Raw genomic sequence first — 57,671 nt, forward strand, 5'->3', positions numbered from 1 at the left:
GTCATTGGCACCAAATACAATTCGATCTATCTGACTCCAATACAAAGCACCTGCGCACATTTGGCAAGGTTCTAAAGTCACATATAAAGTACATTTTTGCAAATATTTCCCTCCTAAGTAATTTGCAGCCGCAGTAATTGCTTGCATTTCTGCATGTGCAGTAACATCCGTAAGGCGCTCTGTAAGATTATGCGCTCTTGCAATTATTTTATTATGTATAACCACAACAGCTCCTACAGGAATTTCTCCTTCTTCATAAGCAGTTTCTGCCTCGACAAGGGCTCTCTTCATAAAATAAACATCATCAAAAGGATCTAGCATAGGAATATATTTCAGTATTCAAAAATACAATATCAAGACGTACCTTTGCCATATGTTAGATCATATTGACAGTCCCGCTTCATTAAGACAGCTTACTCCTGACCAACTCCACGTAGTCAGCAAAGAATTACGTCAATATATTATTGATATCGTTGCCACCAAAGAAGGCCATTTAGGAGCTAGTCTTGGCGTTGTAGAGCTTACAGTGGCCTTACACTATGTATTCAACACCCCAAAAGATAAACTTATTTGGGACGTAGGGCATCAAGCCTATGGTCACAAAATCTTAACGGATAGAAAAAATACATTTTACACAAATAGGCAAAAGGGAGGCCTTAGTGGTTTTCCAAAAATCTCAGAGAGCATTTACGACACTTTTGGTGTAGGACATAGTAGCACTTCTATTTCTGCCGCATTAGGTATGGCTATCGCTGCAAATCTTCAAGGCAAAACCGAACAACAACATATTGCGATTATAGGAGACGCCTCTATCGCAAGTGGTATGGCCTTTGAAGGACTAAATCATGCAGGAGTAACAGATGCAAACTTACTAGTCATCCTTAACGACAATGCGATAGGAATAGACCCCAGTGTAGGTGCTTTAAAAAAATATCTTACAAATGTCAAAAAAGGAACAGCGCGAGAAGAAAACATTTTTGAAGCACTTAATTTTAAGTATCATGGTCCTGTAGATGGACATGACATACAAACCCTCATAAATACATTTGAAAAGCTTAAAAAAATTAAAGGGCCAAAGTTTCTTCATGTAATTACTACAAAAGGAAAAGGGCTAGCTCTTGCAGAAAAACATCAAATAACCTATCACGCCCCAGGTAAATTCGATGCTATTACTGGAGAACGTCAAACAAAAGACACCACACAATTACCTCCAAAATACCAAGACGTATTTGGACATACAATTGTAGAACTTGCTTCTAAAAACAAGGACATTATAGGAATTACTCCAGCAATGCCTACAGGAAGTTCTCTTAAATACATGATAGAAACTTTTCCTGATCGCGCATTTGATGTTGGTATAGCAGAGCAACATGCTGTTACACTATCTGCTGGGATGGCGACACAAGGAATGATTGTATTCTGTAATATATATTCTACTTTTTTACAGAGAGCTTACGATCAAATCATTCATGATGTAGCTTTACAAAATCTTCCTGTTATATTCTGTCTTGACAGAGCAGGGCTTGTTGGCCAAGATGGACCTACACATCACGGTTCTTTTGACCTCGCTTATTTAAATTGCATCCCCAATCTTATTATTTATGCCCCTAAGGATGAAATAGATTTACGCAATATCATGTATACCGCACAGTTAGGGCTTCCTAACCCTATCGCTATACGTTATCCGAGAGGACGAGGAATTACTTTAGACTGGAAAATGCCATTTCAAAAAATCAATATTGGAAAAGGCACCTGTATTCAGAAAGGAAATCGTATTGCAGTCCTATCTATTGGCACCATAATACACAATGCTATACAGGCAACTCAAGACAATCCACAACTGGCAAGCATTTATGATATAGGTTTCTTAAAACCTATAGATACTGATTTACTAGATATTGTTTTTGACACCTATGAAATCGTCATCACGCTAGAAGATGGCACTATAAAAGGAGGTCTAGGAAGTGTTGTTACTGATTACGCTTTCGCGAAAGCGTATAAAGGCATTATAAAACCACTTGGACTACCAGACCATTTTATAGAGCACGGCACCATCGAAGAGCTACAAGAAGAAATTGGTATTTCGCCAGATGGTATTGCAAAAACAATACATCACTATATATAAAAAGCGAGAAACTTTATAGTTTCTCGCTTTTCTTACTATTTAATGTTTATTATTTAGTTAATAATAAGCTTTGAAGTAAATGTATTACTCTCGCTTGTTATGCTCATAATATAAACTCCCGTTGATAATCCAGTAGCATTTACAGAAACCGCTCCTTGTAAGCTTGCATCTTGCTTATATACTTCTCTACCATTAATATCATAGATACGTACTTGCCCGTCTCCTAATGTACCTGCTACATTGATCGTAATTTGACCATTAGAAGGGTTAGGGAATATACTATATAAAGAATCTACACTAGCTTCATCTACAGATAAAGAAAGACAAGGAGATCCATCTCCTTCTGTAGGTGAATCAAAAGCTTCTACTTGATCAAATCTATCATCTGAACTTCCTTGTTCTGCACTAAGACCTACACCTCTAGCTGCAAATACATTCCAGATAGTACATCTAGCTTTATCTTTATCTTCCTCAGGAATAAGTGTATTAACTTCGACTGCTGCAAGAATAGCATCTCTACCATCTACAAATCCAGGACTACACGGTTGTAATTTTAATCCATCCATAACTAATTGTAATGCGATGTTGTTTCCGCGCTCTCCATTATATAAGTCTTCATTAAAGCCATACTCATCAATAAATGCCCAAGTCATATCCCATAATATAGTAGCCCATACTGTCCCAATTCCATGCGGTTGAGATATTTGACCACTATTAGCAACATCTGCATACGTTAAATCATTTACTGCAAAATCAGTACTATATGGTGCAGGTCTTATTCCCTGTCCATCAATAGGCTGATTAACTGCAAATGTTCCTACTCCTCTTCCTTGCTCTGCTGTATCAGTATCTCTCATTGTTAACATCATACCAAAGTAATCTGACCAACCTTCTCCCATTTGCTCCGCATTAGACAAGCAACCAGAGTTAAAACGACCTCCTGTTAAACGATTAGAAATACCGTGCCCATACTCATGGGTAATGATACCATTATCAAAACTACCATCTTTTAATCTTGGTCTAGCTGCTTTTACAATAACAGTTTCTCCGTTTTGTAATGCTGCTATTAAAGGGTCTCCGTCTGCTTGACTTACCATTCCTGCTGGAATTGAAGCTGTCGTTGTATCTGGATCTCCTCCTAAATTTATAGGAGCGTCTGCAACATTATTTACTATAATAACTCCTACAGCACCTGCTGCTTCGGCTGCTTCTACTTTGATAATAAACGTACAAGTACCTCTACGGATTACAGCAATCTTACCAGCAATGTCTCCTGCATTTGCAATAGGATCACAAGCATCTAATGGATCTCCTGAAGCATCTGTATCTTCAACCAGGACTAACTCACCCATAAGTGGATCAAGCTCCATTGAAGGGAATAAACCTGAGAATCCAGAAATTGTAAGTCCATAGTCACCTGCAATACCTGCTGGCTCTGTAACTTCTAAATTCCCTAGTTCACCTGTAGTATTCCATAAAAACATACGCATTGCTGGACTATTTCCATCTGGTGGAGTTCCGAACGTTGCATTATTTAAAGAACTACCGTCTTGAGAAAGAGCGAATACAAAATCATCTGCAGTTCCTCCATTTCCATAGTTATTTTCTTGAAAATTTCCTGATTCTTCATCAAATCCATATTCATAAAAAATATCGTGTATCACGTTATTCCAGTAAAATAAGTTTGTTGTTGCTGCATCTGTATAAGCAGGCCCATCTAATGTTAAGTCTACAGGAAAGTCAAAAATCAACTCAGCGCCTCCATCTGGAGATTCTCCTATATTGCTCTGTCCATCTAAGTCTTCGAATGCCCATACATTGTTTCCTCTTGTAATTGTAAATTCAGCACCTTCTGCTCCATTGTTATCATGCCATCCAAAAGGAGAAGCACTTGTTTGTGGCTCTACTATTAAAGGACGACCTCCATGATTTGGACTTTCTCGTGGTAACGCATATACTCTATATTGCTCACCAGCTAATAGTTCATTTGTCGCTGTTGCATCATTAAATCCAAAACCTGTTGTATTTTCTACATTTGAAGATCTAGATTCACTCTCGTGATCGTGACTTACAAATGTACAGCTTACAACCCAATCAAATTCTTCCAAAAGCTCTCCAGTAAGAGCGTCTACACGAACACTATACCAATGTCTTGAATCCAATGTGTGGATACTTAAATCCCAAGCTAACTTAAGCTCATTTGCTTCTGTAGGAAGATATACTAATTTCACAGGCACTTCTTCTAGAGAAACACCTCCTTGAGTGAGCACATATTCTTGAGAAGAAATAGTTTGTATTAAAGAAAAGCTTGACCCTCCTAGTCCTAAAGAAGCTGCCGCTTGAGAAGCTGCTTGAGTAGGAGTTACTACTGGAGAAGTCGCATTTACTCTAGATGCAATGTTCTTCTGTAGGTTATTTGAAAGATATACAATCTCTCCATTTTTAAAAGCTGCATTTACAATTCCATTAAAGATTTCAATATTATTGATCTTTTGGATTGCATATACATGAGTCACTTCATTTTTTCGGGTAAGAACCTCATCGGTCACTGTTATACCAGAAATATCCTGAGTCGTTATTCCTAATGTAGATCTATTTGTTTCTAAATGATCTTTAATAATAACACCGTAATCCTGCGCATTTGTAAACGTGCAAAAAGAAACTGCACATACAAAAACTAATAATTTGTAAATTTTTAGCATATTTTTTTGATTTTGTTTTAAGTAATAGAATAAGAATTTAAACATTGTTTCTCTATATAATAACAATGTCATGTCAATAATTCCTACCACACATTAATTATTCAAACTTTTAAGAAAGAATCAAAAGTATTGTAAATTTATGAATTTTGAAATTTTAACGTAACAAATAATACAATATCACACTAATTTGCTTCTAATAAAACTGATTATTGAATAATTCGCAATAATTTATACGATATTCTCATAAATACATATTAAAAAGTATCTGTTTTGGCAATATCAAATCGTCAAGATAAAAACAGAATACATATTACTCCCTAAACACACTCACTATTGAGAACATGTATATAGACACATTCATGATAATTTCTTACCTCACATTAAGCCCTTTGAGTTTCTGAAATATGCGCAACGATTTACTATCTGTCATTACAGATACATAATTACAGATGCTCATTAACTCTTGATACACGGTCATTGTTTCATATTGGTTTGAGTCTTCAAAAAGTCGTAACACAAGTTTATCATAATGTGTAGGGTGTTCATGTATTGCCTTACAACGTTTATCGAGGAGGGTCGAGAGGATTTCATATCCTGCTATTTCTTTTTCGACGACTTCTTGGCTTTGATAAATATTTGAAACGCTAATCTTAAGAATGTCATTAATCTGGGCTTCATATTTGGATTTATCTAATAACGCTTTCGCGAAAGCGCCCTCAAGAATAGCTTCTTCATTTTTCATAAAGATTGTCACCGCCTCATCAATCAATGTTCCTATAGCAAGCGCACGTAAATAACCTACTCGCGATGCCTTTGTCGTAAGTTCATAATATTTTTTTGTGTTGATATTAGGCACTAGTTTTACCATATATTCCAACGCGTATTCTTCTGAAATCAGTCCAAGGTTAATTCCATCCTCAAAATCTATAATGGTATAACAGATATCATCTGCCGCTTCTACCAAGAAAGTTAAAGGATGACGCGCATAACTTATGTCCTTTCCTTTTCTGGTTTGAATAAGTCCTAATTCTTCTGCTACTTCCTGAAAGGCATTTTTCTCACTCTGAAAGAAGCCAAATTTCTTATCGGCAATATGTTTTGTAGGCTTTACAGGCAAGGATTCTTTAGGGTACTTCATAAAAGCGCCTAATGTTGCATATGAAAGACGTAAGCCTCCTGTTGCTCCAGGCATAGATTCTGTGAGTATTTTAAATCCATTTGCATTTCCTTCAAAAGTGCAAAGATCTTGATATTCCTTATCGGTAAGTTGTGATGCAAATCGTTTTCCGTTTCCGTTTTTAAAATAATCACCTATTGCTTTTTCTCCAGAATGTCCAAAGGGGGGATTTCCTATATCATGTGCTAGCGCTGCTGCTGCTACTATAGCTCCAAAATCATTAAACTGATAACCGTGTACTTCTGAAAGGTGCGGATATTTTTCTAAAATTTGTTTTCCTACTTGACGCCCTAGAGATCGCCCCACAACAGCCACTTCCAAACTATGAGTCAGTCGTGTGTGTACAAAATCTGTTTTAGATAATGGGATCACTTGCGTTTTGTCTTGCAGACTTCTAAAAGCCGAAGAAAAAATAATACGATCGTAATCTACCTCAAATCCCAGACGTGTCTCATCTTGCTCTTTACGCAATCGTTTATTTGTATCTCCTTGTCTTTTGAGTGATAATAAGCGTTCCCACTGCATCATAATATTCTGATTTTATAGTTGCAAGATACGCGTTGTTATGCTTTCGCGAAAGCGTAATTATTCACACTTCTTAATTAAGAAACATAAACGAAACATTATCCTTTCTTACGTAACATTATCGTAACAAAAACCTTACATCATGCTAAAAGAACAATAACACTCACTTAACTCTATTGCTTGATTCCTATCATTTCTTTGCATCAGAAAACAAACCCTAATTAATGAAACAATTTTTTCTCTTTACAATGTTACTTCTTTCTCTTGTCACACAGGCACAAGAAAATGGTTCGATTGCAGGAACATTAACCGACAAAGAAAGTGCTGATGGACAACCACTCCCTTTTGCTAGTGTTATCATAAAAGGAACTACGCAAGGATCTACTTCAGGTTTTGACGGAAATTATATCATTAGTAATGTGGCTCCAGGGACATACACCCTTGTTATTTCTTTTGTAGGATATGAAACTTTAGAAGTTCCCAATGTTGTTGTAGCATCTGATAAAACAATTACAATAAATACAGGACTTGGTGCTAGTGCAGCGGCTCTTGACGAAGTAATTATTACAGGTACTGGATCACGTAAAGAGAGCGTACAAGCTTTACTTATTGACCAGCAAAAAGCTGTTGTTCAAAAACAAAGTATTGGAGCAAAAGAACTTGCTAGCAAAGGAGTAAGTGATGCCGCTGCCGCTGTAACAAAAATCTCTGGAATTTCAAAACAAGAAGGGGGAGGAAATGTATATGTTCGTGGTCTTGGAGATCGTTATCAAAACACAACATATAATGGATTGCCTTTACCATCTAATGATATTAACAAGAAGAATATAGATTTAAGTTTATTCTCTTCAGATCTTATCCAGAATATTGGTGTAAGTAAAACATATGCGGCAAACTTTTATGGAGATTTTGCTGCAGGTAATGTAAACATTGCCTCAAAAGAATACTCGGGTGACTTCTTTATAGAAAGCGATTTAGGCACAGGAATAAACACCAATGCTCAAGGCGAAAATTTTGTAAGAAGTGAAGGAACTAGTTTTTTTGGATACTATAATAGGTATAACAACAATCCATTTGCTACCATTCTTCAAAATGGATTTGACCCAGTAGACGGAGGAACCCCTATTAATATTTCTGGAAAAATCACAGGAGGTAATTCTTGGGACATCGGAGAGGAGTCTCGCCTTAGTGTATTTGCAACTGCAGCCTTTAGCAATAATTTTGAATACCGTGAAGGGCAAGCAGGAAGCTTTACAACAGTAGAAGCTGTAAACTTCCCAAATGCAGAAGAGTATGTATATAACACAAATACAACAGCGTTATTAAATCTTACCTACAGAATAAATGGAGATCATAAAATAAAGTTCAATTCTGTATTTATTAATGATGCTACAGATGAAGTAGGATATTTTGGAACAGAAGGGCAAGGTCGTAATAGAGATGCTATTCTAGATACCGATGAAGGTTTTTATGTGTCAAATGTTCAGTTTGATCAAGATATGATTTTTGTTAATCAATTATTAGGAACACACACGCTAGATGAAAATCTAAAGCTTGATTGGGCTATAGGAGCCAATACAGTATTAGCACGTCAACCAGATCGTAGAAGAATTAGTGTAGAAGGTTTTGATAGAACATTTGACAATGATCCATCAACAAACCCTATCTTCTTTAATAACATTCCTTTTGATAACCAACGTTATTTCCAAGATATAGAAGACAAAGAAATCAATGCTCGTTTAAATCTAGAGTATACTCTTAACGAAAATACCGTATTTAATATAGGGTATAACGGAAGAGTTAAAGAACGTAATTTCGAAAACATCCGTTATGGTTTTGATTTTATAGAGCCTAACACACCCGTACCAGATGTAAATAACTTAGATGCGATATTCACACAAGAGAACTTAGGAGTTGTATATGATACGTTTGTTTTTAATTCATTAAATGATAATGCATCTGGAATAGGTAACAGAAACGTACCTGGAGATCCAGAAAACACATACACAGGAAATCTTGATATCCATGCTGGATATGTAGACGCTACACTTAAATTAGGAGAAAAATGGACTTTTGCTCCTGGAATTCGTATCGAATCTTATAGCCAAGACATCACATATGACGTAATTAACTTACTATCTACAGATCCTGGTTTTGCAAATGCTAGTGAGACATTTATTCTTCCAAGCTTAAATATTAAGTATGCTTTAAAAGAAAATCAAAACTTACGTTTTTCTGCTAGTCGTACAGTATCAAATCCTGAATTTAAAGAAGTTGCACCATTTGTATACGAAGACGTAACAAACCAAACAGGAGGTAATCCAAATATCCTAGGAGATACACCATTTTCAGATATTTACAATATTGATTTAAAATACGAATGGTTCTTCGGAAATAGCGAAATATTCTCTTTTGCCGCTTTCGCAAAGCAAATTAATGATCCTGTAAACTTAGTAGTTGCAAATGATGCCACTGGAACACAACGTTATGTACGTTCTGGAGACCAAGCAGAGGTATTTGGAGCAGAATTAGAGCTTCGTAAAGCGATCTTAAGAAATGAAGATGAGGATGCAATACTATCTTTCGGGTTAAATGTGACGTATACTTTTACAGAACAAGATCTTAAAAACTCTGAAGGTTTTATCAATACCACTTTTGATAGAAATACTGATGAGTTACAAGGAGCTTCTCCTTTCTTAATAAATGCAGATGTAAGCTATAGCCCAACATTTGCCAAATATGAAAACTATACCCCTGTAGCAAACTTAGTATTCTCTTATTTCTCAGATCGTATAGATGCATTAGGTTCTGGGCAATTAGGCAATATCATAGAGACTGGCATCCCTACCCTTGATTTGGTATGGAAGAACAGTTTTGGAGAACATTATGAAATTAACGCAAGTGCAAAAAACTTATTAAATCCTACCATCGAGTTCTTTAGAGAGGGTACCAGTTTAGGAGATGTCCCTGTAAGTGCAGCAAATGGTAGTAGTAGTATTGCACAATACAAGCGAGGAGTACATCTAAGCTTACAATTCAAATACAAATTTTAATAGAAAAATCAATTCAATTATTTAAATCAAAAAATTTACAGAAAAAATGAAAAAATCAATTTTTATTTTCAGTGCCTTATTAGCGATAGTTATAGGTTTTAACTCTTGTTCTAGTGATGATAATGGGGATGTAGAAGTGATTATCAATCCTGACACAAATCCAGATACAGGTCCCGATCCGAATGCTAATACTATCGGCGGAACATTAACCGTAGATCTAACTTTAGAAGCAAATGAAGCGTATGTATTAACAGAAGCACTTATCGTTCCTAATGGGATTACACTAACAATTAACGCTGGTGTTGTTATAAAAGCAAACACAGGATCTGACGTATTTGTTGCTGTTGCTCAAGGAGGAATGATTAATGCCGAAGGGACTTCTTCAAGTCCTATTGTATTTACTTCAAATGATGCCACTCCAAATCCTGGAGATTGGGGAGGGCTTATCGTTTTAGGTAGAGCTCCTATAAACTCTGTTGCAGGAGGTGATGCGACATCTACTTCAGAAATAGGTGGTCTTCCATACGGAGGAAGTATTGCAAATGACAACTCAGGAATTATTCGTTATGTACGTGTTGAGTATTCAGGAGGAAGTGCTAGTGCTTCATCAGAAAACAATGGGTTTTCTTTTTACGGTGTAGGTAATGGTACTACCGTTGAGTTTATTCAGGCTTTTGAAGGCCTTGATGATGGTATCGAGTTTTTCGGAGGTACTGTAAATGCAAATAATGTTTCTGTCATTGGAGCACAAGATGACTCTGTAGACTGGACAGAAGGGTTTACTGGAACACTTACTGATGTATATATCGAGCACAGACAAGCACATGATAAAGGAATAGAAGGAGACGGTTTTAATACAGATATAGGGAATAATGCAAGTCCTCTCTTTTTCTCTGCACCAACAATTAACAACATTACTATTGTAGGTCTTGGATCTACAAATGAAAATGAAGCAGTACGTTTAAGAGCTGGAACAAGAGCTATACTTACAAATGTATTAATCGAAGGATATGAAGAAGGTTTCGACCTTGATGGTGATGCAGGAGACAGCCCAACTGGACAAGGAGTTTTAGATGGTAACACAGGCGTAACTGATGTTTCATTTACAGATGTGATCTTACATCTTAAAAACGATACGGGAACAACATTTACAGATGTAGACTTTTTCTCAGGAATAGGAAACGGTACTGGTACTGATTATGCTACTTGGAGAACAGGATGGACTCGTAACTAATTCTTTAAAATATTACAGTTTTAGCCACATGCAAAAACCCGATCTATATAGGTCGGGTTTTTATTTTTTATACGCTTTCGCGAAAGCGGACTATATCTTATAAGAAACAAGCTACTTATTGCTCACCACTCGAGAATCTTTATTTTTCCAAGTATTTACAGAAGCAATGCGAGAATTTTCATAATCTACTTCTGTAAGTGTATCCTCATTCCAAAAAAACCATGTACCTACCTTAGCTCCATTATCATAGTATGCAGTGGCAGTTTTCTTCCCTTCCAAGTTATAACTCACCCATTCTCCAGTAAGTTTTCCAGCCTTGGTATAAAATCCTGTCTGACTTACTTCTCCAGTATCAAAATACAAAACAGCTTCAATACGATCACCGTTTTGTATATACGTGTTTTTCTTAATTTTCTCTTGTGCTTGAACTGTCGCAAACCCAAAGACTAATACGAGTAGTACTACTATCTTTTTCATAATATATTATATGTTTTGTTTGTCGACAACACTAAGTTAATAATTCTCTAACAATTTAGAAAACTTTAGATAACATTAAATTTACATTAATCTTTTAATCTATTGATTGTCAATATTATAAAAAACAAAATAATATCAATAAATTAAATAAAAATTAAAGATTACCTAATATTATGATTACACTAGAATAAAGAATGTATATGATATTTGTAGTCCTTCTTAGAAGGAAACATTTCATGATCATTAGTTTTTGTCGACCGGGTTTTGAAGTGAGGGCTGCCATAAGGCAGCCCTATTTTTTCACTTAATCGTAATCTACACCTAACATTAAGTTAACATTAGGATCGGTTCTTTGCACTCGACAAAAACTAATAATAGAATGAAACTTAAGCTTACCCTAATTGCAGTACTTTTATGTACTTGTTTTACTTTAAATGCACAACAGACTACCGATTCTAAATTTGGAAAAGGAGTTTTTAATGTCATTGCAAAAGATAGCTCTTGGAGCATGAAATTTGCAACACGTATGCAATTCTTATCGACCTCTACGCTTGCGGCAAATGACCCAAACTCTGCCGAGGTAGATCAAAACTTTCTAGTACGTAGAGCTCGTTTTAAATTTAATGGCTTTGCTTTTAGCCCAAAATTCAAATACAAATTTGAGCTAGGACTTTCTAACAGGGACATCTCTGGCGCAAGTCAATTTACACGTGATGCTCCGAGATACATTCTTGATGCAGTCGTTATGTGGAACTTTGCTCCAGATTGGGAACTATGGGTAGGTCAAACTAAACTTCCAGGTAATATAGAGCGTGTGATTTCTTCTGGAAACTTACAATTTGTAGATCGTTCTTTATTAAACTCTCGTTTTAACATAGATCGTGATGTAGGATTACAATTACGTCACAAAGATAAATTAGGAAAGAACTTCGTCATTAGAGAAAAGATAGCCGTTTCTCAAGGAGAAGGAAGAAACGTTACTCAAGGAAATCAAGGCGGACTTCAATATACAGGTAGAGTAGAGTTTTTACCATTTGGAGAATTTACAAGCAAAGGAGATTATTCTTCTAGTGATTTAAAACGAGAACCAACTCCAAAATTAATGGTTGCTGCGACTTATGATCATAACAATAATGCGGTACGCTCAAGAAGTAATTTGGGAAGCTACTTATTTATAGATGGAAGCGATGATCCAGAAGATCTTTTTGAAACAAACATAAACACCATATTTGTTGATGCAATTTTCAAATACCAAGGATTTTCATTTCAAGGAGAATATGCACACCGTGATGCAGAAGATGTTTTTGCTATAAACACAGATGGAACTACTGCAGGAAATGTAGAAGTAGGTAATTCTATAAACCTACAAGCGGGTTATTTATTACCTAGCAACTGGGAATTTTCTGGAAGATATACAAACGTAACCTTAGATGACATCATCGGTGGTCGTGATACAGACCAATATACTGTTGGCGCATCAAAATTTATTGTTGGTCATAAACTCAAAGTACAATCAGATTTAACATACGAAACTATAAACGGGGACGGTACTAACTGGATCTTTCGTTTACAATTAGATGTTCACTTTTAATCAAATAGATAACATTAAGGTAACACTTGATTGAATTAAGAATCTAATTTTTGCAATATATTTTAATCTAGATAACAATGGATAATCTTTATATTTTAATGATCGGAGCTTTAGTCATACTGGCTGTCTTCGATATCATCGTAGGTGTAAGTAACGATGCCGTAAACTTTTTGAATTCAGCAATCGGATCAAAAGTAATTAGTTTTAGAACCATTATGATCATTGCCAGTCTTGGTATTTTCATTGGTGCAGTATATTCGGGTGGTTTAATGGAGGTTGCTCGTAAAGGGATTTTTGTCCCCGGCCAATTCACCTTTGAAGAAATTATGGTCATATGTATGGCCGTTATGATAGCAGATATATTACTGCTTGATTTCTTTAATACCCTTGGCCTTCCTACCTCTACCACAGTATCTATCGTATTTAACTTATTAGGAGCAGCTGTAGTAATGGCTATCATTAAGATCACAGCAAACAGTGATCAATCGATGGAAGATATTTGGACGTACATCAACTCTGAAAAAGCACTAAGTATCATCAGTGGTATACTCCTCTCGGTTGTGATTGCATTTTCTGTAGGTGCCATTGTCCAGTTCATATCTCGTTTGATTTTCACTTTTAATTATGAGCGAAAAATCAAAAACTTTGGAGCTATTTTTGGAGGAGTTGCACTTGCAGCTATCACCTATTTTATCTTTATGAAAGGATTAAAAGGAACACCTCAATATAAAGATATTAAAGGGATTCTAGAAGGAAATGAGATGTACATAATGATAGGGAGTTTTGTTTTCTGGACATTATTCTCTTATGCGTTTGAAAAAATATTTAAAAAGACAGTACTAATCGTCGTTATTGGCGTAGGAACTTTTGGACTTGCACTCGCTTTTTCTGGAAATGACCTTGTAAACTTTATCGGTGTACCGATGTTAGGTTGGCACTCATATGAACTTTGGTCTGCATCTGGAGTTCCTGCTGCTGAATTCTTAATGGGAGATCTTGACAAAAAAGTACCAGCAGAACCATTTATTCTTTTTATCGCAGGAGCCATTATGGTAGTTACCTTATGGACATCAAAAAAGGCACGTACTGTTGCTGATACAGAAATAGGACTTTCTAGACAAGATGAAGGAAAAGAAAAGTTCAAACCAAACGCACTTTCACGTGCCGTTGTAAAAGGAACTACATATATCAATAGCGGAATAAGTGCTATTCTCCCTAAAGGAACACTTGCAAATCTAAATTCAAGATTTGAAAAGCCAGTTGTAGATTTACCTAGATCTAAAAGCTATGAACTTCCAGCTTTTGATATGATTAGAGCTTCTATTAACCTTGTTGTTGCAGGTATTTTAATATCCATCGCAACCTCTATGAAGTTACCATTATCAACTACCTATGTAACATTTATGGTAGCTATGGGTACTTCTCTTGCAGATCGTGCTTGGGGTAGAGAAAGTGCTGTATACAGAGTAGCTGGTGTGTTAAATGTAATTGGAGGATGGTTCTTCACAGCATTTAGTGCATTTTGTGCCGCTGGAACACTTGCATTCTTAATTCACTTAGGAGGTCCTACTGGTCGTTTTGCAGTAGTTGCTATTTTACTTATTGTAGCCGCAGCTCTATTAGTAAGAAACTATCTTTCTCATAAGAAAAACAGCGCTCTTGCCAAAGAAGAATCAAACTTAAGCAGAGCCGAAAGTCAGACTATTCAAGGCATCATTGAAGAAAGTGCAGACAATATCGCAAAAACAGTTTCTAGAACAAACAAGATCTACACAAACGTACTTAAAGGACTTGCCAAAGGTAAAGTAGGTAGTCTTAAAAAGAGTCGTGCTGGTGTAGAAAAACTTAATGATGAGATAGATGAACTACGTGGTAATATTTTTTACTTCATAAAAAACTTAGAAGAAACTAGCGTACGCGGAAGTAATTTTTATATCCAGATTTTAGGATATCTAGAAGATATTACACAATCTTTAGAATATATTGCAAAAGCTAGTTATAAACACGTAAACAACAACCACAAACCTTTACGTTTTAATCAAATAAGAGATCTTCAAGAAATTAACAAAAAACTAAATGAGTTCTTGAGCGCTACAGAGATGGCATTTAAAGATCGTAATTATGCACAGATAGGAGATCTTCTAGGTCAAAAAGAAGAACTTTATAACAATGTGACTGAAAAAATTCAAAAACAAGTAGCTCGTACTCGTTCTGAAGAATCCAGTCCTAAGAATACAACCTTATACTTTGGTTTATTATTAGAGACAAAAGATCTTATTGAAGAGATTATGAATCTTTTAGATTTATATCACAATGAGCACCAACAGTCATAAAATATACAAACATATTTAATACCTTAGACCTGATAAAGTGATTCTTTATCAGGTCTTTTTTTATACTAAAACATGAATACGCTTTCGCGAAAATCAACTCCACCAGCATCCAAAAACAAACTTAAAGAAGTAGCTCTTGTTTTTTTTAAATTAGGTTGTTTTGCTTTTGGAGGTCCAGCCGCCCACATAGCTATGATGGAAGATGAAATTGTATCCAAACGCAAATGGATGTCTAGAGAACACTTTCTAGATCTTATAGGCGCTACAAATCTTATTCCAGGTCCTAACTCTACAGAAATGACCATGCATTGTGGTCATGAACGTGCAGGAAGCAAAGGATTATTTATCGCAGGAATTTCTTTTATAATTCCTGCCGTCATTATTACTGCATTACTAGCATACCTCTATGTTTCTTATGGAAAACTTCCAGAAATAGCTCCTTTCCTTTTTGGTATTAAACCAGCTGTACTCGCCATTATAGCATCGGCTATTTTAAAACTAGGAAAGAAAGCTACAAAAACAATAGATCTTATTATTATAGGAATACTAGTACTCATCATTACATTACTAGGCGTACATGAGATTATTGCCTTACTTGGTGCTGGTGTTATAGGAACGCTTTATTTCTATCTAAAATCAAAAACCATTACAACGGCAAAAACCATTATTCCATTACCTATAGTGATCTCATCGCTACTTATTAAAACGCCTGTGCTTCATGTTTTTTGGACATTTCTTAAAGTTGGCGCTATATTATATGGTAGTGGTTATGTTCTTTTTGCATACCTAGATGCAGAACTCGTCACCAAAGGATGGCTCACCAGAACAGAACTCATAGACGCCATTGCTGTTGGGCAATTTACACCTGGACCTGTACTCTCTACAGCTACTTTTATAGGTTATCAACTTTCTGGATTTGGAGGAGCACTTGCAGCAACTGCTGGAATCTTTTTACCCTCTTTTATCTTTGTCTTGATCTTAAATCCATTTGTTTCTAAAATGCGTTCATCTAAGGTTCTTAGCTATTTTTTAGATACTGTAAATGTTGGCGCAGTAGCTATTATGCTCGCCGTCTTAATTACTATGGGATTAGAAACACTTACCGATTGGCGCGCTATTGTTATTGCAGTTATAAGTGCCTTTTTTATATTCAGCAAGTGGAAGTTAAACGTTATGTGGATTATTGCTGGAGGTGCAATTCTTGGGTGTTTACTGCAATTAGTATAGTTAATTTTGCTTTCGCGAAAGCGTATAAAATAACATCACCTTACCTAATTAACTCTCTTTCTAGTAAAAGTAATAATCTAGCATAAGCACTAAAAAATTATGTATGAAATGCACAATCATTCCCAACCATAATGTTTGATATCGTTGTCGCAAATACCCTAAAAATATCCCAAAAGGAAAGATCCAAATAAAAGAAATCAATGAAAAATGTACCAAAGCAAAAAGAAATGACGTTCCAATAATAGTAACTTGTACAGAACTCACTTTTCTCAATTCATTAAATAAAAAACCCCTAAATGCTAGTTCTTCAAAAATAGGAGGCAAAATAGCAATAAAGAAAATAGCCCAAAATAATGAATTCTCATAAGCTACATACTCAGCAAACATATTACTATCTCCATACTCTCCTAGTGCTTCATTAATCCAATCAATTCCATAATACACAACAACTGCACTACCTATAGGAATTAAGAGAGTCATGAGTATTCCTTTTACATCTATATCGCGTATAATGTATAGTCTTATAATAGCTCTCCAATCTAAAAAACAAAAGCCCAATGTAATTACTATAAAAGCGACCTCTATGATTACTTCTGAGGTAAAACTATAATCTGTAGCAAATACTGTATTATTAACGATAGCAAGAACTAAGAACGCTACATAAAAAGCAATAATAGCATATACACTTTTTTCTAAACCTGCATTTTTAGAACATTTTATAGAAGCACCACAACTACCACAAAACTTTGCTTTTGCAACCAAAGGCGCACTACAGTTATCACAATGATGTGTTGACAAAGAATCCTGACTCACCTTATTCCTTGCTTTAAATGTAACGCAGCATGTATTCCCTTTGCAAGATATACAATAACTAATACCCTGATGATGACTCCACTAAAAATAGTAGTAGGATCTAGAATAGCCCCTAGTACAATAATGGTAATATAAACGAGTAATCCCAAAATTAAAGCTACCAATGGTTTTTGTTGTGACCAATATCCCAATACTACATAGATGACAGCAAGAATCGTCTGTGTAATAAGAACTTCGCTATCTTCATCTAATAAAAAGAAAAAAACGACTCCCGATATCATCTTAAGTGCTGCTATAATAAATAAGATATTTCTAGCACTTGTAATACCTCCTCGCGCTTCGCTGGATTTACGCATGTTTAATATGCGATCTGCATGAAACTTTGATTGTTCTTGCTTTGTTCCTTTTTCAGGAAATCCACAAGACACGCAGAAAGCTTGATCTTCTTCCATCACGACATCACAAAAAGAGCATTGTAGAGGATCTAATATCTTCTCTTCCATAAATAGCATTGTTTTCTGATGAAGATATAATAAAATATTGAAAATTAAATCGCAATAATACACAAAACAAAACCCAATTTCTAAAAGTAGAAATTGGGTTTATTAATAACACTTGATAAAATTTCTGTTCTCTCTACTTAATTGTAGATATTCAACAACAATATCTTAAGAACCACACATTAAGCAATCATCATCACCTTCTGATGCTTTTGCTTGTGCTATGATCGCCTTCATTTCATCTGGCGTCATTGGTGCTGTATTAGGTTGCGTTGTCTGCGTTTGCCCTTGAAGGCTTGATTGTTGCGCCTCGTATGATGGTGCTGGCTCTTCAAGAGTCATTTGCACTTGCATCTCTGCAGCTGCTTCTGCATGTTGAATCACTTGCGGTGGCACATTACTTTGTGTATTTGCTTGTGTTAATGGAGCTACGGTTTGTTGTGTTGCTTCCAATTTTTGCGCGGCTCTTGCTGCCACTTGTTGTTGTGGTTGAGGAGCACTTTTTTTCTCTGCAGAAAGCGTAAATTTCTTAGCATCTACAGCAGATTTTGTACGTAAATAATACATACCTGTTTTTAATCCACTCTGCCAAGCATAGAAATGCATAGAAGTCAGCTTTGCAAAATTAGCTCCTTCCATAAATAGGTTTAGAGATTGTGATTGATCTATAAAGTATCCTCTATGACGAGACATATCTATAATATCTTTCATACTCATTTCCCATACAGTCTTATAGAGTTCTTTTAATTCTTGAGGAATCACATTAATTTCTTGAATAGATCCATTTGCACGCATAATAGCCGCTTTAAGATCATCATTCCAAAGATTAAGAGCAACAAGATCTTCAAGAAGATGTTTGTTTACTACGATAAACTCTCCAGATAATACACGACGTGTATAAATATTTGAAGTATATGGTTCAAACGCTTCGTTATTTCCAAGAATTTGAGATGTAGATGCTGTAGGCATAGGCGCTACAAGTAATGAATTACGCACTCCATGTTCTATCACTTCTTTACGTAAGCCTGTCCAATCCCAACGACCACTCAATTCTTCATCTTTGATATTCCAAAGGTTGTATTGGAATTCTCCTTTTGAAATAGGAGATCCTTCAAATGAAGAATAAGGTCCTTCTTTTATCGCTAAATCTTTTGAAGCTGTTACTGCTGCAAAATAGAGTGTTTCAAAAATCTCTTGATTTAATTTTTTTGCTTCATCACTTGTAAAAGGCAAACGCAGTTTAATAAACGTATCTGCAAGACCTTGCACACCTAGTCCGATAGGACGATGACGCATATTTGAATTTTCTGCTTCTTTTACAGGATAGTAATTACGATCTATAACTACATTTAAGTTTTTAGTCGCTCTTACTGTAATATTATATAGTTCTTGATGATCAAAAGCACCATCTTTTACAAACATAGGAAGTGCTATAGACGCTAGATTACATACTGCGATTTCATCTGGAGAGGTATACTCAAGAATTTCCGTACATAAGTTTGAAGAACGTATTGTCCCCAAATTCTTTTGATTAGACTTACGGTTTGCAGCATCTTTATAAAGCATATATGGAGTTCCTGTCTCTATTTGAGACTCCATAATCTTCTCCCAAAGCTCACGTGCTTTGATAGTTCTACGCCCTTTTCCTTCTTCTTCATATTTTGTATACAGTGCTTCAAATTCATCACCATAAACATCAAAAAGGTTAGGACATTCATTTGGACACATTAATGTCCATTGTCCATCTTCTTGTACTCTTTTCATGAATAAATCAGAAATCCACATGGCATAAAATAAATCACGTGCTCTCATTTCTTCTGCACCGTGATTTTTCTTAAGATCTAAGAAATCAAAAATATCGGCATGCCAAGGTTCCATGTAAATAGCAAAAGAACCTTTACGTTTTCCTCCTCCTTGATCTACATATCTTGCTGTATCGTTAAATACTTTAAGCATAGGAACGATACCATTAGATGTACCATTTGTACCTCCTATGTATGCACCTTTTGCACGAACGTTATGAATAGATAATCCTATTCCTCCAGCACTTTGAGAAATTTTTGCAGTTTGTTTAAGTGTATCATAAATACCATCTATACTGTCTTCCTTCATTGTCAGTAGGAAACAAGAAGACATTTGTGGTTTAGGGGTGCCTGAGTTAAATAACGTAGGCGTTGCATGCGTAAAGTATTTTTTAGACATTAACTCATACGTCTCTTTTGCAGCTTCTAGGTCATTTAAATGAATTCCTATAGAAACACGCATTAGCATATGCTGAGGACGTTCGGCAATTTGTCCATTAATTTTTAAAAGGTATGAACGTTCTAATGTTTTAAAACCAAAGTAATCATATCCAAAATCACGGTTATAAATAATCATAGAGTCGATGGCATCTTTGTTGCTCATCATCACCTCATATACTTCATCTGCGATCATTGGAGCTTTCTTCCCTGTACGTGGGTTTACATATTCATACAGGTCTGTCATCACTTCTGAGAAAGATTTTTTTGTGTTTTTATGTAGATTAGAGACAGAAATACGCGCCGCAAGTTTTGCATAATCTGGATGACTTGTAGTCATCGAAGCTGCGGTTTCTGCTGCTAGATTATCAAGCTCACTTGTAGTTACTCCATCATAAAGTCCTTCGATAACGCGCATCGATATTTTCACTGGATCTACAAAGTCGCTAAGTCCATAGCATAATTTTTTTACTCTAGAAGTAATCTTGTCAAACATGACCGGTTCCTGACGGCCATCTCTTTTTACTACATACATACACTTAAAATATTAATTCTCCCCAAAAAGTATTCCCCCAAATTGAGAAAAGGTTTGTTAATTTGTTAGTTTATACAGTTCATCCCAAAACTGTACGGGTTATGATTTGTTATTATTGAGTTCGTTATTTTGGTTATATCAAGTTATACCATTTCGCGAAAGCGGTCTTCTACGTATTACAAAAGACCCAAGAGTTCATTTTTAATTTAAAAAGAGGCGTCAAAACTAATTTTCTGACCTTCTCCATTGTCATCCTTATCTTTTACAACACCTGCTTTTTGGTATTCTCCAACTCGTTTTTCAAAGAAATTTGTTTTTCCTTGGAGTGAGATCATATCCATAAAGTCAAAAGGATTTGCAGTGTTATATACTTTCTCACAGTCTAATTCTGTAAGTAAGCGGTCTGTCACATATTCTAGATATTGTGTCATTAGGGTTGAATTCATCCCGATAAGGCTAACAGGTAGCGACTCAGTAATAAATTCACGCTCTATATCTAGTGCGTTAACGATAATATCTTTAATACGGTCTTTAGGTACTTTATTAATCAAGTGATGATTATGTAAGTGTACAGCAAAATCGCAGTGTACTCCTTCATCACGTGAAATTAATTCATTAGAAAACGTAAGTCCAGGCATAAGCCCTCTTTTCTTTAACCAGTAAATAGAACAGAAAGCTCCTGAGAAGAAAATTCCTTCTACAGCTGCAAAAGCAATAAGGCGCTCTGCAAAGCTTGGACTATCTATCCACTGTAAAGCCCAATCTGCTTTTTTCTTAATAGCAGGGAAGTTCTCTAAAGCATTAAAAAGTTTATCTTTTTCTACTTCATCCTTTACGTAGGTGTCAATGAGTAGTGAGTAGGTTTCAGAATGGATGTTCTCCATCATAATTTGGAATCCATAAAAGAATTTTGCTTCAGAATATTGTACTTCGTTTACAAAATTCTCTGCAAGGTTTTCATTTACGATTCCGTCAGATGCGGCAAAAAAAGCTAAGATATGTTTGATGAAATAACGTTCATCATCATTGAGTTTTGTAGACCAATCGGTAAGGTCTTGATGTAAATCAATCTCTTCTGCAGTCCAAAAACTTGCTTCTGATTTCTTATACCACTCCCATATATCATGGTGCTCGATAGGAAATATCACAAATCGGTCTTTGTTTTCTGCTAAGATAGGCTCTACTACACTCATTGTCCGTATGATTTAAAGTTTGGTTTTTTTCATTCCACTAGGGACTAACAAATATCAATAAAAAAGAGGTTGAGCATTCAATATCACAACTGTGGTTATCCACAAAGTTTTCAACACAAGTCAAAAAATAATTTTCTTAGTATTTTGTTAAACAAAATACACATATATCTGGTTATCAATATTTTAAATACATGATCTTATTCTTTAAAATAGGACCCGATTTTACTCAAAAAACCACGTCACCAAGGCTTTTTACGCTTGTTTACTAACATTTTTAATAACGTTTTGATAACATTGAGAATTAAAATTATGTGTAGTCAAAAAAAAAGATTACACAGATTTATTCAAACTTTCAAACGTCATTTCAAACAAAAAAGCCTAAGTATTTCTACTTAGGCTTTTTGCGATATTAAAATACCTAAAACAGGTATTTTTCATGTTATGAATCACGTTTTTTAAAAATCACTTTTATCTATTTGAATAAAAACAGATAGAATAAGGCGAACTGCATCTTTATAAAAACCTGGAGTTATCTTTTCATAGTCATCTGTTGGATTATGATATCCAGGGTGGTCCTCATCTCCAAAATATAAAAAAGGGATTTTTGCCTTATGAAAAGCTCCATGATCTGACGCACTTGTCCAATCTTCTTTTCCATCTCCTCCATCATGTCCTATTAACAGTTTTGACTGAGTAGGGTTTTTAAGGTTTTCTATAATAGACTTTAATTTCTCATTATGTGGTGTCCCAACAACATACAATTCCTTCTTTTCACTTCTACTAATCATGTCCATATTAAGGTTTGCAGCAATAGTTGCTCCTTTCATTTTATCCACAAAATAATAAGCACCTTGCAAACCTAATTCTTCCCCATCAAAAGCAGCTAATACTACAGTATACCTAGGTGGGTTCTTTTTAAGATATTCAGCAAAACTAAAAAGCGCTGCTACTCCTGATGCATCATCATCTGCTCCATTATACACTTCCCCATCACGAATACCTAGATGATCATAATGTGCACTAATAACAATATATTTATCTGGGAATTCTGTTCCCTTAACTTGTGCCAGCACATTTGCTGCCTGATATTCTTTCCCTCTTGCTTCAAATGTAAATTTATGTTCATATTTACTTCCAAAGGAAGAAACCCCAAGGTCTTTAAACGTCTTTATAATATACTTACGTGCAAGCAATCCTCCTTTTTCTCCTGTTCTTCTACCTTCAAATGCATCAGAAGACAATGTTTTTAATCGTTCTAATAACTGATCTTCTTTAAAGGACTGCCCAAAAGCGGTAACTCCAATAAACAGAAATAACACAAGAAGTTGAATGTTTTTTTTCATGTATTTAAAAATTTTATTTACTACGCTAAGATAGTAACTAAAAAACCCAAATCTTATTATGAGATTTGGGTTCTTTTATTTTTTTATACGCTTTCGCGAAAGCGTATTTAGAAGTCTTTAAAACATTTAGGAATTACCCCTTCATACTCGCCGACATATACTCACGATTCATACGTGCTATATTTTCTAATGATATTCCTTTAGGACACTCTACTTCACAAGCGCCTGTATTTGTACAGTTACCGAAACCTTCTTCATCCATTTGCTTCACCATATTAAGCACACGATCTGTAGCTTCTACCTTTCCTTGAGGTAATAATGCAAACTGACTTACTTTTGCGCTTACAAATAGCATCGCACTTGAGTTTTTACAACTTGCCACACAGGCTCCACAACCTATACAAGTTGCTGCATCAAAGGCTGCATCTGCATGTACCTTTTCTATAGGAATCGCATTTGCATCTTGTGTATTACCTGATGTGTTTATAGAAATAAACCCTCCTGCATGTTGTATACGATCAAAAGAAGAACGATCTACTATCAAATCTTTTACGACTGGAAATCCAGCAGCTCTAAATGGCTCTATCGTGATAACATCACCATCCTTAAACTTACGCATATGTAGTTGACACGTCGTTACCAAACGATCAGGACCATGGGCTTCCCCATTTATGAATAGTGAGCACATTCCACAAATTCCTTCACGGCAATCATGATCAAAAGCTACAGGTTCATCACCCTGCTCTATAAGTTGATTATTTAATACATCTAGCATTTCTAAGAAAGACATATCTCCATTGATTCCATCAATAGGATAGGTTTCCATGTTTCCTTTTGCAGTTGCGTTTTTTTGACGCCAAATCTTCAAAGTAAGTTTCATATCTTTCTTATTTATAGCTTCTTTGTTTCAACTCAATATTCTTGTACTCTAACTCTTCTTTATGCAATACAGCATCTTTAGGAGCTCCTTTATATTCCCAAGCAGATACAAACGTAAAGTTTTCATCATCACGCTTTGCTTCTCCTTTTTGAGGCCCATCTTCTTCTACAGATTCTTCACGGAAATGACCTCCACAAGATTCATTACGAGTAAGAGCATCTTTTGCAAACAGCTCTCCTAATTCTAAGAAATCTGCTACACGGAGTGCTTTTGCTAGTTCTTCATTAAACTCATCTTGCCCTCCAGGCACTCGTACATCTTTATAAAATTCTTCACGTAATGCAGAGATTTCTTCAATAGCGCTTTCAAGATCTTTAGCATTACGAGACATCCCACATTTTTCCCACATAATCTTCCCAAGACGCTTATGGAAATGATCAACAGGTTTTTCTCCATTGTTATTGACCAATGCATCTATTTGAGTACGTACATTCTTTTCTGCTTCTTCAAAAGCTTTATTATCTGTAGAGATAGGTCCTGTACGAATATCATCGGACAAGTAGTCTCCTATTGTATATGGAAGTACAAAATATCCATCTGCCAGTCCTTGCATTAATGCCGAAGCTCCTAATCGGTTTGCTCCGTGATCTGAGAAGTTTGCTTCTCCTATCGCAAATAACCCTGGCACTGTTGTTTGTAAGTTATAATCTACCCAGATACCTCCCATCGTATAGTGTACCGCAGGATAAATCATCATCGGTGTTTCGTATGGATTTTGATCTACAATTTTATTGTACATCTGGAATAGGTTTCCATATTTATTTTTAATGACTTCTGTTCCTAGTCTTTTTACAACTGTGGCGTCATTTGCATCTTCATGATTCACAAGTGCTTGTTCTTTTCCGTAACGTTGTATTGCACTTGCAAAATCAAGATATACTGCTTCTCCTGTTGCATTTACTCCATATCCAGCATCGCAACGTTCTTTTGCTGCACGAGAGGCTACATCACGAGGTACGAGGTTACCAAATGCTGGGTAACGACGCTCTAAGTAATAATCTCTATCACCTTCGGCGATGTCTATAGGTTTTAATGTACCTGCACGGATTCCCTCTACATCTTCTTTTTTCTTAGGCACCCAGATACGTCCATCATTACGTAATGACTCTGACATCAAAGTCAATTTAGATTGGTGATCTCCAGATACTGGAATACACGTAGGGTGAATTTGCGTATAACAAGGGTTTGCAAAATAAGCTCCTCTTTTGTGTGCTTTCCAAGCAGCAGTCACATTAGATCCCATTGCATTGGTAGAAAGGTAAAATACATTACCATATCCTCCTGTTCCTAATACCACTGCGTGAGCAGCATGACGCTCAATTTCTCCTGTAATTAAGTTACGTGTAATAATCCCACGTGCTTTCCCATCTACGACTACAACATCTAGCATCTCGTGACGGTTATACATTTTTATCTTACCTCGACCTATCTGACGGTTCATCGCAGAGTAGGCTCCAAGTAATAATTGTTGTCCTGTTTGTCCTTTTGCATAAAAAGTACGACTTACCAATACCCCTCCAAAAGAACGGTTATCTAGTAGTCCTCCATAATCACGTGCAAATGGCACTCCTTGTGCTACACACTGATCAATAATATTTGCAGATACCTCAGCAAGGCGATATACATTAGACTCACGACTACGGTAATCTCCTCCTTTTACTGTATCATAAAAAAGACGGTAGTTAGAATCTCCATCTCCTTGGTAGTTTTTTGCTGCATTAATTCCTCCTTGTGCTGCAATAGAGTGTGCACGACGTGGAGAATCTTGAAAGCAAAATGCTTTTACGTTATATCCTAATTCTGCAAGGGTTGCCGCAGCAGAGCCTCCTGCAAGACCTGTACCTACAACAATCACGTCTATAAGGCGTTTGTTTGCAGGATTTACAAGGTTAATTTCGTTTTTATAGTTCGTCCACTGATCTGCTAGTGGTCCTTGAGGTGTTTTTGAATCTAATGCCATAGCTGTTGTTTTAATGTGGAAGTTGATTAAAATGGTGATAAATAGCTATAAAGATGAATCCTAACGGGATAATAATCGCCCACGCTCTAGTAAATCCTTTAAGTGCTTTAGAGTACTTATTGTTAAATCCAACAGATTGAAAAGATGATTGGAATCCGTGTAATAAATGCAACATTAATAATACAAATGATATTACATAGAGTCCTACTCTCCAAGGTTGCTCAAATTTATGTATTGTCTCTGCATAATAACGAGTGGAATCACCAGGCTCTAAAGCATGATTCTCTGCATATTTATGAATTAATTCAGGAATAAAGAAGTCATAAAAATGTAGTCCTAAAAAGGCTAGTATCACCAATCCTGTGTAGATCATATTACGTGACATCCAAGTAGCGTTTGCGCTCCCTTTATAACTCACATATTTTACAGGTCTAGATTTTCTGTTTTGAAGTTCTAACTTAATTCCCATAATAAAATGGAAAAACACACCAAAAACTAAGATGGGTTGCAATCCAAATTGCACTATTGGATTTGTTCCCATAAAGTGAGATACTGTATTGTGCGTTTCTTCCGAAAAGACTGACAGTAAATTAATAACAAAATGTTGTGTAAGAAAGACAACGAGAAAGAGGCCTGAAAGTGCCATTGCCACTTTTCTACCTATGGATGATTTTAATAATCCGCTCATTAAAAGTTGATTTAAAAGAATTCACACAAATGTAAGGCGCAAACGTTATTTTAACAACTTTAGACGGCAAGTATTCATTCTATTTAGAATGATTATAAGAAACATTGTTCCTTAATTTGACATCTTTTCAAAAAGAGTACATCACAAAAAGAATTATGTCCATTTTTTAAACGATAATAAAGGTATTAAGTACGCTTTCGCGAAAGCGCACCGAATATCTTTATAATACCACATCCTATTTTCAATCGAAAATAAACGTATCAATATTAATTTTTCTGCTTTTAGTATTGGGCTCTTTTATAGATTCTAAAATCTTATCTAGCACTGACTTCATAAATATTTTGATTAATTTCTGATTGATCTTTTGAGACCCTATGGCTCTTATCTGTTTTAAAGGGACATTCTTGATCGAGAAGGATCTGAATATCTCTAATTCTAATAGGGTGTCCCCTTATTGTGCGTAGTTAATGAGTTTTCTTTTTGATAATCATACGATGTGCTTCTATCAAACCATCTAAGCCAGAATCTCTATTTCTATTCATCAACCAAAGTCCTGTTGACAGGAAAGAGTTTCCAGTAAAATTTTGTTCTACTAATGTTACTTTTTTACTTGGATCAATGATCATAAATCGCGCACCATATCCATCTGTCCATATAGTTCCTGTATCTGAAGCGATCCACCATTGATATCCAAATCCATCATAACGCCCATAGTTAATATGGTTCTCCTTAAGGTTACTATACGACGTTGTACTCTCTCTAATCCATTTTTTAGGCAAGATTTGTTTCCCGTTCCAACGACCATCGTTTGCTACCATAGCTCCTATTCTCGCTAGATCTCGTGTACTTAGATACATATAATATTGCTTATGCATCGATTTCTTCTTTGGCCAAAACCACGGGTCACCTAGTATCACATTATCTTCCGAAAAATCTTGCATCCCTAGTGGTTTTGCTAAATGCTCTTCCATAAACGTCCCAATAGAAGAGCCCGTTTCTTGAATAAAAATGGTGCCCAATGCATTTGCATCAAAATTATTCATATGAAAGTAGCTTCCTGGTTGATGACTACCTCTTTTTGGGCGATCTGTTATCTGAGCATCATGTTCTCCTTGAGACGGTAAATAAATACCCGATTTTGCCATCAGTAAATCCTGTATAGTGGCACTCTTTTCTTCTTTAGTTAATGGTGTATATTCATCGATCTCTAGTTCAACTAAGGTTTTATTTATATCAATGAGTCCTTTATTAACTGCAATCCCATATAATACACCCATAAGGGATTTACGTATAGAAGCTGTATTCATTATTTTATCGGTTGGACCATATTCATAGATGATTTTTTCATTCTCAAGAATGAGTATAGCTCTTGTTCGCTCAGGTTCTATTTTTGGCGTTAGTAATGTATTAATTTCTTCTGAAAGAGGTTTACCATAGGCAAGTTCAGTCTGGAAAGCGGGTGAAGGATTACCTACCCTTGGTAGTAGTAAAAAAATGAGAATTACGAGTAGCAAACTCAAGATACTCCCCACGAGTATTTTTATTATTTTTTTAAGTTTCATTTTGATTAATTTTTGATTGATGCTACAAACAACGTCTATTCTTACACGCTATACTTCTCAAAACACATTTTGAGAGTAAAAACTTGTCTACCTAAGCGGTTATCTATATATTTTAAGAACAGCCATTAGTCACTCGTAATAGTTCTAGTTATGAGAAGTACGCTTTCGCGAAAGCGTACCCAGAAAATGTAACTTTTTGAAAAAGAATCACGCTACCAAGTTATCATATCCTTCAAAGCCTTCTGATTATACCAACTACCTCCTTGCATCACTCCTTCTGGATTTCTTAAAATAGTCATATCCTTTAACGGGTTGGACTCAAGTAATAAAATATTTGCTCTGTATCCTTCTTTAATCTGACCAAATTTTGCTTGTGTATCCATATGAGTTGCTACATATACTCCTGCATTATATGTTCCCATTTTTAGAGTTTCATAAGGTGTCATTCCTATAGAGAGCATAAGATCTATCTCGTTGTGTAAAGAAATTCCAGGAGGTACTGCAGGCATAGGTGCATCTGTCCCTAATAATAATTGAACTCCAGAACGATGCATACTTGTTACTAGTGGCTTATGAAATGCATTTGCTCTTTGAAAAAAATCTCTAGAACCTAGATCACGACTACCATACCAATCTTGTCTGTAAATTTTTTGAATATATGGATGCAATTCTTTGGTTTCTGGAAGTTCCATCACAGCATCTATAACACTTGGGTCTGCCCAAGATTTTGATAAGGTATTAAAAGCGGTCATGGTAGGTATAAGCCACATTCCCATATCTCCAGCTTGTTTGGCATAAGGAGCAATCTCTTCTGCATCGAGTTCTGGAAATTGTGTATAGATCATTTCTTCGGCATGTGCAAGCGATAACTGTCTTACATCTATGGCATCTTGAAATGTTAGATTACGTGGTATATGTCCCATAACATGCATTCCTTCTTGTCTTGAAAAGTCCATAAGATGTTGATAGACTTCTAAAGTCATGTCCCCATGAATCTTCATCATGTCATACCCAGCCTTTTTTTGTTTCAAAACTTCTTTTTCTGTTCCCTTTTTGGTAATCTTATCAAGCGATTTACTGTTAGCACCTATAAATGGTCCTGAGGTATAAATATCTGGTGCCAATAACTTTCCAGTCTTAGCCTTTTCCTTAAGTGCTAAAGTCTTTTTATCACCTTTTAAGTTTAGAACTGTGGTCACTCCATTAGAAACAAAATAAGTGATCCATTCTTTTACCTTAGATCTATGAAGATGGACATGTGTATCTACTAATCCAGGTGTTATATATTTTTTATAGTCTCCGTCAATTGTCAGTGCATTTTCAGGGATCTGGATTGTAGATGAATCTCCTATTTCTGTTATGACCCCATCTTTTATAATAACCGTTTGGTCCTTCAAAGGAACAGAGTCATTCATGGTGAGTACATGTACGTGTACAAATGCGGTAACTTCATGAGGTATTAATGGTTTTTTTCCTTGGGCACAGGAATTACATGTGATGCAAAAAATAAAAAATAAGCATGCTTTAAAGAGGTAATTCATAATCGTCTTTGTTTGTTTTTGATTTTTGATTTGATGATGGTATCACAAAAATGAATTCAATCATTTTTTTGTAATACACTACAAACAAAGGGTTTTTATAGTACTGATACTTCTCAAAACGTGTTTTGAGAGCAAAAAAACAGGTTATTTGGACTGCTGTCTATATTCTTTTGGAGATAGACCTGTATTTTTTTTAAAAATTCGATAGAACGTAGCTTCTGAGTTAAAACCACAATCCAACGCAATACCTAGAATAGACATATACGCCATGTCTTTGCTATGGAGTTTTTTCTTTACTTCTTCTACGCGATATTCATTAATAAGATCTCTGAATTTTTTATGAAAATTAGCATTGATTACCTGAGACACTTCTTGTTGTGACAGAGAAAGCTTTCGCGAAAGCTCTTGAATATTTAATGTAGGATTTAAGAAGACTTTATCTTCCTTTAATGCATATCTAATAGCTTGTTCTATTTCTATACTTTTTTGAGTAGGTAAGATCGTTTTTATTGCTTGTTCTTTTTCTTGAAACGACGCCTCAGAAATATCATCTTGAACGCCTACTTCGTAATTAGGTTGTTTATACCCTATAACTCCTAAATAATACACAGAAAAAGAAGCAAAAAGCGAAAAAGTAGACCAATGAAGATCTGTACTATTTCTAAGTCCAAAAAAGAAATCTGCACCATAATTAAAGAACAAGAAAGCACCAATAACAGCAGAGAGCCACATCAAGCTTCTAAGCCATTTAAAATCTGGAAACGTACTGTCTGATGTGACATTATTGAGCCACTCTTTATATGTTTTTAACCTTTTAATAAACAGAAAAAGATAAATAACTACTGTGGTAAGCGTTATATAAGTTTCGAAATCTTTTGCAAGATTAAAATAGAAACTATTTGCAATACGGTCTTTCTCATCAAAATTTGAAGTTCCAATTAATGAAAAGTATACGATACAGAAATATATTTGTAATACGATAAATGGTATAAAATGTATGATCTGCTTTCGCGAAAAGCGAAACTTACCATCTATAAGAGAAATAAAATAAAAATAAAGAAGCGGTGCGATTACCACATCTGCTCCATTAGGAAAATACCTAAAAAAAGGAGTGTCCCAAAGATGTAATGTATGTAAAAGTGGTTTTGTATTTACCCAAGAAAAAGCAAGTATACCTAGTGCTAAAAAAGGACTACTCCGTTTATTGTTTTTTGAACGAAATAACAATATACTCATCACTACGCCTTGCGTAATTCCAATCAACATAAGAAGATCAAAAAGTGAAAACTGAGGTTGCCCTGTCATGTATATTTATGTAAGTATATAATAGATGCCCTAATAGACAAACAACACCTTTTTTTGTTACAATAATGTTCTTTTATTTCTAGAATTAATCTATAACGTCACAATTCTCATGTACAGATTCAAATTCTAGTGTCGCATGTTCTACATGCAACTCCTCTAGATCTTCACGAATTTTCTTTTTAAGAGGTTCAAGCTCTAAGAGTTTTTCTTTATTCTTCACCACTAGATGAGCCGTCATAATATTATATTCTCCATCCATAGACCAAATATGAATATCATGAACGTCTTCTATTTCTGGATATGCTAACAATCTACGTTCTACTTCTTTTACATTTGTATCATCAGGCACTCCTTGCATCACAATCTGGATAGTTTGCTTTAGATTTTTATACACATTTACTAAGATAAAAAGTGCAATTCCTAAAGATAAAATAGGGTCTATAATAGGGATATCAAAAAAGTGCATCACAATAGATCCTATTAATACGGCTATCCATCCCAAAACATCTTCTAGCAGGTGTAAAGAAACGACACGTTCATTTACACTACTTCCTTTTTTTAAACGCAATACTGCAGCTCCATTAAAGACAACACCAAGTACTGCTAGAATCATCATACCTTGCGTTTCTGGTTGCTGTGGGTTTACAAGTCTTGGAATTGCTTCTATAAAAATAAAGATACTCCCAACAACTAAAACAACAGAGTTTATAATCGCTCCTAGTAAAGAGAAGCGACCATACCCATAACTAAAAGAAGGGCTTCTTTTTTTCTTAGAGTAATTTTGAAAATACCACGCAAGTCCTAACGATAGACTATCTCCTAAATCATGTACCGCATCTGACATGATAGCAACACTATTAGTCATAATACCTCCAATAATTTCTATAATCGTAAAGACAAGATTTAGAAAAAAAGCTGTCTTTATATTTTTGGTGTCATGAGAATGACTATGAGAGTGGTTGTGGGACATCCTTAAAAATACAAAATTGAATATAGAAACACTTTCTTCACAATGTATTAAATAACAAAAAAAGCCTCTATTGCTTGAGCAATAGAGGCTTTTTTTTGTCATAGCTTATATCTAGCTTAATCTTTAATATTAAACATTTGGGCTATTTCTTCATAACTCATATTCTGATAATCTTGAGCACTCATCGTACGTCCTCCCTCTGCTTCTTGTCCTCCTGGAATTAACACATAACGATACTCATCATTTAAAAATGGTGATCCAATAACACTTCCATCTGTTGAGTTTACTCTAACCGCTATAAAATCATCATTGGTTGTTAATAATCTCCAATTATAATTTTCATGAAGGCTACCAAAAAAAGTAACGGGGATAGGATAAATCAATGTTGCTCTACGTGCATACACTAATATAACACCCGAATCTTGAATGGTTTCATTTAACTGTGGTACATCTAATTCAAATTGATCAAAATCATCTGTGATAGGATCATCAAAACCAGAAGGAATCCAATCTGAATAAATCACATTTGCGGTTCCTGGATCACCTTGTTCGCCTTGCTCTCCTTGTTCTCCATCTTGGCCATCTGTTCCGTTTTGACCATTTTCTCCTGCGGGTCCTTGAATACCTTGTTCTCCTTGTGGACCTTGAGGCCCAATATTTCCATCTTCTGGAGAGCAACTTATTACTAAACTAACCCCTAATATTCCTGCTAATAATAATCTACTTAATTGCATTACATTTTTCATGATAAAAAAATTTATAGTTAATAATGCAGCAAACTTAGAGTGAGCCTCTTTTGCCCTTGTCCGTAATTATACAGTCTGAAAGATTTAGGACTCAAATGGGGCTTTTGCCCTATAAATAGAAGGAGTAACACCCGTGTGTTTTTTAAAAGCAGCATAAAATGTGCTCTTAGAATTAAATCCAGATTCTAAACCTATAGAAAGAATGGCATATCCAGAATAGTTAGGATGTGTAAGTAGTTTTTGAGATTCTTTTACTCGATATTCATTTACAAAATCAGAAAAATTAACACCGCTTATCTTATTAATAAGTTGGGATAAGTATGTAACACTTATATCTAATCTGGTTGCAATACTCCTTAAACTTATATCTGGATTCTTATAGATTTTTTCGTTTTCAAGCAAGAAGCACAGCTCTTTATAATACCCATTATCATTTGTAATTGTGACCGTTCCTTTTTTTACAAGTTGTTTGATTTTTGTAGCAGTAAGTTTTGCTATAAGTTGAAAAGTAAATATATGTTGTTTTGTAAAAAATTCTTTTTCAGAATGTTCAGAATCTAAAACCCCCAAAACTTCTCCTTCATAAAGAATAGGAACAGCTAGTTCTGATTGTCGTTGTATATCATCTAGTACATATCTAGAATCCTGACTTACATCTTGTATACATTCCCATTGGTGCGACTTTGCAACAGCTCCTGCAATACCTTCTCCCATAGGAATTTCTATTGGACTTAATATCTTACGCGTTCCTTTGTCTTTATTTCCATAGGTCGCTTTTTGTACTAGCACATCACGTTCTTTATCTACCATATAAATCACACAATCTTCTAGATTAAGCTTCCCTATTGCATTTTTTACGATATCCCAAAGTACATCATCTTCATTACGCTTATCAAAAAGAGAGGTTGCAAAATAGCTTAATACCCGCGTGACATCATAGGTATCTCCTATCATGTTTTGCAACTCATTAGATTCAAAAATTTTATTTAATCCTTCTATTTGAAAATCTGTAACCATCTTTTCAAAAGCTAGTTGCCTCTTTTCTGCTTCTTTCATTTTTGTTTTCAAATGACGATCTCCTATATATAGAAAAACAAAGTAAAAACCCAAAAACAGAAACCAAAGCGGATAATATGCTATCATTCCTTTCTCAAACTTAGTTACTTTGAGATATACAATCACTAGAATCCAAATACTGCATAATATCACTAGTAATGTATACATCAACCGAAGCCAGTTTGTTTTTTCTAACACTGTTTTATAAGAGGCTCCTAATAATGTTCGTTCATAATTTTTTATCATTCTATAATTCCAAACACCATTTACGAAGGCAAAAAGCACCGCTAGATTCTCATCCCATTCGGCACCAATAGTAATAGATACTCCTTTTGAAAAAAACGAATACCCTAACAAGGCATTTACTTTTAAAATCGTGTACAGAATAAAGAACAGAATAAAAGGTGTAATTAGAAGTCTTTTATACTTTTTGAATTCCCACATCCTATCCAGATAGGAACATATAAATAAAGAAAAAAAGACAGGAGCGATAAATTGCCACGGAATGAAGAAAAAATATACTATAGGAAAAACATCTATCACACGAGCATCTACCAGTATGACTTGAATAATTGTCATTCCAGAAGCTATAAGGAGCCAATTAAGAGACTTCCCAGTAATTGTTTTTCTGGAAACACTTAGCAAGCGCCATACAGCGCAAAGAACAAGCACTGAAGACAATATACATATCGTTATATTTCCAATATTCCAATCCAATGTGTAATCATTTATATACTATCAATGTACGAATAAACCATAGGATTGGATTACATATATAATCTACGCTTTAATAGTGCTACCTCACTATCAAGCATATATGCATTAGGAAAGTACTATGTCTAAAAGTTAAATCTAGGATTTACGATGCTGTTGTAGATAGATCCAAAAGAATAACTCAATCCAACACTTACAAAATAGTTAAACCCAGATTGTAATTGTTGTTGCTGTAGCAATAATTCTTCTAGAGACACATCACCTGCTGGTAAATTAATCTGATTACGTGTGATCTCATAATTACCATTTACATTAAATGAGAATCCTTTAAATAATCGTACACTAGCCCCTAGTGAGAATTCTAAAGAGTTAAGTGTCGTATCATCTAAAAATTGATCAAAAGATGCTTGCGCAAACAGGTTCCCCCATTTCTGATTGATACTTCCTCCTAGACTTATATTATGTTCCCACAATTGTTCTTTTACCTCTCCAAATACAGTACGTTCTATATAATTATTGTTTACGACACCAACTCTATATGAAAGTGCTAATTGCTTTTTTGCAGATTCTTCATATTTAAAGAAATTATATTCTATAGCTGGTTTAAACGTCCAAAAGAAATCTCGATTACTAAAGGTTGAAGATCCTAAGGAAGCAAATGCTCCTGCAGACCAATGATCTGAAATACTAATAACATCATTGATATTTAAGAATTTCCCGTTATTAATGGCTATAATATCTTCATCATCAAAACTAAATGTTGATTTATTCTCACTAAAACTGACCCTAAAGTTAAATTTGTTCTTGTCGGTAACCCTTCTTGCAGATACGTTTAAACGATAGTTGCTAAACTTACTTGACTCTTGTCCATTAAAAAAGCCATTGGCTCCTACACGAAACACCCAATAATCCCAAGGGTCTTTTACATCTTCTGCATCTTCATTTTCATTAGAAACTACGGTTACAGAAACATTGTCTACCGTTCCTTTTTTGATCCAATACCGTACCAATCCTAATTTAAGATACTTGAGGATATGATTTCTCACAGCATCATTTGTCATATCTGTATTGGTTGAAAATGTAACTAGATCATCTACCCCTTTAAAATCGTTCTTCCCAATAAACTCAACGTCATATTTTTGTCCTCCATTACCGTTGCGTTGTGTTCTAAAAAACAAATGCACATCTGCAAAATTCTGGTCTCTTACAAACTCTACATTATCAAGATTTTGTTTAATATAGGTTTGATCACAAAAGTCGCAATCTAAAAAAACTTTTAAATTATTGGTATTGGTTTGAGCATAAAGGGTGCTCAGAAAGAGCACCCCTATGAATGTGACGATTGATTTGATCATATGTGATTGATGATTGATGAATAACTGGTTCTTAAACGACCAATAGTATGCTTTATTTCACCTCTAGCTTTGTTGTTGCAGCAACGGCATTTCCGCCGCCACCATCAAGCTCAAGAATATAGGTTCCTTTAGGCAAGTAATATTTTCCATTACTCCCTTTTCTTATATTAAGTTCTGTATTTGCTTTTTCTAATGCTTTTTTCCCTTTTTCGGTAATTGAAAGATCGTAGTCTATTACATTAATTCCAGCTTGTGGATTAAGTGGCATACGTTGTAGTTCTTTTCCATCTGCATCTTTAACAACTAGCGAAAACTTTCCTGCATAGGTTGCAAAATAAGATACATCTACCGAGGGCTCAAAAGCATCTCTCCACATACTAAAGCTATTTCCCCAACGAGGTGAACTGCGTATAGAAGCTACGTCAAAAAGTTGTGTTTTTTTACTAGCATCCATCTCTTGAACAGTTGTAAGATCTGCTTTGTAAATGCTTCGTCCGTGAGTTCCTAATAGTAGGTGATTTTCTCTTTTCTGAATTTTTATATCATGTACGGCTACGGCTGGCAATCCTTTCGCGAAAGCGTGATAACTATCTCCACCATTTACACTCACATAAGCTCCATTATCTGTTCCTACATATATGATGTTATCCTTTTTAGGATCTTCCACAATCACATTTACGGGAGACATTGGGATATTTCCTGAAATATTTTTCCAGGTCTGTCCATAATTATCAGACACATACACATAGGTTGTAAAATCATCCCATCGATATCCGTTTAAGGTAACATACACACGTTCTTTTTTATGCTCAGAAGCAACTACTCTAGAAACCCATAAATCTTTCGGAAAACTAGTACTTATATCTGTCCAATTACCGCCAGAATTCTTTGTCACATGGACTTTTCCGTCATCACTTCCCGTATAGATTAATCCAAACTGAAATGGGGATTCACTAATTGTAGCGAGTGTGCCGTATGCTACATTTCCATCTTTTCCTCCATGGGTAAGATCGTTACTAATCGCCGTCCAGTCATCTCCTTGATTCATAGAACGCATTAATTTATTACCTCCTAAATACAAGATATCTTGATTATGTGGACTTAATAAAATAGGCGTTTGCCAATTAAAACGATACGGCTTCTCTCCTAGCTCATGCTTGATATTAAAACGTTTAAATTCTTCTGTCTCACGATTGATTCTAAAATAATTTCCAAACTGAAATCCTGTATACACTAGGTTTGCATCACGGTTATCTACCTGTACTTGCATACCGTCACCTCCCATGATACTTTCCCAAGGATATTGCCCACTTTGTTGCCAGCTTTTATTTTCTGGTGCATTATACGCTCCTACCCAAACACCATTATCTTGCAATCCTCCATACACATTATAAGGCTCTTCATTATCTATCTGAATCGAATAAAATTGTCCTACCGCAGGATCATTTGCCTTAATCCAATTATCACCATCATCATAGGTAATATTTAAACCTCCATCATTTCCGTTAATAAGATGTTTTTCATTTTTAGGATTAATCCATAATGCTTGATGATCAGAATGCACATTTTCTCCTCCAATATTCTTAAACGTTTTTCCACCATCTTTTGAAGCCACTATAGGCACCCCATAAATATAAATATCTTGATCGTCTTGTGGATTTACATTGATTTCTCCAAAATAATATCCATAACTATAATAAATATCATCTAGATATCCATCGTGTGTTTTTTTCCATGTTTTTCCAGCATCGTCAGAGCGATATACTTCGGCTCCTGTAACGGGAGTATCAAAAAGTTGTGTATTTGCTGTTTCTAGATATTTTGCAAGGTCAATTGGCTTTACAGAACCATTACGTACCATTGCTTTTACATTTTCTGCTCGATATTTTTCTTGAAAATTATTACGCTTTAAAAAGGTATTAAGCTTTGTATTTTCAAGAGCTAGAAAATCGGATGTACTCATCGTTTTAAAATTGTCTTTTGTAAGACCATTCCCAGAACTATTGCCTCCTTTTTTATCTGCCTTTCGGCGAAACTGACTATCATGCACAGCATATACTGTATTTGCATCATATACTGCAAGACCAATACGTCCTACTCCATCTCCAGAAGGAAACCCTCCTAGTTTTTGCCAGGTATCTCCTCCATCTGTACTTTTATAAACTCCAGAACCAGAACCGCTTCCTTCAAAATGCCATGCTTTACGATCTTTATCCCAAGCCGAAGCATACATTAAATTAAAGTTTGCAGGATCGTGATCTATATCTATAATCCCACTTTGATTATTTATAAAAAGTGTTTTTGACCACGTTTTTCCACCATCTTTTGTTTTATAAACTCCACGTTCATCATTGGTAGAATATAAATGACCTACAGCTCCTACAACTACCTCATCGGGGTTTGCAGGGTTGATCAAAATACGTCCTATATGATGTGAGTCTGGCAATCCTACATGTTGCCAAGTAGCTCCTTTATTTGTCGATTTTAAAATACCGATTCCAGCATAACTAGATCTTGAAGAGTTATTTTCTCCTGTTCCTACCCAGATGGTTCCGCTTTTCCAATCTACAGCAATATCACCTACATTTTGGGTATCACTTGTATCAAGTAAAGGCGTAAAAGTTGTTCCGTTGTTATTTGTATACCATAATCCACCACTAGCATAACCTACATAAAACTCTGAAGGCATATCTGGATTTACGGCAAGATCGACCACACGACCACTCATAACGGATGGTCCTATATTCTCAAAAGGAAGGTTTTTAACGAGGGAGCTTTGTGCTGCTGTACGTTTTTGAGTAAGTGCTTGTTGTACTTGAGATGCTGATGTTGCAGGCTGTTGTGGGTACGCTTTCGCGAAAGCGAACACAGAAACACCTACACATAGGAGAGTGCGTATTTTCATTTTGGTTTTGTTTTAGCGCCTTGAAAGTACTGAAATACCCGATTTTATGAAAATTTTTGGTTTTTGTTTAACAAGATTTAAGAATTTACTCATCATCAAAATATTCATTTCCTTCTGTATGTACCCAACCTTTACGACCGTTTGGTAGGGTGAAGCGGTAATACTCTCCAAAACTTTGATCTAAAGAAGTGTATTTAAAAGCGCCTTTAGCATAATCCGGAATCCTCACTAAACCCTCTTTATGAATGGTAATATAAAAGTTATGGTAGTTTGTTCTACAACCATACGGTAAGTACTTAATCTTAAAATTATCTATATCTTTTTCAAAAAGAAGGAAATTAGGATTGAAATCATGATAAAACATATCATATTTTCCAGAAGGTTTTTCAGCAAAAATATATTGATACATAGAACCTATATTTTCTGATTTTCCAGAGGCAAACACTAATTTTTGATATTGTTCCCAATTTTGAATTTGAATAGGTTGTTCTATCAATTCATTTGGGATCCCACTTTTCTTAGTAACAAGATAAAATCCATCTTCTTTCTTTATAAATTTCCAATCATAATTTGCAGTAGGGTTCTCTTTCTTATAACTCTCATAACTAGGTGTCCAATTCTCATAGTCAATAGCTTCTGGACGTATTAGCTCTCCTTTATCATTTTTATAGAAGAGTTCCTGTTCTTTGGTTAGGTATTGGAGGTTGTCATTACAATACGAAATGATCTTAAATTCTAGCGGCATTAACTCTTTCCCGTAATAATCTAGAAGTCCATAGGTGTCTCCATTTCTCACAATAATGTTGCGTTCTAATTGTATCTCATCATATACATAATCAACAACTATCTTATCTAAAAATAGATCATATACACCATATTTGTTTTCTTTCTTTCGAATCTCAAAACCATACCCAAACTCAAATAGGATGTTTTTTTTTCCATCCGAATCAGTTAAATAGGGATTAATTAAAACCCGAACAGTCTCCCATAAAGAATAAGGATAGCGTTCTACATATGAGTCCATAATATCCCCAACATAATAGAATACTGTCAACCCTAAACCTTCTCCAAAAATCATAAGGAACTTACCTTCATAATCATCTAGAAATGAATAACGAAAAGTATCTTCTTCATATCTAAAAAAATCACCTTCTTTTTTTGAATAAATATGGACCCATTTATTTTTTAAAAAATGAAAATAACGTTCTTTCCCAACTACATATTTGTAACGAATCTCCTTATGCTCAATATCTCTAGAAAATGGTTTTAATTGAGAATAATATATAAGGTCTCCTTCTTCGACATCCCATTCATCTTTAAATGCTTTTAAATCTTTATAGGAATAAAAATCATCGTGAAGTTTAAAATCTTCATAATATCGTTCATTAGTGCGTAAAGAATCATGGTCTTGATATATTTCTATAAAAACATCATCTTCAATAAAAATATAATCTGGTTCTCTAAGTTCAGTTTGCCCACAAAGGATGGTAGGGACTAGAAGAAAACAACAAATTAGTATGATTAATAAACTAAAAGATTTGAATTGCATATTCCAAATCTAAGAATTATAACTGCGCTACATTATGAAATTGAGTAAATCAAGCATTTAATTGAGTTAAGTACGCTTTCGCGAAAGCGTATATACAAATAATACTAAAACACATGTTGTATTTTTGATAAAACTCAAAAACGAAAGAAGTTAAGCATGATTCCTACTAATGACAATTTTAAAACCTATGTATTAGATGTCATTAATGATGAAAAATTAACACATCTCGTTCCTGAAATTCTCCAAGCTTTTAAGCAAACGCAACTTTCAAAAAACGATTTCTTTGTTACCGAAGGAACCGTCTCTACTTACTTTTGTTATATAAAAAAAGGCATTTTACAGCACTCTCTTGATATTTTAGGAGAAGAAAAAACCACGTATCTCGCCTTAAAAAATTCCTGTACTGCAGCTCTTAATAGTTTTAAAAACAAAGTGCCTTCTAGAAAAAACATCAAAGCAGTTACAGATTGTACCTTACTCGTCATCACCATTCAAGATTTTGAACGTCTTATGCAAGAAAATCAAGCTTTTCATACCTTTTATTACAATCTTATAGAAAATCAGATTTATAAGATTGATGATCACCGCATTGATTTATTGACATTATCCCCTGAAGAACGGTATCAAAAGTTATTACAAAACGAACCTACATTACTTCAAAAAGTGCCATTACATTATTTATCTTCTTTTTTAGGCATTTCGCTCAGACACATGAGCAGAATTAGGAAAAATATAAAATAATGCCATTTGGCGTATTTATTAAAAATTGCAATCCTTATTTTTGGGTATCTATAATTCTTGAAACAATACAGTTATGAAATACCACCCAATAGACCGCAATCTTTTTATCAAAAATCGCAAGAACTTCATGGCACAAATGAAGCCTAATAGTCTCGCTGTTTTTAATAGCAATGATTTATATCCTGTAAGTGCAGATACGATGTTACCGTTTGAGCAACAAAGAGATATTTTCTATTTAAGTGGCGTTGATCAAGAAGAGTCTATTCTTGTATTATTTCCTGATTGCCCTAAAGAAAAGTACCGTGAGATTTTATTCTTAAAAGAGACTAATGAGCATATAGCTGTTTGGGAAGGAGAAAAACTAACCAAAGAAAAAGCACTTGAAACTGCTGGAGTAAAAACGGTGTTTTGGCTTCAGGATTTAGAAAAAATATTTGCTGAGTTAATGGCGTATGCAGATACCGTATATGTAAATACAAACGAACATTATCGTGCTGCTGTAGAAACAGAGACACGTGAAGATCGTTTTACAAAATGGTGGAAAGCAAAATATCCTGCACATAGTGTTGCAAAGAGTAATCCTATCTTACAACGTTTACGCTCTGTAAAAGATCAAACAGAGATTGACCTAATTCAAACGGCATGTGATATTACCAATAAAGGATTCCGTCGTGTATTAGGATTTGTAAAACCAGGTGTTTGGGAATTTGAAATCGAAGCAGAATACATGCACGAGTTTTTACGTAATCGTTCTAAGAAATTTGCATATACGCCTATTGTAGCTTCTGGTAATAATGCAAATGTATTACATTATATAGAGAACAATCAGCAGTGTAAGGATGGAGATTTAATCCTTATGGATGTAGGAGCAGAGTATGCAAATTACTCAAGTGATATGTCACGTACCATTCCTGTAAATGGTCGTTTTACCGATCGCCAAAAAGCAGTGTATAATGCAGTTTTACGTGTAAAGGGTGATGCTACCAAGATGCTTGTTCCTGGAACATATTGGGAAGAGTATCATGTAGAGGTAGGAAAACTTATGACTTCTGAGTTATTAGGTTTAGGACTTCTTGACAAAGCCGATATTCAAAATGAAGATCCAAACTGGCCTGCTTATAAAAAATACTTTATGCACGGTACAAGTCACCATATGGGACTGGACACACATGACTATGGACTATTACACGAGCCTATGCAAGCTAACAATGTGTTTACTGTAGAGCCTGGGATTTATATTCCTGCAGAAGGTTTTGGGGTTAGGCTAGAGGATGATGTGGTGATTCAAGAAAAAGGAGTACCATTTAACCTGATGCGTGACATTCCAATTACAGTAGAAGAGATTGAGGATATTATGAATTCTTAATACATTCCCATAAGAAATAATCTATTGTTGGGAATAATTTGACGCAACCAAATTGATATTCTTGAGTCTTAGTTATAGCACATTATAATTAATACTTATGAATTTTAATAAAGCAATTGGGATTACACTACTTATTATAACATTCTTTTTTAGCTGTTCAAATGATGATGATTCATCAGGTAATGAATCCATAATTTATCAGGAAGGAAACATTACAATAACTTTAAAAAAGATAGATGATGGTAGATGTCCTTCAAATATTAATTGTGTTTGGGGGGGTAATGCTGAAGTGAAAATGACTATAGCAAATGAAGATGAGTCTATGGATTTTACACTGAATACTGCAGGATACATTAACGAAGGGCTTAATTTTCCAACAAGTGCGTCAATTTTTGATTTACACATAGAATTAATAGCATTACAACCTTATCCAGAAGAAACTGTACCACTTCCTCTTGAGGATTATACGGTAAGTATTCAAGTAAACTAGTAATCAAGATCCAATAACGAACATCTTGTATGGTACGCTTTCGCGAAAGCGTACTGTTATAAATCAAATATCAATAAAACTACATGTCAAGAACATCTTTTCTAGAGGTGACTCCTGAAGCTGGTAGAAATTACTTTTCTAATCCTCCCAAAGGAACGATCGTTATGCTTAATCTTTTAAAATTTAAAGATATAGCAGATTATTCTCATTCCCCATCTATAGCTCCAAAAGAGGCTATTTCTGGTAAAGAAGCATATCAATTATATATGGATTATACACTTCCGTTTTTAAAAGAAGCGGGAAGCGAAGTGCTATTTGCTGGAAAAAGTAATTCTTTTTTAATAGGTCCTTCTCAAGAAGATTGGGATCTTGTTTTACTAGTAAAACATAAAGATGCTTCTACATTTCTTGCATTTGCGCAAAACGAAAAATACCTTGCTATTACTGGACATCGTACTGCTGCCCTTGAAGATTCTAGATTACTTCCTATAGAAACAGCAACGGCATTATAATAAAAACCCGTGGCGCATCTAGAAAAAACATCTTCAATTCTCTCTCCCTAACAGAGACAATCAATAGTGTTTCATTTAATTACTTTCTTCTGGTAAGTTAGTTAATATTGCAAAAAAAGGAAACTAATGAATTATCTATATACGCCACGGGTTCTTTATTTAGTCACATCCAATATCGACCCTAGCTTGATCATCATTTGCTGGGAAGCAAAATCCACTATTAGAAGCTTCAGGAACATATCTTGTTAAGTCAGAATCTCTTAATGCTTCGGTAAGAAAAACAGTTAAATCACTTATCTGAGCCTCTGTTAATTCTAACCCTCCAAATTGATCGGCTAGTTGGCCTGACGGTACGACAGCATTTTGTGACACACCTTCATTTTTATAGGCAACCACATCTCTAATAGATGTAAATGTACCTCCATGACCAAAGATTCCTCCGTCTATTAGATTGTATAACGTAGGTGTTTTAAATTTATAATCATCATCTGTATTTCCTGTAAAATTCCCTCTTCCTTTTGCTACAGCAGTAATATCTACATCTGGCTTAATTACCGCATCTGGAGCTCCATCAAAATCTCCAAATCCAAAGGAATGAAATCCTTTATCTTTAAGAGCAGGACCTGTATGACATTGCACACATTTTCCTTGGTCAAGAAAGACAATAGCACCTCGTTTTTGTTGTCTCGATAAAGCACTTAAATCTCCTTTTAGGTATTCTTGCCAAGGTGCTCTATTTGCTAATAATGTTCTATTAAATGCTGCTATAGCAAGACCTCCCGTTTTTCTAGAATATCGTTCTTCTTCTGGGACATCTGGAAATGCAGCATCAAACAGTTCTCTATAGCTAAAAGTATCTACAAATCCTTCATCTATTAAAAGTCTATGCGCATCTTGTCCTTGCATGGCTTGTACCTCTATACCTTGAAATCCTTCAAAGTTTTCAGGTATCTCAGTCCATCCTGCTTCTGTTCCTTCATTGGTTCCTGTACCGCCAAAACGACCATCCCATAAAGCTACATCTTGATATGCCAAGTTTAAAAGCGTTGGTACACGTACTGGTTGTACATCTAGAGAATCTATAGGCATCTCAGGATCAACAAAACGACCTTCTCCTTTTAGTCCAAACCCTATTCCTCCTTCTCCAATCCCTTGTCGTCTTCCCGCATTAAATGCTGCAGCCACCGGATGACAGGTAGCGCAGGCATATTGAAATTCTCTCCCTTCTGTCTTAGGGTCACCTCCTGTTGCAGTTTCATGTAATAATAATTGACCTAAGGCTACCTTTGCAGAAGTAATAGGATTTAAAGGATCTTGAGGGATTGCTGTAAAATCATCACTATCTGGAAGTATGAAAAAAGAAGAACCTTCTCCTCCTGAAGCATCAATAATTAATTCAGCTAATGTATCATCTACAAGTGTTTGATCTATACTCTGATAATCATCATCATTCTGACACGAAACAAACATTGTCAATATTGCCAATAAAAAAATAATCGCTCTCATAATCCCCTTGGTTAAAGTTAATAGTGTTCTATAGTCATAATATTAGACTACAAAATTGGTCTGTAGTTCAAACTTAAACCATATTTTTTAAAAAAAATAATTAAATCCATGTGATTTTTGTAAGAAAATACATATTAAAATAACTGATTATTAGGATATAAAGGAATATCGACAACATTTAGGAAATGTAAAATACTTCTCTTTTTCATACTACACATATACACATAACAGCGCTCATTCACATTAAGAATAGAAGCAGTTTATTTCTATAAATCGTAATTTAAGAGGGTGCAATTAAAAGTCAATTTTACACTAAAATGATTATAATACTAGAAGTAAAAACGTGATATATTTACACATAAATCTATTGACATACAGAAGTTTAAAAAGTAAAGAGGCTACTTAAATTAAGTAGCCTCCCCAACAGGTAATAAATAAACTAAACTAACTTCCTTTTTCATTAATTTTACACAGTGATAGACTCAAAAAGATATCTATGTAACCGTTGTAGGGTTTCTATTTTATGATCCGAGTGAATCAATAGAGAAATATTATTATGACTACCTCCATAAGAAATCATGCGTACATCGACATCTTGAAGGATTTGAAAAAGCTTATGTGTTTGATTATGGTATATGATTGAATTACCTACTAAGCAAATAATAGATTGTTCATTATCAACTTCTACAAAAGAAAATCGCTCGAGTTCTTCTACAATAGCTTCTAAGTGTGTTGCATTATCTATTGTTAATGACACAGCTATTTCTGAAGTTGTAATCATATCTATAGACGTCTCATATCTTTCAAAAATTTCAAATATCTTTTTCAAAAAACCATGAGCAAGAAGCATTCTTCCTGATTTTATTTTGATAGCGGTAATTCCGTCTTTTGCTGCAATTGCTTTAATACCTTCTCCGTGTACATCATGTGTAATTAATGTACCATAAGAATTAGGTTCCATCGTATTTTTTAATCGTACCGGGATATCTAATTCACGTACAGGAGTCACTGTTTGCGGATGAAGGATTTTTGCACCAAAATAAGCCAGCTCTGCTGCCTCATCAAATGATAAATTTGATATTGGTGTTGTATTAGTGACAAACCTAGGATCATTATTATGAAAACCATCTATATCTGTCCATATTTGTACTTCCTCTGCACGTATTGCTGCTCCTATAATAGTCGCAGTATAATCACTTCCGCCACGTTGTAAATTAGACACTTGTCCATCTACATCTAGACAGATAAAACCTTGTGTTACATATACATCTGCCACAGGTAATTCATCTATGATTCTATGTATATTCTGGCGGATGTAAAAATTATCTGGCTCATTATTTCTATCTATCCTCATAAAATCTAGGGCTGGTAAAAGTTGCACTCTTACTCCTTCTTGACGTATGTAGGCACTAAAAATATATGTAGAGAGTAACTCTCCATAAGAGACAATTGTATTATATAATAATTGATCATACTTCTTATCTGTAGATCTTCTTAAATAATAAAAGATGTCTTGCACATATTCTTGTACATTAAGTAGGATCTCTTCATTAGAAAACAATGCTTGGGTTGTTTCTTTATAGGAAATCTCTAATCCATCTATAATTGCCGAAGCTTTACTCTTTTGCTCATTCTTAATATGTTCAGAAATAGTAACCAACGCATTTGTTGTACCTGACATTGCAGATAAAACAACTACTTTTTTCTCTTGATCATTAATAATATCCTTTACCTGGATTATATTTTCTATAGACCCAACAGAAGTACCGCCAAACTTTAATACACGCATTTCCATTTCTTTTACAGCACTAAAGTATTCTTAACTGATGTCTAATCATTATAAATGATAAAATTATTCTATTTTTACACAAAATGTTATATAATTAACAATTATGAAAACAATTGCCTCTTGTGTTGAAGAAATTATTATCACACAACCTTTTATTGAAGAAGCGTTATCAAGGAACATTATTAATTATTCTGCACTTGCAGAGCATATACAACCTCTTATAGAAAAGAGGCTACATAAGACTGTAAAAACGGGAGCAATTATGATGGCACTGCGTCGTTACAGCCCTCCTCTTCATGCGAGTAACACACAAAAGATGCAACGTATTCTTAAAAACTTAGGAGATATTACTGTTCGATCTAATCTTACTGATTTTACATTCCAAAATTCTCCTACCTTAATACAGAGTCACGCAAAGATTTTAGAAAACATTACAACAGATAGAAGTATTTTTTATGCATTTACAAGAGGTATTTTAGAGAGTAATATCATCATATCTTCATCTGAAAGAGATAAAATAACGCAAAGCTTCACCAAAGAAACACAATTAGGAATAGAGGAAAACCTATCTGCTATTAGTATTAATCTACCTCATGACAACTCCAAGGTCCCTGGGTTATATTACCAGTTATTTAAACGACTTGCATGGGATGGAATTCCTTTACATGAAGTTGTTTCTACCACAAATGAGTTTACTATTCTTGTGAAGGATTTTTTAGTAGATCGCGCTTTTTCTGTTATTAAAAGTCTTAAAAGTGAAGTGAGTTTTTAAGATTCGTTTTTATTTTTAAAAGACATTGCATTCACAATAACAAAAGTGATCAGTGCCGGCAATAACCAACCTAATGTAATCGTCCCTAATGGTAAGAATTCTTGTATTGGTTTTACAACCTCTGCAAGACCTACTGTCGATAAAAAGTCAGGTAAACTAAAGAGTATTGTCACAGCCACTACCGCCTTAAAAACAATAGGAGAAGCATATCGTTCTGGTAATACATTGAGTAAAATAAGCGCAATTGTAATAGGGTAAATAAACATTAATGCAGGAATCGCGACCTCAACAATATAATGTACATCAAACTGCCCCATGACAACTCCAAGAATACAACTAATAACTGCTGTAACGATGTAAGCAGTTTTAGATTCATTAAATAGTCCTTTAAAGAAATCGGCGGTTCCTGTTACAATACCTACAGCCGTCGTAAAACAAGCCAAAGCAACCAACACTCCTAACGCTGCTCTCCCCATATCTCCTAATGTATTATAACTGAGCTGACTTAATAAATCGGTACGATTATCTACCACAAGCGTCCCACTATTTGCTGCACCAAGCGCTATAAGTCCAACATACATCACCACAAATCCAATTCCAGCAAACAATCCTGCTTTTGCTATTACACTTTTACTTTCTTCTTTTGAAGCTCCTTTAAGTCCTAGGGAAACGACAAGAACACCACCTACTAAAACTCCGCCTATAGCATCAAAAGTTTGATATCCTTCCAGAATCCCACTCGTAATATTACTCACATAAGTAGAAGCACGTAAGGGCTCATAATCTCCAAAAAGACCTATACATATAATGGACCCTAAAATGATTAAAATTCCTGGTGTTAAGAACTTTCCTATGATATCCATAATCTTAGAACGATTAAGTACAAATACTAATACGAGTATAAAATAAATAGAACTCAATCCCCAAGACGAAAACTCAAAATATGGTTGTATAGCCATTTCGTATGTCACAGAAGCCGTACGAGGACTAGGCAATGCAATAGATATCGCATATACTATAAGACAATATATAAGAGCAAAAGCTGGCGATACTTTTTTTCCAAAATCCATCATCGTTCCTTGCAGTCTTGCATGTCCATAAATTGCAAGAATAGGAATCACTACCGCCGAGATTATAAAACCAAGAGCTACCATAAACCAACCATCTCCTGCATTATACCCCAAAAAAGCAGGGAAAATAAGATTGCCCGCTCCAAAAAACAGAGAAAATAATGCAAATGCAGTGATAAAAGTTTGTTTGGTAAATTTCATAGCTTACTTGATATTTGCGTTTCAAGATAAGCCAAAATGAACATTACTCATAAGGGTACAACCATTTTTTATACAGATCAAGGAGAAGGAGATCCTATTGTGTTCCTACACGGGTTTTTAGAAAACAGTTCTATGTGGGACGTTTTTCTTCCAAAGCTCTCAAAAAGTCATAGAGTAATCTGTATTGACTTATTAGGTCATGGCACCTCAGGATGTTTGGGATACATACATACTATGCAGGATCTTTCGGCGGCAGTGTATCATGTTATTGATACGTTACAACTCATGGATGTTACAATTATTGGACATTCTATGGGGGGATATGTTGGGTTAGCTTTCGCGAAAGCGTACCCAGAAAAATTAAAAGCATTATGTCTCCTTAATTCAACCCCAGAAGCCGACCCTGAAGAGCGAAAACAATTACGCATGCGTGCTAATACTATGGCCAAAACTCAATTTGATCAACTCGTACGTATGTCTTTTATCAATCTTTTTGACCCTACAACTAAAGAAACATATGCCAAAGAAATAGCACTAGCTCTTAAAGAAGCGCTTCAAACTCCTGTACAAGGATATATTGCGTCTAATGATGGAATGCGACTAAGAGAGGATTCTTCTGAATTTTGGAAAATAGCTCCTTTTAAAAAAGGAATGATCCTAGGAGAGAGTGATTGGATTGTTCAGGCACAAGAGCAGAAAGAAAAATTTGAATCACATCTCGATCTATTTGCAATCATCAAAGGAGGACATATGAGTCATATATCAAATAAAGAATCTGTACTCAAACTTTTACTAGATTTCTTATCATAGTCTATATACTTATATAGACACCTACACGATGGATTTAAGATATTATGATACCTTTTTAACAAGTACATTATATAAAAACATCAGTTTAACGTAACAAAATGTTGGCAAAATATTCTTAATTGTTAAATTATCGTGTATTTCATCGATAATTTTGTGTTGTTTGTAGATTTTATTTACATTAGTATCACTATTAAACCCCAGACCCCATGAATACAACTAAAACCAAAACTGAACCAACCTACAGTCCATTTTCAAATCTACAATGCAAAGTTTTTGGACATAAGTATCGTATCACAAAAAGATATGAATCTAACATCAAAGAATTTGAATGTGCAAATTGCAAAAAGCAATTTACATTAGATGGTTACGGACATTACACACCACTTACTCCTAAACTACGTCGTATTAACGAAGTTTATGAAAATTTCTACACTAGAAAATTAGCAGTACGTTAATCATTAGATTGCAATGCGTTCCAACCTCTAGCTACTAGAGGTATTTTAGTATTGCCTCGAGTAATAAGATGTGCCCCTTCATCTTCACTCGTTATGTGCCCAATAACTGTAAAGTTAGGATTTGCTTTAATTTTAGGATAATCATCCTGATGTATAGTAAACAACAGCTCATAATCTTCGCCTCCGCTCAAGGCAATGGTCGTACTATCTATATCAAATTCTTCACAGGTACTTATTACTTGTGGATCTAAAGGGATTTTATCTTCATAAAGATTACAACCTACTTTAGAATTTTTGCATATATGCAGTATTTCTGAAGATAAGCCATCACTTATGTCAATCATAGATGAAGGCACTATTTCTAAAGATGTAAATAAAGCAATAATATCTTTTCTTGCTTCTGGTTTTAATTGACGTTCTACAATATATGCGTACTGTTCTAAGTCCGGTTGACTATTAGGGTTTACCTTAAAAACAGCTTTTTCTCTTTCTAAAATTTGTAATCCCATATAGGCTGCTCCTACATCACCTGTTACTACTAAAAGATCATTAGGTTTTGCCGTTGCTCTCGATGTGATTTTTTCTGCTGGTGCTTGTCCAATAGCCGTTACACTTATTACAAGTCCTGTTGTAGACGATGTAGTATCTCCTCCTATTAAATCTATTTCATAATTTTTACAAGCCGTCTGAATTCCTACATATAAGTCTTCTAGTGCTTCTAAAGGAAAACGATTAGAAACTGCAATAGACACCGTAATCTGACTTGCAACTGCATTCATAGCATATACATCAGAAAGATTAACCATCACCGCTTTATATCCCAAATGTTTTAAAGGAACATAACTTAGGTCAAAATGCACTCCTTCTATAAGAAGATCCGTAGTCACCACAATTTGTTGATCAGAAAAGGCTAATATAGCTGCATCATCTCCAACGCCTTTTACTGTACTCTTTTGAGTAATTTCAAAGTGTTTTGTAAGATGATCTATCAATCCAAATTCACCTAATTCTTCTAACGAAGTTCTCCCTTGATCTTTGTTTTCTAACATAATCGCAAAGGTAATAAACCGCAATCGAAGGGTATAATTTTCTCTCCATTTTCAAACAATTTATCAAGTATCACTGGGAATTTTGAACCTTGACTTGTTATATATTTGAATATTGACACGTAATACTTGATCAAACATAACATATTTACTTCGTAAATTTTATATGTTTACTCTATCCTACATAAAAAAGTCAACGCTATGAAAAATTATATTACTCAACTATGTATCATTTTGGGATTTCTCCAAATTTCAAACACAATAATTGCGCAAACCCCATGTAGTGACAATGACGCAGGAGGATTTCCTTGTGAAGGATATGATTTACAAGACAGATTGACGAATAGCCAGATGGATACTACATTTACAAATGACAGTTGGGGATGGACAGACCCTCTAGATGGTAAAGAATATGCGCTTATTGGATTACGTAATGGTACCGCATTTGTAGACATCTCAGATCCTAACAATGTAGTATATCTAGGAAAATTACCTACTCATACTACAGAAAGTTCTTGGAGAGATATAAAAGTATATCAAAACCATGCTTTTGTTGTGAGTGAAGCTGGTGGACATGGGATGCAAGTTTTTGACCTCACACAATTACGTAATGTTACAAACCCTCCTCTCACTTTTACGGAGACCGCTCATTACGATGGATTTGGGAGTGCTCATAATATTGTTATTAATACAGAATCTGGTTATGCATATGGTGTTGGAACACAAACTTTTTCTGGTGGACCTCATTTTATAAATATTCAAGACCCTGTAAATCCTGTAGGAGAAGGTGGTTATTCTGCAAACGCATATAGCCATGATGCACAAGTAGTTACTTACAGCGGCCCAGACACAGATTATATAGGGAGTGAAATACTTATAGGAAGTAATGAAGACGAGATTGCCATTGTAGATATTACAGACAAAGCAAATCCAGTAGAGATTTCGACAATCACATACCCAAATATAGGATACACACACCAAGGATGGTTTACAGAAGATCAACGCTATTTTTTACTAGGCGATGAGTTAGATGAATTAGGCTTTGGGTTTAATACTCGAACCATTGTATTTGATTTTGATGATTTAGACAATCCAGTACTTCATTTTGAATATGAAGGCACAAATCTATCTACAGATCATAATGGATATGTCGTAGGAAACTTATTCTACCTTGCAAGTTATAGAGCAGGGATGAGAGTGATAGATATATCAGATATTGCAAATCAAAACATAAACGAAGTCGGATATTTTGATACAGTTCCTAGTAGTAATAATGTAGGTACATCTGGTTTATGGAACGTATATCCATTTTTTGAAAGTGGTAATATTGTACTCAGTGGAAGCAGTGGTTTTACTCTTGTAAAACAAAATGATGCCCTTAGCGTTACTACATTTGAAGATGCCACTGAAACTTCTATGTTTCCTAATCCATCTTCTGGAATTATAGAAATAACGTCTAACTCATCTATAGGAGACGTATCTGTATATAATACATTAGGGCAATCTGTATATAAAATGAATAGTATTAATAACAATATACAATTAGATCTTACTCATTTACAAGCAGGAATTTATTTTGTTCAAACAGACAATAGCACTCAGAAACTAATCCTAAAATAAGATTAAAATGCTTCCTTCTTTTAAGGACTAGAAGCGATATTAATAGTGAAGATTTTATCATTAGAAGAATTAAAATCTAAAAATACTAAGTAGCAGAAAAATGAAAAAATTACTTTTTACGCTTTCGCGAAAGCGTATACTCTCCCTACTCCTACTTGCAATACTCACTATGGCATGTAGTAAAGATGAAGGGGGATTACCTGATCCTGATAGTACCGACACCGAAACTGATGAACCTGAAGAGGAAGAAGACACCACACTTAACTTTACAATAGAGTTTATACATGTTTTTGGAGGAAGTGAAGATGATACTTTTCATGATGTAAAAGCAACCAGTGATGGAGGTTTTATCGCTTTAGGATATTCTCAAAGTATAGATGGTGATATTACAGACAATACAAATCAAGTAAATATGTATTGGCTTGTAAAAACAGATAGTGCTGGTAATATACAATGGTCAAAAACGTATGGAGGTACAAATGATGACCGTGGAGAAGAAGTTATTCAAACCTCAGATGGTGGTTATGCTTTATCTGGTTATAGTAGAAGTAGTGATGGAGATGTAAGTGCAAATGAAGGTTTTCAAGATCACTGGATTGTAAAACTAGATGCACAAGGAGAAATCCAATGGGAAAAGAATTATGGATTTTCTGGATCTGACCAAGCATTTTCTATCATACAAACCTCAGATGGTGGTTATTTTACCTCTGGTTTTCTAGATGTAACAGCATCAGGCGGAGAAGGGGATGATCTTTTAGAATCAGAAAATAATGAAGAAACTAGAGCTGAGCAACATGGTGTTGGAGAATTTTGGGGTCATAAACTAGATGCCAATGGAAATAAAGAATGGCGTCGTTATTTTGGAGGAACCAATAATGATCGTTCTTATGCTGCTGTTCAAGCAGACGACGGAGGTATTCTTATGGTAGGCGCTAGTGAAAGCACCGATTTTGACATATCTGACCCTAAGGGGAGTTATGATTTTTGGGCTGTGCGTATAAGCGCTACAGGTGACCTTTTATGGGAACGCTCTTTTGGAGGAACAGAGATCGATATTGCCTTTGCAGTTACAAAATCACAAGATGGCAATTATGTAATTGCAGGAGATACACGTAGTAATGATGGAGATGTTACTGGCTTTAATGGAAATGCAGATGTATGGGTTATAAAAATAAATGATCAAGGAACGTTACTATGGGAAAAGACATTAGGAGGTACAAATTTTGACACCGCTAGAGCTATTACGGCTATACCTGATGGATTTGCCATTACAGGATCTTCTCGAAGTAATGATATAGATGTTACTACAAATAGTGGTCAGAATGACTTTTGGATTGCTATAATGGATACTAATGGCAATTTGCAAAACCAACGATCTATCGGAGGAGATGGTATTGATTTTGGACTTGGAATTGCTGCAAATGCTCAGGGAGAAATTATTGTTGCTGGAGAAACTCAAAGTACTAGTGGAGAACTCACAAGTACCAATGGCTCGCAAGATGCTGTTTTAATAAAAATAAACTAAGAAAAAAGAAAAATATGAAAAAGGCTATCACACTTTTAGTTGGAATTGCTACCCTACTATTAGCTTGTAATAATGATGAGTCAGGTACGACACCTGCCGATCCAGGGAATCTAAATTTGGTATTTGAAAATACTGTAAATGGCGCTTCATTAATGATGGATGCCATGACTTATACAAATAGTAGTAATGAGAATTATGGAGTAAGCGAACTAAAGTATATCATCTCAAATATTACATTAATAAAAAATGACGATACGGAATATATATATCCAGTAGCAGATAGTTATTTCCTTATTAATGAAGAAGGTAATAAAACAGCAAACCTTGTAGATGTTCCTGCAGATACATATAAAGCCATAAAATTTGGAATAGGTGTAGATCCTACAAAATACCCTATAGAATCTGGTACACTAAATTTTGTTCCACTTGCAGAAGAGGCTGGTATGCTATGGACTTGGTCTGCTGGATATAAATTTTTAAAATTTGAAGGAACCTATAGTAATGCTACTACTCCTGATGAAACTACTCCTTTCCTATATCACGTAGGGAGTCATGGAGCTACGCTAGATAATTACAAAGAGGTTACCATTCTTATTTCTGAACTACAACTTAATAGCAATAGCACTGCATCAAAAACAATTCAATTTGACGTTGCAAAGATTTTTGATAGTTTACATACTCTTTCTCTAGAAGAGAAAAATGAAATCATGGTCGACCCCATAAATGCTCCAAAAATTGCAGAAAACACGAGTGCTGCTTTTAGTATTATAGAATAATGAAACCTATAACATATCTCATCATATTCCTTTGTTTTTGTGCATGTAGCTCAGACAATAGTAATGGAAATAATGCAAACACTGGAGATGATGATCCAGCAGTTGTAACAAATCCATTATTAGACTTTACAGTACCCTCTAATTTTCCAGATGCGACCTATAGTATTATTCAAAATCCACCTACAGAAAAAGGATTTGAACTAGGAAAAAAGCTTTTTTATGATGGACAGTTAGCTTCTGACGGAGTTGTTTCTTGTGGTTTTTGTCATATCCAATCATTTTCATTTACACATCATACCCATATCACGAGCCACGGCGTAGATGGTCAAATAGGTTCTCGTAATGCACAACCATTACACAACCTTGCCTTTATGAATGAATTTACTTGGGATGGTGCTGCTACGTTTCTAGATACGCAACCTATCATCCCGATTACTGCTGAGGTAGAAATGAATGAAACCGTTTCAAATGTACTATCAAAACTTGCAGCAGATGATGACTACCCGACAATGTTTGAAGAAGCTTTTGGATCTGAAGGCATAAGTGCAGATCGTATGTTTAAAGCATTATCACAATTTATGGTCATGATGATCAGCGCAAACTCTAAGTTTGACAAATTAGAACGAGGAGAAGCTGTTACATTTACAGATGAAGAGAATGCAGGTCGTGCTGTATTTGATGCAAAATGCGCCTCTTGTCATGCCGGAACATTACAAACAGACCAATCATATCGTAATAACGGACTTCCAGTTGATCCAGAGTATAATGATATAGGGAGAGAACGAGTTACTGGGGTAGCAAGTGATAATAGAAAGTTTAAAGTTCCGAGCTTACGTAATATTGAGATTACATTTCCATATATGCATGATGGCCGTTTAGGAACCTTAGAAAACGTACTTGATTTTTATACTGATGGTATGGTAGATAGTCCTACCCTTGATGATCAATTTAGACGTCCAGATGGAACTCTAGGATTAGATATAACAACAGAAGAAAAAGTACAACTCATTGCATTTCTAAAGACACTCACAGATAATGACTTTATAGAAGATAGGCGCTTTGCTGAATTCTAAAAGATAGAATCTTTTTTCTGATCTCCTATTTTTTGATCAATACGTTTCTTTAAACCTTGTGCAATCAGGTGTTTTGGATCTAAAGAGACAGCTTTATCAATATACTTTGATGCAAGATTTAGGCTATCCATTTTAAAATAGATATCTGCATACGTAGCATAAGGACCCGCAAGTGTAGCATCGTTATGCATTGCTACAACCTCATCTGCATAAGACAGTGCTTTTTTATAATTTCCAAGTTCTGCTTCTAAGGAAGCTAGATAACTTTTAAAAAATGACACCTCTTTAATCTCTTTTTGCGTTACTAGTTTTTGCAATGAATCTATAGCTACTTGTGCTCCATGAGCAGCATGTAACACTTCTATATATTCTGCTTTGATGTAACTTTCTTTGGGATATGCATGTACAAAAGTTCTAAAATTGATCTCAGACAACGATCGGAAATCCTTTATGATTCCTGCAATCTTATCAGGCGCTTGCGATCGTGCATTCATCATGTCTATATTTAATTCATAAATATCTAGCAGTAAGCGCTCATCTACTGAGACTGTTTCTTTTTTAGATACTAGTTCTTGTTTTATCTTTAAGCGTTCCTCTATATCTGAACTTATTCTTCCCACTAAACTCTTACCAATTAAGAAATCAGAATCATGCGCAACAGCCTTCCTAAAAGATGCTTCAGATAATGTCCATTGTCCGTTATCCATGATTTGCTCCCATCCTTTCTTAAAATGAAATAATGCTGAGTCATTTTTTGTCCCATAATCAAAGGAAGCTCGGTCCTGTGGTTGTGTACATGAAAAGATAAAAAGAGGTGTACAAATTACAATGCTAATTATTCTTTTCTTATAGTCCATTTTATCTTCTATTTGATATGTAGTAAACCATTTTATCAATGGTCATCGTTGTTTGAAAAGCTATGTAAAGAACATTCTAACGACAGCAAGCACTAATACAACAATCAACACATAATATGCTATTTGATCTGCCCATTTACTTTTACTAGCAAATCGAGCGGTGAGATAGCCTCCTATTGTTTGCCCTATTGCCATAATTCCGCCTAATTTCCAATCTATTAATCCTTGATAATGAAACATAGCAATAATCACCAAAGTATATAATGCAATCACAAATGACTTTAAAGCATTTCCTTCTATAATATTAAGGCGCATCCCTAGCACCATAATAATAAGAAAGAACACTCCCATTCCCATCTGAATAAAACCGCCATAAAAACCTAATGCAAATAATAATGGCCAATACACGTACCAAGAAGGTTGAAATGTAGCATCTGTTTTACGCAGCCATCTTTTAGGTTTTACGAGAACAGCAATAAGCATAAAAACAAGCATAAATCTAAAAACAGATCTAAACTGTTCATTACTCACATTAAGTGCAAGAATAGCGCCTGCAATAGCACCTATAAAAATAGGGTAGACATATTTTTTTGTATGCGTTAGATTAAGTTTTCCATTTTTATAAAACACCCAAGAAGTTGCTGTGCACTGTGTAAAAACGCCTATGCGATTTGTTCCATTTGCCATATTAGGAGGAAGTCCT

General features: G+C 34.9%; 44 protein-coding genes (2 of these 44 running past the window's edge). 17 read left to right on the top strand and 27 right to left on the bottom strand.

Translation table 11 applies throughout. From position 1 onward, the window contains the following. Positions 1 to 321: the 5' portion of a nucleoside deaminase gene (locus tag ABJD27_RS13655; RefSeq protein ID WP_348170144.1), read on the bottom strand. The gene continues 129 nt to the left of window position 1, outside the view; 321 of the gene's 450 nt are visible here — the first part of the coding sequence; its start codon is at positions 319 to 321; its stop codon lies off the left edge, out of view. 52 nt (positions 322 to 373) lie between these two features. Between ABJD27_RS13655 and ABJD27_RS13660 the strand changes: the two genes are divergently transcribed. Next, positions 374 to 2,125: a 1-deoxy-D-xylulose-5-phosphate synthase gene (locus ABJD27_RS13660; RefSeq protein WP_348170147.1), complete on the top strand. Its 1,752-nt coding sequence runs from the start codon at positions 374 to 376 to the stop codon at positions 2,123 to 2,125. Between the two features lie 53 nt (positions 2,126 to 2,178). Here ABJD27_RS13660 and ABJD27_RS13665 read toward each other — a convergent pair whose 3' ends face one another. Next, positions 2,179 to 4,827 (bottom strand): T9SS-dependent M36 family metallopeptidase, encoded by a 2,649-nt coding sequence (locus tag ABJD27_RS13665; protein WP_348170150.1) that lies wholly within the window; start codon positions 4,825 to 4,827, stop codon positions 2,179 to 2,181. A 370-nt stretch (positions 4,828 to 5,197) separates the two neighbouring features. Beyond that, entirely contained in the window at positions 5,198 to 6,529 is a 1,332-nt protein-coding gene (locus tag ABJD27_RS13670) for a deoxyguanosinetriphosphate triphosphohydrolase (protein ID WP_348170222.1), read from the bottom strand. A 224-nt stretch (positions 6,530 to 6,753) separates the two neighbouring features. Here ABJD27_RS13670 and ABJD27_RS13675 point away from each other — a divergent pair, with 224 nt between their 5' ends. Together ABJD27_RS13675 and ABJD27_RS13680 are read left to right on the top strand one after the other, a co-directional pair. After that, positions 6,754 to 9,582 carry a TonB-dependent receptor gene (locus ABJD27_RS13675; RefSeq protein ID WP_348170153.1) on the top strand — a complete coding sequence of 943 codons (2,829 nt, stop codon included), beginning with the start codon at positions 6,754 to 6,756 and terminating at the stop codon, positions 9,580 to 9,582. A gap of 46 nt (positions 9,583 to 9,628) precedes the next feature. Next, the gene (locus ABJD27_RS13680; RefSeq protein WP_348170156.1) at positions 9,629 to 10,816 is read left to right on the top strand and encodes a multidrug transporter; all 1,188 of its coding nucleotides are present in this window, start codon (positions 9,629 to 9,631) and stop codon (positions 10,814 to 10,816) included. A 111-nt stretch (positions 10,817 to 10,927) separates the two neighbouring features. On the opposite strand, the gene ABJD27_RS13685 is transcribed toward ABJD27_RS13680, so the two are convergent. Continuing rightward, positions 10,928 to 11,293, bottom strand: coding sequence for a nicotinic acid mononucleotide adenyltransferase (locus ABJD27_RS13685; protein ID WP_348170158.1), 366 nt, complete (start codon positions 11,291 to 11,293; stop codon positions 10,928 to 10,930). A gap of 379 nt (positions 11,294 to 11,672) precedes the next feature. Between ABJD27_RS13685 and ABJD27_RS13690 the strand changes: the two genes are divergently transcribed. The 3 genes from ABJD27_RS13690 to chrA all read left to right on the top strand — a co-directional run bounded on the left by ABJD27_RS13690 (position 11,673) and on the right by chrA (position 16,444). After that, positions 11,673 to 12,884: a porin gene (locus tag ABJD27_RS13690; protein WP_348170161.1), complete on the top strand. Its 1,212-nt coding sequence runs from the start codon at positions 11,673 to 11,675 to the stop codon at positions 12,882 to 12,884. Between the two features lie 77 nt (positions 12,885 to 12,961). Then, a complete protein-coding gene (locus ABJD27_RS13695) occupies positions 12,962 to 15,217 on the top strand; it encodes an inorganic phosphate transporter (RefSeq protein WP_348170164.1) in 2,256 nt (751 codons plus the stop codon). Between the two features lie 72 nt (positions 15,218 to 15,289). After that, the gene (gene chrA, locus ABJD27_RS13700) at positions 15,290 to 16,444 is read left to right on the top strand and encodes a chromate efflux transporter (RefSeq protein ID WP_348170167.1); all 1,155 of its coding nucleotides are present in this window, start codon (positions 15,290 to 15,292) and stop codon (positions 16,442 to 16,444) included. Between the two features lie 60 nt (positions 16,445 to 16,504). Here chrA and ABJD27_RS13705 read toward each other — a convergent pair whose 3' ends face one another. From ABJD27_RS13705 to ABJD27_RS13785, 17 genes are all read right to left on the bottom strand, one after another. Further along, complete coding sequence (locus ABJD27_RS13705) at positions 16,505 to 17,257, bottom strand: CPBP family intramembrane glutamic endopeptidase (RefSeq protein WP_348170170.1); 753 nt, start codon at positions 17,255 to 17,257, stop codon at positions 16,505 to 16,507. Continuing rightward, positions 17,254 to 17,760 carry a hypothetical protein gene (locus ABJD27_RS13710; protein WP_348170173.1) on the bottom strand — a complete coding sequence of 169 codons (507 nt, stop codon included), beginning with the start codon at positions 17,758 to 17,760 and terminating at the stop codon, positions 17,254 to 17,256. Before ABJD27_RS13710 ends, ABJD27_RS13705 begins: the two co-directional genes overlap by 4 nt. A gap of 165 nt (positions 17,761 to 17,925) precedes the next feature. Next, positions 17,926 to 20,532, bottom strand: a complete 2,607-nt coding sequence (locus tag ABJD27_RS13715; protein ID WP_348170176.1) for a ribonucleoside-diphosphate reductase subunit alpha — start codon at positions 20,530 to 20,532, stop codon at positions 17,926 to 17,928. A gap of 206 nt (positions 20,533 to 20,738) precedes the next feature. Beyond that, positions 20,739 to 21,725: a ribonucleotide-diphosphate reductase subunit beta gene (locus ABJD27_RS13720; RefSeq protein ID WP_348170179.1), complete on the bottom strand. Its 987-nt coding sequence runs from the start codon at positions 21,723 to 21,725 to the stop codon at positions 20,739 to 20,741. Between the two features lie 455 nt (positions 21,726 to 22,180). Further along, positions 22,181 to 23,068, bottom strand: a complete 888-nt coding sequence (locus ABJD27_RS13725) for a M28 family peptidase (protein ID WP_348170182.1) — start codon at positions 23,066 to 23,068, stop codon at positions 22,181 to 22,183. A 133-nt stretch (positions 23,069 to 23,201) separates the two neighbouring features. Further along, positions 23,202 to 23,948 carry a succinate dehydrogenase/fumarate reductase iron-sulfur subunit gene (locus ABJD27_RS13730; RefSeq protein ID WP_348170184.1) on the bottom strand — a complete coding sequence of 249 codons (747 nt, stop codon included), beginning with the start codon at positions 23,946 to 23,948 and terminating at the stop codon, positions 23,202 to 23,204. 7 nt (positions 23,949 to 23,955) lie between these two features. After that, positions 23,956 to 25,968, bottom strand: coding sequence for a fumarate reductase/succinate dehydrogenase flavoprotein subunit (locus ABJD27_RS13735; protein WP_348170187.1), 2,013 nt, complete (start codon positions 25,966 to 25,968; stop codon positions 23,956 to 23,958). A 10-nt stretch (positions 25,969 to 25,978) separates the two neighbouring features. Next, positions 25,979 to 26,656, bottom strand: coding sequence for a succinate dehydrogenase cytochrome b subunit (locus ABJD27_RS13740; RefSeq protein ID WP_348170189.1), 678 nt, complete (start codon positions 26,654 to 26,656; stop codon positions 25,979 to 25,981). A 464-nt stretch (positions 26,657 to 27,120) separates the two neighbouring features. Then, a complete protein-coding gene (locus tag ABJD27_RS13745; RefSeq protein WP_348170192.1) occupies positions 27,121 to 28,218 on the bottom strand; it encodes a serine hydrolase in 1,098 nt (365 codons plus the stop codon). Positions 28,219 to 28,430: 212 nt separating this feature from the next. Further along, on the bottom strand, positions 28,431 to 29,759 hold the full coding sequence (locus ABJD27_RS13750; RefSeq protein ID WP_348170195.1) for an amidohydrolase family protein: 1,329 nt from the start codon (positions 29,757 to 29,759) through the stop codon (positions 28,431 to 28,433). Positions 29,760 to 29,903: 144 nt separating this feature from the next. Continuing rightward, positions 29,904 to 31,064: a helix-turn-helix domain-containing protein gene (locus ABJD27_RS13755; RefSeq protein ID WP_348170198.1), complete on the bottom strand. Its 1,161-nt coding sequence runs from the start codon at positions 31,062 to 31,064 to the stop codon at positions 29,904 to 29,906. Positions 31,065 to 31,149: 85 nt separating this feature from the next. After that, positions 31,150 to 32,034 (bottom strand): cation diffusion facilitator family transporter, encoded by an 885-nt coding sequence (locus ABJD27_RS13760; protein WP_348170201.1) that lies wholly within the window; start codon positions 32,032 to 32,034, stop codon positions 31,150 to 31,152. A gap of 116 nt (positions 32,035 to 32,150) precedes the next feature. Beyond that, complete coding sequence (locus ABJD27_RS13765; RefSeq protein ID WP_348170204.1) at positions 32,151 to 32,780, bottom strand: hypothetical protein; 630 nt, start codon at positions 32,778 to 32,780, stop codon at positions 32,151 to 32,153. Positions 32,781 to 32,864: 84 nt separating this feature from the next. Next, a complete protein-coding gene (locus ABJD27_RS13770; protein ID WP_348170207.1) occupies positions 32,865 to 34,553 on the bottom strand; it encodes a helix-turn-helix domain-containing protein in 1,689 nt (562 codons plus the stop codon). A 122-nt stretch (positions 34,554 to 34,675) separates the two neighbouring features. After that, positions 34,676 to 35,905 carry a hypothetical protein gene (locus ABJD27_RS13775; protein WP_348170210.1) on the bottom strand — a complete coding sequence of 410 codons (1,230 nt, stop codon included), beginning with the start codon at positions 35,903 to 35,905 and terminating at the stop codon, positions 34,676 to 34,678. A 52-nt stretch (positions 35,906 to 35,957) separates the two neighbouring features. Next, positions 35,958 to 38,810: a glycosyl hydrolase gene (locus ABJD27_RS13780; protein ID WP_348202055.1), complete on the bottom strand. Its 2,853-nt coding sequence runs from the start codon at positions 38,808 to 38,810 to the stop codon at positions 35,958 to 35,960. 85 nt (positions 38,811 to 38,895) lie between these two features. Next, positions 38,896 to 40,359 carry a hypothetical protein gene (locus ABJD27_RS13785; RefSeq protein ID WP_348163459.1) on the bottom strand — a complete coding sequence of 488 codons (1,464 nt, stop codon included), beginning with the start codon at positions 40,357 to 40,359 and terminating at the stop codon, positions 38,896 to 38,898. A gap of 156 nt (positions 40,360 to 40,515) precedes the next feature. Here ABJD27_RS13785 and ABJD27_RS13790 point away from each other — a divergent pair, with 156 nt between their 5' ends. From ABJD27_RS13790 to ABJD27_RS13805, 4 genes are all read left to right on the top strand, one after another. Continuing rightward, positions 40,516 to 41,100 (top strand): Crp/Fnr family transcriptional regulator, encoded by a 585-nt coding sequence (locus ABJD27_RS13790; protein WP_348163462.1) that lies wholly within the window; start codon positions 40,516 to 40,518, stop codon positions 41,098 to 41,100. Positions 41,101 to 41,173: 73 nt separating this feature from the next. Next, positions 41,174 to 42,466: an aminopeptidase P family protein gene (locus tag ABJD27_RS13795; RefSeq protein WP_348163465.1), complete on the top strand. Its 1,293-nt coding sequence runs from the start codon at positions 41,174 to 41,176 to the stop codon at positions 42,464 to 42,466. A 97-nt stretch (positions 42,467 to 42,563) separates the two neighbouring features. Continuing rightward, complete coding sequence (locus tag ABJD27_RS13800) at positions 42,564 to 42,956, top strand: hypothetical protein (protein WP_348163468.1); 393 nt, start codon at positions 42,564 to 42,566, stop codon at positions 42,954 to 42,956. An 83-nt stretch (positions 42,957 to 43,039) separates the two neighbouring features. Continuing rightward, entirely contained in the window at positions 43,040 to 43,468 is a 429-nt protein-coding gene (locus ABJD27_RS13805) for a DUF1330 domain-containing protein (RefSeq protein WP_348163470.1), read from the top strand. Positions 43,469 to 43,627: 159 nt separating this feature from the next. Here ABJD27_RS13805 and ABJD27_RS13810 read toward each other — a convergent pair whose 3' ends face one another. Both ABJD27_RS13810 and ABJD27_RS13815 read right to left on the bottom strand, forming a co-directional pair. Next, positions 43,628 to 44,974: a cytochrome c peroxidase gene (locus ABJD27_RS13810; protein ID WP_348163473.1), complete on the bottom strand. Its 1,347-nt coding sequence runs from the start codon at positions 44,972 to 44,974 to the stop codon at positions 43,628 to 43,630. 466 nt (positions 44,975 to 45,440) lie between these two features. Further along, positions 45,441 to 46,763, bottom strand: coding sequence for an aspartate kinase (locus ABJD27_RS13815; RefSeq protein ID WP_348163476.1), 1,323 nt, complete (start codon positions 46,761 to 46,763; stop codon positions 45,441 to 45,443). 103 nt (positions 46,764 to 46,866) lie between these two features. Between ABJD27_RS13815 and ABJD27_RS13820 the strand changes: the two genes are divergently transcribed. Beyond that, a complete protein-coding gene (locus tag ABJD27_RS13820) occupies positions 46,867 to 47,535 on the top strand; it encodes a hypothetical protein (RefSeq protein ID WP_348163479.1) in 669 nt (222 codons plus the stop codon). On the opposite strand, the gene brnQ is transcribed toward ABJD27_RS13820, so the two are convergent. Further along, on the bottom strand, positions 47,532 to 48,806 hold the full coding sequence (gene brnQ / locus ABJD27_RS13825) for a branched-chain amino acid transport system II carrier protein (protein ID WP_348163482.1): 1,275 nt from the start codon (positions 48,804 to 48,806) through the stop codon (positions 47,532 to 47,534). The two genes, ABJD27_RS13820 and brnQ, sit on opposite strands and share 4 nt — an antisense overlap. 36 nt (positions 48,807 to 48,842) lie before the next feature. On the opposite strand from brnQ, the gene ABJD27_RS13830 reads away from it, so the two are divergent. Together ABJD27_RS13830 and ABJD27_RS13835 are read left to right on the top strand one after the other, a co-directional pair. Beyond that, positions 48,843 to 49,616 (top strand): alpha/beta hydrolase, encoded by a 774-nt coding sequence (locus tag ABJD27_RS13830; protein WP_348163485.1) that lies wholly within the window; start codon positions 48,843 to 48,845, stop codon positions 49,614 to 49,616. A gap of 206 nt (positions 49,617 to 49,822) precedes the next feature. Further along, positions 49,823 to 50,071: a hypothetical protein gene (locus ABJD27_RS13835; protein ID WP_348163488.1), complete on the top strand. Its 249-nt coding sequence runs from the start codon at positions 49,823 to 49,825 to the stop codon at positions 50,069 to 50,071. On the opposite strand, the gene thiL is transcribed toward ABJD27_RS13835, so the two are convergent. Further along, positions 50,068 to 51,120 carry a thiamine-phosphate kinase gene (gene thiL, locus ABJD27_RS13840; RefSeq protein WP_348163491.1) on the bottom strand — a complete coding sequence of 351 codons (1,053 nt, stop codon included), beginning with the start codon at positions 51,118 to 51,120 and terminating at the stop codon, positions 50,068 to 50,070. The genes ABJD27_RS13835 and thiL overlap by 4 nt on opposite strands. Before the next feature lie 198 nt (positions 51,121 to 51,318). Between thiL and ABJD27_RS13845 the strand changes: the two genes are divergently transcribed. The 4 genes from ABJD27_RS13845 (at position 51,319) to ABJD27_RS13860 (ending at position 56,111) form a co-directional block, all read left to right on the top strand. Beyond that, on the top strand, positions 51,319 to 52,737 hold the full coding sequence (locus ABJD27_RS13845; protein WP_348163494.1) for a choice-of-anchor B family protein: 1,419 nt from the start codon (positions 51,319 to 51,321) through the stop codon (positions 52,735 to 52,737). Between the two features lie 100 nt (positions 52,738 to 52,837). Then, a complete protein-coding gene (locus ABJD27_RS13850) occupies positions 52,838 to 54,262 on the top strand; it encodes a hypothetical protein (RefSeq protein ID WP_348163496.1) in 1,425 nt (474 codons plus the stop codon). A 14-nt stretch (positions 54,263 to 54,276) separates the two neighbouring features. After that, the gene (locus ABJD27_RS13855) at positions 54,277 to 55,038 is read left to right on the top strand and encodes an MbnP family protein (protein ID WP_348163499.1); all 762 of its coding nucleotides are present in this window, start codon (positions 54,277 to 54,279) and stop codon (positions 55,036 to 55,038) included. Continuing rightward, entirely contained in the window at positions 55,038 to 56,111 is a 1,074-nt protein-coding gene (locus tag ABJD27_RS13860) for a cytochrome c peroxidase (RefSeq protein ID WP_348163502.1), read from the top strand. The genes ABJD27_RS13855 and ABJD27_RS13860 overlap by 1 nt, the downstream gene beginning before the upstream one ends. Here ABJD27_RS13860 and ABJD27_RS13865 read toward each other — a convergent pair. Continuing rightward, complete coding sequence (locus ABJD27_RS13865) at positions 56,108 to 56,968, bottom strand: hypothetical protein (RefSeq protein ID WP_348163504.1); 861 nt, start codon at positions 56,966 to 56,968, stop codon at positions 56,108 to 56,110. The genes ABJD27_RS13860 and ABJD27_RS13865 overlap by 4 nt on opposite strands. 60 nt (positions 56,969 to 57,028) lie before the next feature. Further along, on the bottom strand, positions 57,029 to 57,671 hold the 3' portion of the coding sequence (locus tag ABJD27_RS13870) for a sulfite exporter TauE/SafE family protein (protein WP_348163506.1). It continues 116 nt past the right edge of the window; 643 of the gene's 759 nt are visible here — the last part of the coding sequence; its start codon lies beyond the right edge, outside the window; the stop codon is at positions 57,029 to 57,031.

Source organism: Dokdonia sp. (assembly GCF_039945015.1).
Lineage (GTDB): Bacteria > Bacteroidota > Bacteroidia > Flavobacteriales > Flavobacteriaceae > Dokdonia.

Bases quoted from the DNA above. Each gene is read 5' to 3' on its own strand.
- ABJD27_RS13660 (WP_348170147.1), top strand. From the start codon at position 374: ATGTTAGATCATATTGACAGTCCCGCTTCATTAAGACAGCTTACTCCT.
- ABJD27_RS13665 (WP_348170150.1), bottom strand. From the start codon at position 4,827: ATGCTAAAAATTTACAAATTATTAGTTTTTGTATGTGCAGTTTCTTTT.
- ABJD27_RS13670 (WP_348170222.1), bottom strand. From the start codon at position 6,529: ATGCAGTGGGAACGCTTATTATCACTCAAAAGACAAGGAGATACAAAT.
- ABJD27_RS13675 (WP_348170153.1), top strand. From the start codon at position 6,754: ATGAAACAATTTTTTCTCTTTACAATGTTACTTCTTTCTCTTGTCACA.
- ABJD27_RS13680 (WP_348170156.1), top strand. From the start codon at position 9,629: ATGAAAAAATCAATTTTTATTTTCAGTGCCTTATTAGCGATAGTTATA.
- ABJD27_RS13685 (WP_348170158.1), bottom strand. From the start codon at position 11,293: ATGAAAAAGATAGTAGTACTACTCGTATTAGTCTTTGGGTTTGCGACA.
- ABJD27_RS13690 (WP_348170161.1), top strand. From the start codon at position 11,673: ATGAAACTTAAGCTTACCCTAATTGCAGTACTTTTATGTACTTGTTTT.
- ABJD27_RS13695 (WP_348170164.1), top strand. From the start codon at position 12,962: ATGGATAATCTTTATATTTTAATGATCGGAGCTTTAGTCATACTGGCT.
- chrA (WP_348170167.1), top strand. From the start codon at position 15,290: ATGAATACGCTTTCGCGAAAATCAACTCCACCAGCATCCAAAAACAAA.
- ABJD27_RS13710 (WP_348170173.1), bottom strand. From the start codon at position 17,760: ATGGAAGAGAAGATATTAGATCCTCTACAATGCTCTTTTTGTGATGTC.
- ABJD27_RS13715 (WP_348170176.1), bottom strand. From the start codon at position 20,532: ATGTATGTAGTAAAAAGAGATGGCCGTCAGGAACCGGTCATGTTTGAC.
- ABJD27_RS13720 (WP_348170179.1), bottom strand. From the start codon at position 21,725: ATGAGTGTAGTAGAGCCTATCTTAGCAGAAAACAAAGACCGATTTGTG.
- ABJD27_RS13725 (WP_348170182.1), bottom strand. From the start codon at position 23,068: ATGAAAAAAAACATTCAACTTCTTGTGTTATTTCTGTTTATTGGAGTT.
- ABJD27_RS13730 (WP_348170184.1), bottom strand. From the start codon at position 23,948: ATGAAACTTACTTTGAAGATTTGGCGTCAAAAAAACGCAACTGCAAAA.
- ABJD27_RS13735 (WP_348170187.1), bottom strand. From the start codon at position 25,968: ATGGCATTAGATTCAAAAACACCTCAAGGACCACTAGCAGATCAGTGG.
- ABJD27_RS13740 (WP_348170189.1), bottom strand. From the start codon at position 26,656: ATGAGCGGATTATTAAAATCATCCATAGGTAGAAAAGTGGCAATGGCA.
- ABJD27_RS13745 (WP_348170192.1), bottom strand. From the start codon at position 28,218: ATGAAACTTAAAAAAATAATAAAAATACTCGTGGGGAGTATCTTGAGT.
- ABJD27_RS13750 (WP_348170195.1), bottom strand. From the start codon at position 29,759: ATGAATTACCTCTTTAAAGCATGCTTATTTTTTATTTTTTGCATCACA.
- ABJD27_RS13755 (WP_348170198.1), bottom strand. From the start codon at position 31,064: ATGACAGGGCAACCTCAGTTTTCACTTTTTGATCTTCTTATGTTGATT.
- ABJD27_RS13760 (WP_348170201.1), bottom strand. From the start codon at position 32,034: ATGTCCCACAACCACTCTCATAGTCATTCTCATGACACCAAAAATATA.
- ABJD27_RS13765 (WP_348170204.1), bottom strand. From the start codon at position 32,780: ATGAAAAATGTAATGCAATTAAGTAGATTATTATTAGCAGGAATATTA.
- ABJD27_RS13775 (WP_348170210.1), bottom strand. From the start codon at position 35,905: ATGATCAAATCAATCGTCACATTCATAGGGGTGCTCTTTCTGAGCACC.
- ABJD27_RS13780 (WP_348202055.1), bottom strand. From the start codon at position 38,810: ATGAAAATACGCACTCTCCTATGTGTAGGTGTTTCTGTGTTCGCTTTC.
- ABJD27_RS13785 (WP_348163459.1), bottom strand. From the start codon at position 40,359: ATGCAATTCAAATCTTTTAGTTTATTAATCATACTAATTTGTTGTTTT.
- ABJD27_RS13790 (WP_348163462.1), top strand. From the start codon at position 40,516: ATGATTCCTACTAATGACAATTTTAAAACCTATGTATTAGATGTCATT.
- ABJD27_RS13795 (WP_348163465.1), top strand. From the start codon at position 41,174: ATGAAATACCACCCAATAGACCGCAATCTTTTTATCAAAAATCGCAAG.
- ABJD27_RS13800 (WP_348163468.1), top strand. From the start codon at position 42,564: ATGAATTTTAATAAAGCAATTGGGATTACACTACTTATTATAACATTC.
- ABJD27_RS13805 (WP_348163470.1), top strand. From the start codon at position 43,040: ATGTCAAGAACATCTTTTCTAGAGGTGACTCCTGAAGCTGGTAGAAAT.
- ABJD27_RS13810 (WP_348163473.1), bottom strand. From the start codon at position 44,974: ATGAGAGCGATTATTTTTTTATTGGCAATATTGACAATGTTTGTTTCG.
- ABJD27_RS13815 (WP_348163476.1), bottom strand. From the start codon at position 46,763: ATGCGTGTATTAAAGTTTGGCGGTACTTCTGTTGGGTCTATAGAAAAT.
- ABJD27_RS13820 (WP_348163479.1), top strand. From the start codon at position 46,867: ATGAAAACAATTGCCTCTTGTGTTGAAGAAATTATTATCACACAACCT.
- brnQ (WP_348163482.1), bottom strand. From the start codon at position 48,806: ATGAAATTTACCAAACAAACTTTTATCACTGCATTTGCATTATTTTCT.
- ABJD27_RS13830 (WP_348163485.1), top strand. From the start codon at position 48,843: ATGAACATTACTCATAAGGGTACAACCATTTTTTATACAGATCAAGGA.
- ABJD27_RS13835 (WP_348163488.1), top strand. From the start codon at position 49,823: ATGAATACAACTAAAACCAAAACTGAACCAACCTACAGTCCATTTTCA.
- thiL (WP_348163491.1), bottom strand. From the start codon at position 51,120: ATGTTAGAAAACAAAGATCAAGGGAGAACTTCGTTAGAAGAATTAGGT.
- ABJD27_RS13845 (WP_348163494.1), top strand. From the start codon at position 51,319: ATGAAAAATTATATTACTCAACTATGTATCATTTTGGGATTTCTCCAA.
- ABJD27_RS13850 (WP_348163496.1), top strand. From the start codon at position 52,838: ATGAAAAAATTACTTTTTACGCTTTCGCGAAAGCGTATACTCTCCCTA.
- ABJD27_RS13855 (WP_348163499.1), top strand. From the start codon at position 54,277: ATGAAAAAGGCTATCACACTTTTAGTTGGAATTGCTACCCTACTATTA.
- ABJD27_RS13860 (WP_348163502.1), top strand. From the start codon at position 55,038: ATGAAACCTATAACATATCTCATCATATTCCTTTGTTTTTGTGCATGT.
- ABJD27_RS13865 (WP_348163504.1), bottom strand. From the start codon at position 56,968: ATGGACTATAAGAAAAGAATAATTAGCATTGTAATTTGTACACCTCTT.